At 58.5% G+C, this 54,999-nt stretch carries 61 protein-coding genes (2 of these 61 running past the window's edge); 26 read left to right on the top strand and 35 right to left on the bottom strand.

Annotated features, from left to right (window positions below; genetic code table 11):
- The 6 genes from ACR0DX_RS17315 to ACR0DX_RS17290 all read left to right on the top strand — a co-directional run.
- On the top strand, positions 1-323 hold the 3' portion of the coding sequence (locus tag ACR0DX_RS17315; protein ID WP_480846856.1) for an Lrp/AsnC family transcriptional regulator. It extends 157 nt beyond the left edge of the window; 323 of the gene's 480 nt are visible here — the last part of the coding sequence; the start codon falls outside the window, past its left edge; its stop codon occupies positions 321-323.
- A gap of 73 nt (positions 324-396) precedes the next feature.
- Positions 397-1,086 (top strand): lytic transglycosylase domain-containing protein, encoded by a 690-nt coding sequence (locus tag ACR0DX_RS17310; RefSeq protein WP_170724750.1) that lies wholly within the window; start codon positions 397-399, stop codon positions 1,084-1,086.
- A gap of 69 nt (positions 1,087-1,155) precedes the next feature.
- Positions 1,156-3,183: a flagellar biosynthesis protein FlhA gene (gene flhA, locus ACR0DX_RS17305; protein ID WP_480846882.1), complete on the top strand. Its 2,028-nt coding sequence runs from the start codon at positions 1,156-1,158 to the stop codon at positions 3,181-3,183.
- Positions 3,180-3,953 carry a flagellar biosynthetic protein FliR gene (locus ACR0DX_RS17300; RefSeq protein ID WP_170353780.1) on the top strand — a complete coding sequence of 258 codons (774 nt, stop codon included), beginning with the start codon at positions 3,180-3,182 and terminating at the stop codon, positions 3,951-3,953. The genes flhA and ACR0DX_RS17300 overlap by 4 nt, the downstream gene beginning before the upstream one ends.
- On the top strand, positions 3,950-5,038 hold the full coding sequence (flhB, locus tag ACR0DX_RS17295) for a flagellar type III secretion system protein FlhB (protein WP_170353781.1): 1,089 nt from the start codon (positions 3,950-3,952) through the stop codon (positions 5,036-5,038). Before ACR0DX_RS17300 ends, flhB begins: the two co-directional genes overlap by 4 nt.
- Positions 5,035-5,418: a hypothetical protein gene (locus ACR0DX_RS17290; RefSeq protein WP_170353782.1), complete on the top strand. Its 384-nt coding sequence runs from the start codon at positions 5,035-5,037 to the stop codon at positions 5,416-5,418. Before flhB ends, ACR0DX_RS17290 begins: the two co-directional genes overlap by 4 nt.
- A gap of 7 nt (positions 5,419-5,425) precedes the next feature.
- On the opposite strand, the gene ACR0DX_RS17285 is transcribed toward ACR0DX_RS17290, so the two are convergent.
- From ACR0DX_RS17285 to ACR0DX_RS17245, 9 genes are read right to left on the bottom strand one after another with little or no spacing between them, the layout of a single operon-like run.
- Positions 5,426-5,947 carry a flagellar basal body-associated FliL family protein gene (locus tag ACR0DX_RS17285; protein WP_170353783.1) on the bottom strand — a complete coding sequence of 174 codons (522 nt, stop codon included), beginning with the start codon at positions 5,945-5,947 and terminating at the stop codon, positions 5,426-5,428.
- Between the two features lie 9 nt (positions 5,948-5,956).
- Positions 5,957-6,688: a flagellar basal body L-ring protein FlgH gene (flgH, locus tag ACR0DX_RS17280; protein WP_170724754.1), complete on the bottom strand. Its 732-nt coding sequence runs from the start codon at positions 6,686-6,688 to the stop codon at positions 5,957-5,959.
- The gene (gene flgA / locus ACR0DX_RS17275) at positions 6,688-7,104 is read right to left on the bottom strand and encodes a flagellar basal body P-ring formation chaperone FlgA (protein WP_170353785.1); all 417 of its coding nucleotides are present in this window, start codon (positions 7,102-7,104) and stop codon (positions 6,688-6,690) included. The genes flgH and flgA overlap by 1 nt, the downstream gene beginning before the upstream one ends.
- The gene (gene flgG, locus ACR0DX_RS17270; protein WP_170724755.1) at positions 7,104-7,889 is read right to left on the bottom strand and encodes a flagellar basal-body rod protein FlgG; all 786 of its coding nucleotides are present in this window, start codon (positions 7,887-7,889) and stop codon (positions 7,104-7,106) included. Before flgG ends, flgA begins: the two co-directional genes overlap by 1 nt.
- Positions 7,890-7,910: 21 nt before the next feature.
- The gene (locus ACR0DX_RS17265) at positions 7,911-8,621 is read right to left on the bottom strand and encodes a flagellar hook-basal body complex protein (RefSeq protein WP_170353787.1); all 711 of its coding nucleotides are present in this window, start codon (positions 8,619-8,621) and stop codon (positions 7,911-7,913) included.
- Positions 8,621-8,893, bottom strand: a complete 273-nt coding sequence (locus tag ACR0DX_RS17260) for a flagellar biosynthetic protein FliQ (protein ID WP_170353788.1) — start codon at positions 8,891-8,893, stop codon at positions 8,621-8,623. Before ACR0DX_RS17260 ends, ACR0DX_RS17265 begins: the two co-directional genes overlap by 1 nt.
- A gap of 4 nt (positions 8,894-8,897) precedes the next feature.
- Positions 8,898-9,188, bottom strand: coding sequence for a flagellar hook-basal body complex protein FliE (gene fliE, locus ACR0DX_RS17255; protein WP_170353789.1), 291 nt, complete (start codon positions 9,186-9,188; stop codon positions 8,898-8,900).
- A gap of 11 nt (positions 9,189-9,199) precedes the next feature.
- A complete protein-coding gene (gene flgC, locus ACR0DX_RS17250; protein WP_170353790.1) occupies positions 9,200-9,586 on the bottom strand; it encodes a flagellar basal body rod protein FlgC in 387 nt (128 codons plus the stop codon).
- Positions 9,587-9,598: 12 nt separating this feature from the next.
- Positions 9,599-9,985: a FlgB family protein gene (locus ACR0DX_RS17245; protein ID WP_170353791.1), complete on the bottom strand. Its 387-nt coding sequence runs from the start codon at positions 9,983-9,985 to the stop codon at positions 9,599-9,601.
- A gap of 87 nt (positions 9,986-10,072) precedes the next feature.
- Between ACR0DX_RS17245 and ACR0DX_RS17240 the strand changes: the two genes are divergently transcribed.
- From ACR0DX_RS17240 to ACR0DX_RS17215, 6 genes are all read left to right on the top strand, one after another.
- A complete protein-coding gene (locus tag ACR0DX_RS17240) occupies positions 10,073-11,413 on the top strand; it encodes a FliI/YscN family ATPase (protein WP_170353792.1) in 1,341 nt (446 codons plus the stop codon).
- 83 nt (positions 11,414-11,496) lie between these two features.
- Positions 11,497-12,333 carry a flagellar motor protein MotB gene (locus tag ACR0DX_RS17235; protein WP_170353793.1) on the top strand — a complete coding sequence of 279 codons (837 nt, stop codon included), beginning with the start codon at positions 11,497-11,499 and terminating at the stop codon, positions 12,331-12,333.
- Positions 12,334-12,431: 98 nt separating this feature from the next.
- Positions 12,432-13,727 (top strand): flagellar hook-basal body complex protein, encoded by a 1,296-nt coding sequence (locus ACR0DX_RS17230; RefSeq protein ID WP_170353794.1) that lies wholly within the window; start codon positions 12,432-12,434, stop codon positions 13,725-13,727.
- Between the two features lie 33 nt (positions 13,728-13,760).
- Positions 13,761-15,212: a flagellar hook-associated protein FlgK gene (gene flgK / locus ACR0DX_RS17225; protein WP_170353795.1), complete on the top strand. Its 1,452-nt coding sequence runs from the start codon at positions 13,761-13,763 to the stop codon at positions 15,210-15,212.
- A gap of 2 nt (positions 15,213-15,214) precedes the next feature.
- On the top strand, positions 15,215-16,222 hold the full coding sequence (locus ACR0DX_RS17220; protein WP_170353796.1) for a flagellin: 1,008 nt from the start codon (positions 15,215-15,217) through the stop codon (positions 16,220-16,222).
- Positions 16,219-17,313: a flagellar basal body P-ring protein FlgI gene (locus tag ACR0DX_RS17215; RefSeq protein ID WP_170353797.1), complete on the top strand. Its 1,095-nt coding sequence runs from the start codon at positions 16,219-16,221 to the stop codon at positions 17,311-17,313. Before ACR0DX_RS17220 ends, ACR0DX_RS17215 begins: the two co-directional genes overlap by 4 nt.
- A gap of 53 nt (positions 17,314-17,366) precedes the next feature.
- Here the strand turns inward: ACR0DX_RS17215 and ACR0DX_RS17210 are convergent, their stop codons facing one another.
- The 10 genes from ACR0DX_RS17210 to ACR0DX_RS17165 all read right to left on the bottom strand — a co-directional run bounded on the left by ACR0DX_RS17210 (position 17,367) and on the right by ACR0DX_RS17165 (position 25,366).
- Entirely contained in the window at positions 17,367-18,014 is a 648-nt protein-coding gene (locus tag ACR0DX_RS17210; RefSeq protein ID WP_170353798.1) for a DUF1523 family protein, read from the bottom strand.
- A gap of 11 nt (positions 18,015-18,025) precedes the next feature.
- Positions 18,026-18,292 (bottom strand): hypothetical protein, encoded by a 267-nt coding sequence (locus tag ACR0DX_RS17205; RefSeq protein ID WP_170353799.1) that lies wholly within the window; start codon positions 18,290-18,292, stop codon positions 18,026-18,028.
- A complete protein-coding gene (locus ACR0DX_RS17200; RefSeq protein WP_170724760.1) occupies positions 18,293-19,630 on the bottom strand; it encodes a DUF6638 family protein in 1,338 nt (445 codons plus the stop codon).
- A gap of 241 nt (positions 19,631-19,871) precedes the next feature.
- Complete coding sequence (locus ACR0DX_RS17195) at positions 19,872-20,168, bottom strand: hypothetical protein (protein WP_170353801.1); 297 nt, start codon at positions 20,166-20,168, stop codon at positions 19,872-19,874.
- Entirely contained in the window at positions 20,165-20,500 is a 336-nt protein-coding gene (locus tag ACR0DX_RS17190) for a hypothetical protein (protein WP_170353802.1), read from the bottom strand. The genes ACR0DX_RS17195 and ACR0DX_RS17190 overlap by 4 nt, the downstream gene beginning before the upstream one ends.
- Positions 20,497-22,428, bottom strand: coding sequence for an ATP-binding protein (locus ACR0DX_RS17185; RefSeq protein ID WP_170353803.1), 1,932 nt, complete (start codon positions 22,426-22,428; stop codon positions 20,497-20,499). Before ACR0DX_RS17185 ends, ACR0DX_RS17190 begins: the two co-directional genes overlap by 4 nt.
- A 57-nt stretch (positions 22,429-22,485) precedes the next feature.
- Complete coding sequence (locus tag ACR0DX_RS17180) at positions 22,486-23,604, bottom strand: hypothetical protein (protein ID WP_170353804.1); 1,119 nt, start codon at positions 23,602-23,604, stop codon at positions 22,486-22,488.
- On the bottom strand, positions 23,597-23,881 hold the full coding sequence (locus tag ACR0DX_RS17175; RefSeq protein WP_170353805.1) for a hypothetical protein: 285 nt from the start codon (positions 23,879-23,881) through the stop codon (positions 23,597-23,599). The genes ACR0DX_RS17180 and ACR0DX_RS17175 overlap by 8 nt, the downstream gene beginning before the upstream one ends.
- A 97-nt stretch (positions 23,882-23,978) precedes the next feature.
- The gene (locus ACR0DX_RS17170; RefSeq protein ID WP_170353806.1) at positions 23,979-24,266 is read right to left on the bottom strand and encodes a hypothetical protein; all 288 of its coding nucleotides are present in this window, start codon (positions 24,264-24,266) and stop codon (positions 23,979-23,981) included.
- Positions 24,267-24,286: 20 nt separating this feature from the next.
- Positions 24,287-25,366, bottom strand: a complete 1,080-nt coding sequence (locus ACR0DX_RS17165) for a coiled-coil domain-containing protein (RefSeq protein WP_170353807.1) — start codon at positions 25,364-25,366, stop codon at positions 24,287-24,289.
- Positions 25,367-25,615: 249 nt separating this feature from the next.
- Between ACR0DX_RS17165 and ACR0DX_RS17160 the strand changes: the two genes are divergently transcribed.
- The gene (locus tag ACR0DX_RS17160) at positions 25,616-27,091 is read left to right on the top strand and encodes an NAD-dependent succinate-semialdehyde dehydrogenase (protein ID WP_170353808.1); all 1,476 of its coding nucleotides are present in this window, start codon (positions 25,616-25,618) and stop codon (positions 27,089-27,091) included.
- Between the two features lie 123 nt (positions 27,092-27,214).
- Positions 27,215-29,398 carry an esterase-like activity of phytase family protein gene (locus ACR0DX_RS17155; RefSeq protein WP_170353809.1) on the top strand — a complete coding sequence of 728 codons (2,184 nt, stop codon included), beginning with the start codon at positions 27,215-27,217 and terminating at the stop codon, positions 29,396-29,398.
- 73 nt (positions 29,399-29,471) lie between these two features.
- On the opposite strand, the gene ACR0DX_RS17150 is transcribed toward ACR0DX_RS17155, so the two are convergent.
- The 7 genes from ACR0DX_RS17150 to ACR0DX_RS17120 form a co-directional block, all read right to left on the bottom strand.
- On the bottom strand, positions 29,472-29,714 hold the full coding sequence (locus ACR0DX_RS17150; RefSeq protein ID WP_170353810.1) for a glycine zipper 2TM domain-containing protein: 243 nt from the start codon (positions 29,712-29,714) through the stop codon (positions 29,472-29,474).
- Between the two features lie 255 nt (positions 29,715-29,969).
- Entirely contained in the window at positions 29,970-30,437 is a 468-nt protein-coding gene (locus ACR0DX_RS17145; RefSeq protein WP_170353811.1) for an Hsp20 family protein, read from the bottom strand.
- Between the two features lie 120 nt (positions 30,438-30,557).
- The gene (locus ACR0DX_RS17140; RefSeq protein WP_170353812.1) at positions 30,558-31,370 is read right to left on the bottom strand and encodes a trypsin-like serine peptidase; all 813 of its coding nucleotides are present in this window, start codon (positions 31,368-31,370) and stop codon (positions 30,558-30,560) included.
- Positions 31,367-32,158, bottom strand: coding sequence for a trypsin-like serine peptidase (locus tag ACR0DX_RS17135; RefSeq protein ID WP_480846844.1), 792 nt, complete (start codon positions 32,156-32,158; stop codon positions 31,367-31,369). The genes ACR0DX_RS17140 and ACR0DX_RS17135 overlap by 4 nt, the downstream gene beginning before the upstream one ends.
- A gap of 118 nt (positions 32,159-32,276) precedes the next feature.
- Positions 32,277-33,599, bottom strand: a complete 1,323-nt coding sequence (gene glcF, locus ACR0DX_RS17130) for a glycolate oxidase subunit GlcF (RefSeq protein ID WP_170353813.1) — start codon at positions 33,597-33,599, stop codon at positions 32,277-32,279.
- A gap of 4 nt (positions 33,600-33,603) precedes the next feature.
- Positions 33,604-34,704, bottom strand: a complete 1,101-nt coding sequence (locus ACR0DX_RS17125) for an FAD-binding protein (RefSeq protein ID WP_170353814.1) — start codon at positions 34,702-34,704, stop codon at positions 33,604-33,606.
- A 22-nt stretch (positions 34,705-34,726) separates the two neighbouring features.
- Positions 34,727-36,175, bottom strand: coding sequence for an FAD-linked oxidase C-terminal domain-containing protein (locus tag ACR0DX_RS17120; RefSeq protein WP_170353815.1), 1,449 nt, complete (start codon positions 36,173-36,175; stop codon positions 34,727-34,729).
- Positions 36,176-36,256: 81 nt separating this feature from the next.
- Here ACR0DX_RS17120 and ACR0DX_RS17115 point away from each other — a divergent pair, with 81 nt between their 5' ends.
- Positions 36,257-36,955 carry a DUF599 domain-containing protein gene (locus tag ACR0DX_RS17115; protein ID WP_170353816.1) on the top strand — a complete coding sequence of 233 codons (699 nt, stop codon included), beginning with the start codon at positions 36,257-36,259 and terminating at the stop codon, positions 36,953-36,955.
- A gap of 35 nt (positions 36,956-36,990) precedes the next feature.
- Positions 36,991-37,338 (top strand): hypothetical protein, encoded by a 348-nt coding sequence (locus ACR0DX_RS17110; RefSeq protein WP_170353817.1) that lies wholly within the window; start codon positions 36,991-36,993, stop codon positions 37,336-37,338.
- Between the two features lie 2 nt (positions 37,339-37,340).
- Here ACR0DX_RS17110 and ACR0DX_RS17105 read toward each other — a convergent pair whose 3' ends face one another.
- The 4 genes from ACR0DX_RS17105 to ACR0DX_RS17090 form a co-directional block, all read right to left on the bottom strand.
- A complete protein-coding gene (locus tag ACR0DX_RS17105; RefSeq protein WP_170353818.1) occupies positions 37,341-37,826 on the bottom strand; it encodes an NAD(P)H-dependent oxidoreductase in 486 nt (161 codons plus the stop codon).
- A 1-nt stretch (position 37,827) separates the two neighbouring features.
- Positions 37,828-38,298, bottom strand: coding sequence for a 23S rRNA (pseudouridine(1915)-N(3))-methyltransferase RlmH (gene rlmH / locus ACR0DX_RS17100; protein WP_480846839.1), 471 nt, complete (start codon positions 38,296-38,298; stop codon positions 37,828-37,830).
- A 44-nt stretch (positions 38,299-38,342) separates the two neighbouring features.
- Positions 38,343-38,702: a ribosome silencing factor gene (gene rsfS / locus ACR0DX_RS17095; protein ID WP_170353820.1), complete on the bottom strand. Its 360-nt coding sequence runs from the start codon at positions 38,700-38,702 to the stop codon at positions 38,343-38,345.
- Between the two features lie 155 nt (positions 38,703-38,857).
- Positions 38,858-40,207 carry a mechanosensitive ion channel family protein gene (locus ACR0DX_RS17090; protein ID WP_480846836.1) on the bottom strand — a complete coding sequence of 450 codons (1,350 nt, stop codon included), beginning with the start codon at positions 40,205-40,207 and terminating at the stop codon, positions 38,858-38,860.
- A 90-nt stretch (positions 40,208-40,297) separates the two neighbouring features.
- Between ACR0DX_RS17090 and ACR0DX_RS17085 the strand changes: the two genes are divergently transcribed.
- From ACR0DX_RS17085 to ACR0DX_RS17060, 6 genes are all read left to right on the top strand, one after another.
- On the top strand, positions 40,298-40,405 hold the full coding sequence (locus tag ACR0DX_RS17085; protein WP_170675431.1) for an isopropylmalate isomerase: 108 nt from the start codon (positions 40,298-40,300) through the stop codon (positions 40,403-40,405).
- Between the two features lie 43 nt (positions 40,406-40,448).
- Positions 40,449-41,852: a 3-isopropylmalate dehydratase large subunit gene (gene leuC, locus ACR0DX_RS17080; protein WP_170353822.1), complete on the top strand. Its 1,404-nt coding sequence runs from the start codon at positions 40,449-40,451 to the stop codon at positions 41,850-41,852.
- A 37-nt stretch (positions 41,853-41,889) separates the two neighbouring features.
- Positions 41,890-42,459: a DUF308 domain-containing protein gene (locus ACR0DX_RS17075; RefSeq protein WP_170353823.1), complete on the top strand. Its 570-nt coding sequence runs from the start codon at positions 41,890-41,892 to the stop codon at positions 42,457-42,459.
- A gap of 42 nt (positions 42,460-42,501) precedes the next feature.
- Positions 42,502-43,107, top strand: coding sequence for a 3-isopropylmalate dehydratase small subunit (leuD, locus tag ACR0DX_RS17070; protein ID WP_170353824.1), 606 nt, complete (start codon positions 42,502-42,504; stop codon positions 43,105-43,107).
- A gap of 326 nt (positions 43,108-43,433) precedes the next feature.
- Entirely contained in the window at positions 43,434-44,264 is an 831-nt protein-coding gene (locus ACR0DX_RS17065; RefSeq protein ID WP_170353825.1) for a hypothetical protein, read from the top strand.
- Positions 44,261-45,289: an endonuclease/exonuclease/phosphatase family protein gene (locus ACR0DX_RS17060; RefSeq protein WP_480846832.1), complete on the top strand. Its 1,029-nt coding sequence runs from the start codon at positions 44,261-44,263 to the stop codon at positions 45,287-45,289. The genes ACR0DX_RS17065 and ACR0DX_RS17060 overlap by 4 nt, the downstream gene beginning before the upstream one ends.
- A 91-nt stretch (positions 45,290-45,380) precedes the next feature.
- On the opposite strand, the gene ACR0DX_RS17055 is transcribed toward ACR0DX_RS17060, so the two are convergent.
- Positions 45,381-45,908 carry a redoxin domain-containing protein gene (locus tag ACR0DX_RS17055; RefSeq protein WP_170353827.1) on the bottom strand — a complete coding sequence of 176 codons (528 nt, stop codon included), beginning with the start codon at positions 45,906-45,908 and terminating at the stop codon, positions 45,381-45,383.
- Positions 45,909-45,999: 91 nt separating this feature from the next.
- On the opposite strand from ACR0DX_RS17055, the gene leuB reads away from it, so the two are divergent.
- On the top strand, positions 46,000-47,103 hold the full coding sequence (gene leuB, locus ACR0DX_RS17050; protein WP_170353828.1) for a 3-isopropylmalate dehydrogenase: 1,104 nt from the start codon (positions 46,000-46,002) through the stop codon (positions 47,101-47,103).
- A gap of 60 nt (positions 47,104-47,163) precedes the next feature.
- On the opposite strand, the gene ACR0DX_RS17045 is transcribed toward leuB, so the two are convergent.
- Entirely contained in the window at positions 47,164-49,350 is a 2,187-nt protein-coding gene (locus ACR0DX_RS17045; protein WP_480846830.1) for a transglycosylase domain-containing protein, read from the bottom strand.
- A gap of 258 nt (positions 49,351-49,608) precedes the next feature.
- Between ACR0DX_RS17045 and ACR0DX_RS17040 the strand changes: the two genes are divergently transcribed.
- Complete coding sequence (locus tag ACR0DX_RS17040; RefSeq protein WP_170353830.1) at positions 49,609-49,947, top strand: P-II family nitrogen regulator; 339 nt, start codon at positions 49,609-49,611, stop codon at positions 49,945-49,947.
- A gap of 32 nt (positions 49,948-49,979) precedes the next feature.
- Positions 49,980-51,284, top strand: a complete 1,305-nt coding sequence (locus ACR0DX_RS17035) for an ammonium transporter (protein WP_170353832.1) — start codon at positions 49,980-49,982, stop codon at positions 51,282-51,284.
- A gap of 118 nt (positions 51,285-51,402) precedes the next feature.
- On the opposite strand, the gene ACR0DX_RS17030 is transcribed toward ACR0DX_RS17035, so the two are convergent.
- The 3 genes from ACR0DX_RS17030 to ACR0DX_RS17020 form a co-directional block, all read right to left on the bottom strand.
- Positions 51,403-52,587: an amino acid aminotransferase gene (locus tag ACR0DX_RS17030; protein ID WP_170724764.1), complete on the bottom strand. Its 1,185-nt coding sequence runs from the start codon at positions 52,585-52,587 to the stop codon at positions 51,403-51,405.
- The gene (gene sseA, locus ACR0DX_RS17025; protein ID WP_170353836.1) at positions 52,587-53,441 is read right to left on the bottom strand and encodes a 3-mercaptopyruvate sulfurtransferase; all 855 of its coding nucleotides are present in this window, start codon (positions 53,439-53,441) and stop codon (positions 52,587-52,589) included. Before sseA ends, ACR0DX_RS17030 begins: the two co-directional genes overlap by 1 nt.
- 82 nt (positions 53,442-53,523) lie before the next feature.
- Positions 53,524-54,069 (bottom strand): helix-turn-helix domain-containing protein, encoded by a 546-nt coding sequence (locus ACR0DX_RS17020; RefSeq protein WP_170353838.1) that lies wholly within the window; start codon positions 54,067-54,069, stop codon positions 53,524-53,526.
- 108 nt (positions 54,070-54,177) lie between these two features.
- Between ACR0DX_RS17020 and ilvD the strand changes: the two genes are divergently transcribed.
- On the top strand, positions 54,178-54,999 hold the 5' portion of the coding sequence (gene ilvD, locus ACR0DX_RS17015) for a dihydroxy-acid dehydratase (RefSeq protein WP_170353840.1). Its footprint extends 1,011 nt past the window's final position; 822 of the gene's 1,833 nt are visible here — the first part of the coding sequence; it begins with the start codon at positions 54,178-54,180; the stop codon falls past the right edge of the window.

Below are 54,999 nucleotides of genomic sequence, written 5' to 3'. Positions count from 1 at the left end.
AGCGGATCAGGCGGATGGAGGAAAGCGGAGTCATTGCAGGGTATTCCGTTGTGCTGAACAAGGCTGAAGACACCCCGCGTGTTCAGGTCGTGGTGATGCTGGAAGTCCAACAGAAAGAGACGACTCGCATCATCAAACGGCTTGAGGCTTACCCCGAGGTCAAGCGGTGTCTGTCAATCAATGGCGAGTTTGACCTGCTTCTGTCCGCCGAAGCCCCCAGAATCGAGGACCTGGATATTCTGGTTGACGAATTGGCTAAGATCCCAGGTGTTCTGCGTACCAATACCAGCGTTGTTTTTGGCCGCAGGATCGACCGGAAATGATTGGGCGCTAACCCTCTGTAAACCCTGCCGCAGCTAACCTGACCCGGATTGATCAGAATCCCGGACCGGCAGAATGCCCCATCGAACGATATCAGGACTTTTGGCGCTTGCGCTTTGCGTGGGTCAACAGGCGCTCGCCATACCCAACCTCCGCACTGCAGACATATGCGACCGGGCCGCCCAGCGTGCGGCTACGTCCGAAGGCGTCCCGCTTGAGGTGTTGCACGCCATAACACGGGTTGAAACAGGCCGCGCCATTGACGGACAGCTTTCGCCTTGGCCGTGGGCCATCAATGTCGAAGGAAAGGGCTTTTGGTTCAAATCCGAGTTTGAGGCAAAGTCTTATGTTTTCAATATCTTCAAGGCAGGAAAACGCAGCTTTGACATCGGATGCTTCCAGATCAACTACCGCTGGCATGGCAAGGCGTTCCGGTCCATCGACGCAATGTTTGACCCCGATGAAAACGCCACTTACGCCGCACGGTTCCTGAAAGATCTTTATGCTGAGCTCGGCTCGTGGACCGCGGCCGCGGGGGCATACCACTCGCGCACACCCCATTTGGCACAGACCTATTCTGATAGGTTCCAGCGTGTCTTGGCGCAGTTGGACCACAGCGAAACACGCGCCATCGCCTCACGCGATCCGTTTACTGGATCGGCGTCTCCGCTGATCCCGCTGCGGGCTGATCAAGCGCCCGCTGGCGCGCTTGGGTCGCTGATGCCGTCGACCGGATCTGCCTCTGCCTTCATTTCCTTCAACTAGGAGCCTCGCGTGCCCAAGATCGACGCCCGTTCCCTGTTTTCCCCGACTGTTCTGCTGGCAGTGGCTCTGATGACGGTCATCGTGATGATGATCCTGCCGATGCCAGCCTGGGTACTGGACGTTGGGTTGGCGGCCTCGTTCGCGTTGGCCATTTTGATTTTTACGCTGACCCTGTTTGTCGAGCGGCCGCTGGATTTCTCATCCTTCCCGACGATCCTGCTGACCTCACTTATGTTGCGGCTATCGCTGAACGTGTCCTCGACCAAGCTGATCATCGGTCAGGGCCATACCGGCCCCAACGCCGCGGGCGACGTGATTGAGGGGTTTGCCAACTTCGTCATGGGCGGCAGCATCTTTCTGGGTCTCGTAGTATTCGGCGTGCTGCTGATCGTGAATTTCATGGTCATCACCAAGGGCGCCGCCCGCATGGCCGAAGTCGGCGCGCGCTTTGCGCTGGATGGGATGCCGGGCAAGCAACTGGCCATCGACAGCGACATGTCCGCCGGTGCCATTGACCATCAACAGGCCAAGGAAAGGCGCGAACGGGAACAGCAAGAGACTACCTTTTTCGGCTCACTTGATGGTGCATCGAAATTCGTCAAAGGAGACGCGGTTGCGGGCCTGCTGATCACGTTGTTGAACCTTGTGATGGGACTGATCATGGGGGTGATCGTCCATGGAATGCCGATTTCTTCGGCGTTTGAAACCTATGCGATTCTCACCGTAGGCGATGGTCTGGTTACGCAGATTCCGGCCGTGATCATCTCGATCGCGTCCGCGCTGCTGCTGGCGCGTGGCGGAACGCAGGGCGCAACCGACAGCGCGTTGTTCTCGCAGCTTGGCCGCCACCCGGCGGCGCTTGGTACCGTTGCAGTTCTGATGGTTTTGTTTGCGCTGGTGCCGGGGTTGCCGTTCCTGCCCTTCATCATCGGTGCCGGGGTTTTGGGGTACACCGCGTACAACGTCTACCGAAAGCAAAAAGCGGCTGACGATGCGGCGATGGCTCCGACACCGGATACAGACTCACCCGTTTCGCAGGCCATTGGGGACATTCTCGACCTGGACGATGTGCATCTGGAATTCGCGCCCGACCTTGTCAGCATGGTTCTGAACCCCGGTACCGGTCTTGATGCACGGATCGCCAATATGAGGACCTATGTCGCCTCGACCTTCGGGCTGATCCTTCCGGACATTCGCCTGACTGACCGGGCGGATCTGCCCATGGGGACCTATGTGGTGAAGGTTCAAGGCGTCGAACAGGCACGCGGGGTTCTGAACCCCGATCTGGTTTTGGCGCTGGTACAAGATGGACATGACCTGTTGCCCGACGGCAATGACGTGACCGAGCCGGTTTATGGCGCACCCGCCCGCTGGATTTTGCCCAAAGATCAAGAAGCCGCTGCAATGAGTGGTGCCACCATCGTCTCTCCACCCGAGATTCTGGCGACTCATTTACTTGAGATCATCAAGCAGAATTTCTCGCGCCTGCTGACGCTGAAATCCCTGCGCCGCCTGCTGTCTGAAATGACCAAGCTAAGTGATCCTGTGCGGGCCGAGGCCAACCGCAAACTATTGGATGAGTTGATACCGGATAAAGTGCCCATCGACACACTGCACGCGGTGTTGCGGCTGTTGCTGGACGAGCGGGTCTCGATCCGCAACATGGCCCTGATTTTGGAAAGCGTGGCCGAGGCGCGCCTGACCACCACCCAGCCCGAAGGTATCTGCGAACTGGTTCGGCAACGCTTGGGCTTTCAACTGGTCGCCGAAATGAAGCGCGAGGATGGATCGATTCCCCTGATTCAGCTGGCGCCAGAATGGGAGGACACATTCGTCACCTATCAGATCGACGCACCCAATGCCGGTCTGGACGTAGCTTTGCCGCCAAACCTGTTCAACAAACTGGCCGATGGTGTCGTGGACAGCGTCGCGCAATCTGCCGATCACGGGCTGTTCCCAGCAGTTGTGACCTCGACCCGGCGACGCAGGCTATTGCGCACGATCATGCACGCCCGTGGCATATCCAACCCGGTCCTCTCTTTTGAAGAAATCGGTCTGGAAGCGCGACCGGCCCTTGTTGGAACGGTTCCCGCGTGATCGCCCTCCCGCCCGAGCTATTGCCCCAGTTGGGGGACGGGCTTTGGCACCTTTTTGCCGTGTTTCTTAGGGTATCGGCACTGGTCTCTTTGCTGCCAGCATTTGGAGAGCGAAGCATCCCAACCCGCGTAAAACTTGCCATCGCGGTTGCTTTTACATTGGTGGTCAGCCCAGCCGCGCCGTCCCCTGAAGGTGGAACAGGCTTGCTGCCTCTTGTCCGACTTATCGGAACGGAAATTCTGGTCGGGATGGTTCTGGGGTTGGGGCTGCGTCTGTTCGTGCTGGCCCTGCAAACGGCGGGATCTATTGCAGCGCAGGCCACCTCCCTTTCCCAAATTCTTGGAGGAGCCGCAGCCGATCCTGTTCCGGCCATGGGATACATGCTGACGCTTGCCGGGTTGACCCTTGCGGTATTGCTTGGTCTGCATGTCCGTGTAGCCGAGTTTCTGATCCACAGCTACATGCTGTTTCCAATGGGCACCGCGCCTGCGGCATCGGATCTCTCGCATTGGGGCGTTCGCAACATCGCCCAGAGTTTTGCGCTGGCCTTTAGCCTGGCAATGCCATTTGTGATTGCCTCACTGATCTATAACCTCGCGCTTGGCGTCATCAACCGCGCCATGCCCCAACTCATGGTCGCTTTCGTCGGTGCGCCTGCGATCACATTTGCGGGCCTGTTTCTTCTTTTTGCCGGAACACCCTTGATCCTGTCTGTGTGGTCGGACGCCCTGTTCGCCTTCATTGCCAACCCGTTGGGGGCCACCAGATGAGCGCTGGTGACGATGAAAGCGACAAGTCCTTTGAACCAACCCCGCAAAAGCTGCAGAAGGCACGCGAAAAGGGCGAGGTTGCAAAATCCAATGACCTGTCTGTTGTTGCCGCATATTCCGGATTTCTCTTGGCAATGTTGGCCGCGGGCCAATACGGTGTGCAACAGCTTGGGACCGTCTTTGTCGTTCTGATTGATCAAGCAGACGACCTTTCAGGTCTGTTGGTCCACGGCCCTTCCGTCAACCCTGTCGGCGGGATGCTCAAGACCACCCTCGCCGCAGTTTCCGTTCTGTTTGCGGTACCTGCTGCGGCCGTTCTACTCAGCCTGATCGCCCAGCGCGCGCTGATCTTCGCACCGACCAAACTCAAACCCAAACTGTCGCGCGTTTCGGTGCTGTCCAACGCCAAGAACAAGTTCGGGCGTGGAGGCCTGTTCGAATTCGCCAAGAGCTTTGTAAAACTGACAATTTATGGAACCTGCCTTGCCTTGTTTTTGCGTACAAACCTGGACGATATCCTGTCGGCAAGCGCTGCACCGGTGCAATCATCCTTATTGTTGATGATAAACCTGCTGCTTCGATTCCTTTTCATCGTCGTAGTGATCGCCCTTGTGATCGGAGCCGTGGACTATTTCTGGCAATATGCCGAGCACGTCCGGAAGAACCGCATGTCGCGCAAGGAAATCCAGGACGAAACCAAAGATGCCGAAGGCGATCCCCATGTTAAACAACAACGGCGGCAGAGAGCTCAGGACATTGCCACAAACCAGATGATGGCTGACGTTCCGAGGGCAGATGTGGTGATCGTGAACCCAACCCACTTTGCGGTAGCGTTGAAATGGTCTCGCAAAACAGGGTCTGCCCCCGTTTGTGTGGCCAAAGGTGTGGATGAGGTTGCGGCCTCGATCCGGTCGGCTGCCGGGATGGCAGGTGTTCCCATCCATTCTGATCCACCAACCGCAAGGGCATTGCACGCCACCGTCGAGATCGGTCAGGAAATCCCGGAGGAACTCTACCGCCCGGTCGCCGCTGCCATTCGCTTTGCCGAAACGATGCGCAAACGCGCGAAGGAACAGATCAGATGAAATCAACGAAATATGCCGATTTCAGCGCGGTGACCGAGGCCGCTTTTCAGAAGGAATACCAAAACCTGAAACCTGTGCTCGAAGAGGAAGCGCGGATCAAGCAACAGCTGTCACGGCTGGACGGTCAGGTCCAGAAATCGCGCGTCGACGCGGGACAAACCAAAGGATACCAAGTGACCGGCACTGACGTCTTGTGGAGTGGATGGGAGTCCCGGACGCGTCGCCAACTGAACATGGAACTTGCTCGCGTCACGGCGCAAAAGCTTGCCTCGATGGATGCCTTGCGGTTGGCATTCGGGCGGCAACAAGCCGTAGAAAGACTGTCCGAAATGCAAAAAGCCGAACGCCGTTTGGCGCTCGGCAAGAAACAGACCTATTAGCCCGGTTTCAGATGTCTTGTCGGTTGACGCTCGTAATCAGCACGTTTTGAACGCTTTTCCCAAGATCCTTCTGCGCCACCTCAAGCAAAGCCTTGCGCAATAAATCAAGATTATCAGAGGTGGTGAAGTTGCCATCAAATCCGCCCATGTTGGCGTGATCGAACAAGACCTGCAGGAAACGATCCCTCAGCTTGGGCTCAATCGCATAAAAACTGTCGGATATCCCGCCATCCGCTTCAAGGCTCAGTGACATCGTAACCATGCCCGAGATCCGTTCGGCCTCGACAACCGGAATTACGAATTGTTTGGTAAGCTTCAGATACTCCATCCCGCCTGACTTGTCTTTCTTGTCAGCCGATTTGGATTTGGCGTCATTCTTTTTTTCTTTTGCTTCGGTCTTGTCGGCTTTGTCCGCTTTTTTTGCGTCGCTTGGCTTTACTTCGTCCGACGGTGACAGAACGACGCCTGCGCCGATACCGCCACCGAGACCAACCAACAGAAAAATAACGGGAAGAAGTTTCTTAATCAAAGCGCGACCTCAGAACGGCAAAAGTGTATCAAGGACCTGCTGCCCGTAGCGGGGCTGCTGGACGTCGGTAATCTGGCCACGGCCCCCATAAGACACGCGCGCCGAGGCGATTTTGTCATAGGTAATTTCATTCTGTCGCGAGATATCCTGCGGGCGCACATAGCCTGTGACCAGCAGCTCTCGCAGTTCGAAATTCACTCGCAATTCTTGTGAACCTGAAATGGCCAGCACACCGTTGGGAAGCGCATCGATAACAGTCGCAGCGACCCGCAATGTCAGCTTTTCCTTGCGTTTAACCGAGCCCTTCCCACGACTGGACGACGCCGAGTCGATTGAAACCGCTTCATCCAGAGACGCCCCTTCGGGCAGTTGTTCCAGCGCCCTCTGCGGCAGGCCAAACAGACCCGGTATCTCAAGATTTTCAGACCCGGACCGAGACCGGTTGGTGTCGTTCGAAATTTCAGCTTTTTCGTCAAGTTCGATGACAACAGTTAAGATATCGCCTTTTTTGATGGCGCGCTGATCCCCCAAAAGCGATTTCTGCCCCCCGGTCCAAAGCGATGATTGGTCAACAGGCCGCTGCGGTTGAGTATGCAGTGGCAAACCCGGCCAGAGCATCGCGACATGTTCCGGAGAGTCCTCGTTCGGAGTAAAACTGGGCGGTTTGCCCAGATGATCCACGCGGCCACAGGCCGACAAAGCGAGCGCGCCCAAAAGAAGTGTTTTGGCAAGTCCTGACATCATTTTACCTCGATTTGACCGTCGAGCCGGATGAGACCGGTCACGGTGGTTCGGGACGACAGATTCATCACTCGGATCCGGTCGCCAACAGCCCCACGCCCCAGTGCGCGTCCTTCGGCAGTGATTGACAGAGGCTGGCGGTCAAAAACTAGAACCACCAGGTCATTGCGGTCCACGAGTGCGGGTGGGCCGAAGTCACCCGCGCGAATGGGGCGACCGGGATAAAGCGCCACCCTCGCTTCCTGTCCCACCAGAATATCCGGGGTCTCAACCGCTCCGGGAACGTCCTGTTCCTTGGTGACAAGGTCGGTGGGCGCGATGATCTCTTTCGCGCGAATTGTGCGGGTTGGTACGACGATATCGGCAAGCGCCGCAGAAGGCCCCGCCAGGGCAAGGATCAAAAGAAATGTCCGCATCAGCGCACCTGTGTCGTCGCGCCCATCATCTGATCAACAGCAGAGATGACCTTGGCGTTCATTTCATAGCCCCGCTGGGCCTCGATCAGTTCGGTGACCTCACGCACGGCGTCGACGGAACTGTCCTCGAGGTAACCTTGCCGCAACGTGCCCAATCCGTCCTCACCTGGAGTGCCGACTACGGGCGCGCCCGAAGCCTCGGTCTCTTTGAACAGGTTGCTGCCGATCGCCTCCAGACCTTTGGCGTTCGAAAAGCTGGTCAATGTGAATTCACCCAACAGCTGACCTTCTGGCGCGTCGTCGAAATAGGCATAGACCTCGCCCGATGCGTTAATCGAGATCGATCTTGCATCGTCTGGAATGGTGATTTCGGGCGCAACAGCGAACCCGTCCGAGGTGACGATCAGCCCCCCAGCTGATCGCTTCAAACTGCCATCGCGGGTAAATGCCGATTGGCCATTGGGCAACGTGACTTCTAGATAGCCGCGCCCCTCCACAGCCACATCAAGATCGCTACCGGTGGCGGACAAAGCACCCTGCGCCAATTGTACGGTGACGGCAGCAGGCCGCACGCCAAGGCCAAGTTGAATGCCCGTAGGCAGAACTGTGCCGTCATTGGCGTTCACAGATCCGGCGCGCGCCATTTGCTGATAATGCAGATCAGCAAACTCAGCCCGGCGGGCGTTGTAGCCTGTGGTGTTCATGTTCGCGAGGTTGTTCGAGATCGTCTCGACCCGCATTTGCTGCGCGGTCATGCCCGTCGCTGCGATTTTCAATGCTCGCATGTCAGATCCTCCGTTCTAATGTCAGCGCATCAGCGCTTTGAGCGCGCCCCGCACCCGTTCGTCTTCGGTTTCAAGAAAGCTCTGGCCCAGCTCATAGGCGCGCTGGATTTCGACCAGCCTTGTCACTTGTTCGATCGCGTTGACGTTGGACCCTTCGAGAAAGCGATGAACGATCACCGGCTCTTCGACCGGCACTACGTCGCCTTCGCTACGGAACTGCGTGCTGCCTTCGCGCACCAGGGTCGTTGGGTCTTCGACCCGGTAGACACCCAGCTGCCCCAGCAATTGCCCCTCAATACTGAGGGTGCCGTCGCTGCCCATGTCGATCGAGGCCGCGTCGGGGGGTACAAAAACCGGCGCGCCGTTGCTATCCAGCACACGATGGCCATCCATCGTGACCAAATCTCCCTCGGCGCTTGGCGAGAACGCCCCTGCCCGTGTCAATCGATTGCCGGCCGGAGTTTCGACCATGAAGAATCCATCGCCTTCGATGGCGAAATCGAAATCCCCTCCGGTTTGGGTCAAAACACCCTGTTGCAGAGACGTATTGCGCACCTCAGCCCGCGCCATGGACAAGGACGGATTGCCGGGCAAGTCGTGCACGAATTCGGAAAACACCAAGCCTTGCGCGCGGTATCCGGTGGTGTTGGCATTGGCGATATTGTTCGCCACCAGCCGCATTTCGTTCATCAACCCCGACTGGCGGGACAAGGTGGTATAGGCGGTATCCATCAGCGACCTCCGGCGATCAGCGGGACAAGGGTTGTGGTGAAAAACGTCACCAGCGTCTGGGTCATGAACCCCATGGAAATCCAGAACACGATGACGATGGCGATCAGCTTGGGCACGAAGGTCAGCGTCATCTCCTGCACCGAGGTCAGCGCCTGGAACAGGCCCACGATCAGGCCCGAAACCAGCGCCACCGCCAGAATCGGGACCGAGGTGATCACCGCGACCCACAGCGCCTGACGCACGATGTCATAGAACAGACCTTCGCTGAGCATCGCGTCAGACCGGCATCCGCAGGATTTCCTGATAGGCCTCGACCACTTTGTTGCGCACCACCACGGCGGTCTCGACCGCCAGCTCGGTCTGCGCCAGCGCCTGCACCAGCGCATGCGGATCAGCCTGACCGGTCATCGCGGTCTGCGAGATGGCCTCGGACTGTTTCAGCGTCGCGGCAAAATCCTGAAACGTGCTGCGCAATCCATGAGCCATTCCGGCGTGATCGGGATCGGCCTGCGTTGCAGGGCGCGCGCCAGCATAGTTCTGGGCGGCATTGAGGGCTCGGATATCCATTCTGGTGTCCTTTATTTTCTGAGGAGTTCCATCAGGCTCGACGACATCTGGCGTGTCTGGTCGAACATCTTGAGATTGGCTTCGTAACTGCGCTGTGCCTCGCGGGCGTCGGCGATCTCGATCATCAGATCGACATTCGAGCCGCGATAGTGGCCGGTCTCATCCGCCATCGGATGACCGGGGTCGTAAACGCGCGACGCGTCGCGGCGGTCCAGCTTGACCCGCCCGGCCTGCACCACCTCTCGCCCGTCTTTCTGCACGGTTTCAAACGGTACGGTCTTGCGGCGATACCCCGGCGTATCGGCGTTCGAAATATTCTCGGACACGTGTCGCAGACGCGCCGATTGTGCGCGCAGGGCGCTGGTCGAGGCGGCAAGGGAATGGGAAAAATCGCTCATCTCACTGCCTCCTTATGACCGGCCAAGGCTGGTGCGCAGGATATTCATCGAGGATTTGTAGATGGTCAGCGCGCGGTCATGCTGGCGCTTGACCTCGACCGCCTTGAACATCTCTTCCTCGACGGACACACCATTGCCATTGGGATCACCCGAAGGCGCGACGTCATATTCGGCCCAAGGCTGCGACGCGTTGTTACCGTTCAAATGCCCGGCGCGCGTTGCGGTCATCGCAGCCCCGCGCCCGGTCATTTCAAGTGCTTTTTGAAAGGCCTCAAGATCGCGGGGCTGGTAGCCCGGCGTATCCGCGTTGGCCATGTTGCGTGCAATTACCGCCTGCCGTTGCCCGGCATGGGTTGCCATTGCGTGCGCTGTCTTAAAGACGTTCAGGTCATAGAACATCGGGGCTTCTCCCTCGATCAATTTCAATCAAGGCTTAACCCCGATTCCTTTAGAAACCGTTTTCAGAAACCCGTTGGAGAACCCACGATGTCCGATCTCGGCCCAAGCTTTCTGAAATGCGAATTCGACCGTCTTTCCGCCGTGCGCCATATGGGGCGTGTGTCCGGCGTGGCGCGTGGAGTTGTTGAAATTCAAGGACTTGAAGGGCAAGCACGGATCGGCAATCACCTGACCCTGCGGCGGCGCAACGGCCCCGATCTGGCCGGAGAAGTGCTGCATGTCGAATCGGACCTGATCCACATGATGCCCACCGCCGCACCTGATGGCGTTTGTCTGGGCGACCGGGTGATTCTAGAGCAGACGCCTGAGTTTGCGCCGGGGATGCATTGGCTGGGGCGGGTGGTCGATCCGTTCGGGAAACCACTGGATGGCAAACCTCTGCTCTCTGGTACGCAGGAGCGCGACATCATGCAGGCCCCGCCCCCCGCCGTGGCCCGAAAACCACTGGGCGCGCGGATGGAGACGGGGTTGGCCATGCTCAACACCATGCTGCCGGTGGTGCAAGGACAGCGCGTTGGGCTGTTTGCGGGCTCGGGCGTGGGTAAATCGACCCTGCTGGCCACGCTGGCCAAGTCGATGCAGGCGGATGCCGTTGTTGTCGCTTTGGTTGGGGAACGCGGGCGCGAGGTGAATGAATTCGTCGAACACGCGCTGGGGGCCGAGGGGATGAAACGGTCGGTTGTGGTGGCCGCGACCTCAGATCAGTCGGCTCTGGCGCGCAGGCGTTGTGCCTGGTCGGCCATGTCGGTGGCCGAATATCTGCGTGATCAGGGGCTGAACGTCCTGTTCCTTGCCGACTCGGTGACCCGCTTTGCCGAAGCGCATCGCGAAATCGCCGTCGCTATGGGCGAATCCCCGTCGCTGCGCGGCTTCCCTCCGTCTGTCACGCCGCTGATCGCCGGTCTGTGCGAACGGGCCGGACCGGGGACGGCGGATCAGGGCGATATCACCGCCGTGTTCAGTGTTCTGGTGGCCGGGTCGGATATGGATGAACCCGTGGCCGACATTCTGCGCGGCGTTCTGGACGGCCATATTGTCCTGAGCCGCGAAATTGCCGAGCGCGGGCGTTTCCCGGCCATCGACCTCAGCCGCTCGGTCTCGCGCAGCCTGCCGGGTGCGGCGACCCAAGATGAAAACCGAATGATCGCCGAGGCCCGCAAACTGGTCGGCAGCTATGAGCAATCCGAGGTTATGATCAAGGCGGGGCTGTATTCCGAGGGCGCGGACCCGCTGCTGGATCAGGCCGTGCGGGTGCATGAGGAACTGGATGCTTTCTTTGCTAAATCTGAATCAGATGGAATCAGGAACAGCTTCAACCACCTGCAGCTGATCCTGCGACGGGCCGGGCCCACGCTGGCGCGACAGTGAAATCCGAACAGTTTTAAGTGTTAAGCCCACCTTAAGACCTGCCCGGCTACCCCTGTAGTCGGGTGATAGAAAAGGTGGTGGAGATGGGTGCGCAATCCAATGCGGCGCCAATCATCATCAAGAAGAAACGTGTGTCAGGTGGCGATGGCCACCACGGTGGCGCGTGGAAAGTCGCATATGCCGACTTTGTCACGGCCATGATGGCGTTCTTCATGTTGATGTGGCTGCTGAATGCAACGACGGAACAACAACGCAAAGGGCTGGCGGATTATTTCTCGCCAACGATTCCGGTGAATCCGGTCTCGGGCGGAGGCGACGGAGCCTTTGGCGGCAACAATATGTTCTCGGAATTGACCATGGTCATGGATGGCTCGGGTGCCAGTCAGCGCAGCCCCACCGCCGCCCGTCAGGCACGGGGGTCGATCGGTGTCGCCAATGAAGGGGGCAAGCAAAGCACCGAGGAGTTCTCGACCCTTGAAGCGCGCCTTATGGGACGAACCGGAGAGAGCATGGTCTCGGACAAGGTGCTGAAACACATTGTCACGCGAGTGACCGATGAAGGGTTGGTGGTCGAACTGTTCGATACTGAGGATCAACCGCTTTTCGAATCGGGCAGCGACACACCGACTGCGATCATGCGTGCTCTGGCGCTATTGGTTGCCCGTTCTTCGGACCTTGTGACCAACGATATCGCGGTTGAGGGTCACGTTGGCTCGTCTCCTGTCGTGGTGGCCAGTAATCCGGTTTGGGCAGTATCGACATCTCGGGCGCAGAAAGTGCGTCAGATGCTTCAGGATAAGGGTGTTCAACCAGTTCGACTGGATCGGGTTACCGGTCACGCGGATCGCGAAATACATGATGAGAACCCGATGGCGGCGCGCAATAACAGGATCGAGATCATCTTCCTGCGCAATTCCTGATAGGAAAAGGATAGGACGCATTTTACCTGTTAGCGCGCTGTTAAGGCCCAGCGCGTTAGCTGTTGCATCAAGGATTGACGCAACAGAAGGGCGTGCCCATGACTATTTCATCTTCATTGAATGCTGGCGTGGCTGCATTGAAGGCCAATGCAAATCGGTTGGCAACGATTTCCGACAACATCGCCAACTCATCCACCTTTGGGTACAAGCGGGTTGAAACTGATTTTCATTCCATGGTCACGTCTGGCCAAGGCGGCAGCTATTCGGCGGGCGGTGTGCGCACAACCAGCCAGCGACTGATCGACCAGCGCGGCTCGCTGGTAACGACGAACAACTCGACCGATCTGGCAGTACGCGGGCGTGGGATGCTACCGGTGCGTCCCAGTTCCCAGATCGCGGGTGGTTCGAACGAGATGTTGTTGACCACAACCGGTTCGTTTCGCACCAATGAAGAGGGGTATCTGGTCACCGAATCCGGTTTGGTTCTGCTGGGCTGGCGTGCAAATCCTGACGGGTCCATACCGGCGGTACCACGTGACACGCCCGCCGCGCTGGAGCCCATTCAACTTAGTGTCAATCAGTTGTCTGGCGCGCCAACCACGCAGATGAACTTGCGGATGAACTTGCCTGCTACCGCAACAGATGCAGGGGCATCTGGGGACAGCCAACCTCTGTCCGTCGAATATTTTGACAATCTGGGCAAATCGGAAAGCATCGATATCGAACTGGTGCCCACTGTTCCCGCAACAGGGTCCAGCAATGAATGGACGATGATCATGCGCGATTCGGCTTCGGGCGGCGCGGTGATCGGGGAATATACTTTGACCTTTACCGACAGCCGGACAGCAGGCGGCACCCTTGCCAGCGTCACGGCAGTTTCGGGCGGTGCTTATGACCCTGCCACCGGCGGCGTTGTGGTGAACGTAGCGGGCGGCCCGATGGAGGTTAATATCGGCCAGATCGGCGACGCAGATGGGATCACACAGTTGTCGGATACATTCGCGCCGGTTTCGATTACTCGGGATGGGTCAGCTGTGGGAACGATGACCAGTGTTCAGGTCGACGAGAACGGCTATGTCTACGCGTTTTATGACACTGGCGTCAGCCGTCGTATGTTCCAGATTCCGTTGGCAGATGTTCCAAATCCCAACGGCTTGACGGCATTGGACAGCCAAACCTATGCACCGTCGCGCGAAAGCGGCACGTTCTTTTTGTGGAATGCGGGTGAAGGTCCGACGGGCGATCTGGTTTCTTTCGCGCGCGAGGAATCCACCACCGATGTCGCGACCGAACTGACCTCGATGATCCAAACGCAGCGGGCTTACTCTTCAAGCGCGAAGGTCATCCAGACGGTCGATGAGATGCTGCAGGAAACCACCAATATCAAACGCTGATTTCGGCGCTAACCCAGCGAAAGGACCCGTGCCATGAACATGTCGACGGCCCTGAACAATGCCATTGGCGGTCTTACGGCCGCGAGCCGCGGCGCCTCGGTAGTGTCCGAGAACATCGCCAACGCGCTAACGCCCGGCTATGCACGCAGAAGTCTGGAACTGACGACGAACACGATTTCTGGCCATGGCGTTAGAACCGTCGGCGTGGTTCGAACCCAGGATCCTGTGCTAACAGCCAACCGCCGCAACGCAGATGCCGAACTGGCACGTCAATCGACCGTATCAGGTTTTCACAGCAGGTTGGAGGGGCTTGTCGGCACCCCGGATGACGCCACATCCCTTGCAGCCCGTCTGGCCGATTTCGACGGCTCATTGATCACCGCGTCCAGTCTGCCCGACTCGTCAGAGCGTCTGGATCAGGTTGCCCGCACGGGTCGCGATCTCGCAAACAGTCTGAATGCTGCCTCGGAAGGGCTGCGTGATCTGCGGTCAGACGCGGATCGGTCAATTGGTCGCTTTGTCGACAGGCTGAACCAGACGTTAACCGACATTGAGGCATTGAATGCCAAGATTTCCGCCGTCAAATACGCCGGTGGTGAGATTGGGGCCTTGCTGGACCAAAGGCAGGTTCTGATCGATCAAGTCAACGAGGTTATTCCAGTTAATGTTGTGCCTCGGGCCAATGATCAGGTGTCCATCTACTCGGATGGAGGGTTGATCTTGCTTGAAGGTACAGCAGCCGAGTTTACGTTCACCACAACTGGCGAGACCAAGCCCCATATGACTGTGGCAAACGGCTTGTTGTCGGGCCTGCAGATGAACGGAAACCCGGTTAGCACCAGCGGAGACAACGCGCAGATCAAAGGGGGTGCTCTTGCCGCTGAGTTCGAAGTCCGTGACGAGCTTGCCGTTGAGGCCCAGGGTAATCTGGACACGGTCGCGCGCGATCTGATCGAGCGGTTTGAAACACCGGGTCTGGACCCTACGGCGCTGGTCACCGATCCAGGGTTGTTCACTGATGAAGGCAATCGTTTTGATCCGACTGCGCCTGCCGGGCTGGCCTCGCGGATTAACCTGAATTCCATTGTCGATCCTGACAACGGCGGCCAAAGCTGGAAATTGCGCGCAGGCCTAGGGGCAATAACCCCCGGAGACCCCGGAAACGCCACGCAATTGCAGGCGTTCGGGGCCGCTCTATCGCAAGCGCGACCGGTAGCCGGGTCCCCTTTCGGGACCGGAGACATGCGCGCATCCGACCTGACCGAGGCGCTTCTATCCAGGACCGGTGCGAATGCGCACACGGCCAGTCAACGTCTGGCTTTCGCCAATAGCTCCCAGCTCGAGATGACCAAGATCGAAGCAGAACAAGGCGTGGACACGGATCAGGAGCTTCAGCGTCTGATCCAGATTGAACAGATCTATTCAGCGAACGCGCGGCTTATCTCGGTCGTGGATGAGTTGATGGAAACATTGCTGAGGTTGTGATCATGACTTTGACATCTATAGGTGATTTGGCGCGCGGCCTCACTCTGAAAAGCCGCGCAACCGAAATTAAAACCCAGATCGAGACTCTGTCCTACGAAATGTCCACGGGCAAAGTGCAGGACGTCAGTGGCCGTCTGGATGGGGACTATTCTCATTTGCTTGATCTCGATCGCAGTCTGTCACGGCTTGAGGCGTTCAAAGTCTCAACTGCCGAGGCCAGTTTGTTCACCGATACCATGCAGCTAAGCCTGACCACGATTAACGACTCGGTCGGAGAGATAACCGCCGCACTATTGTCTTTTGGCACGTCCAATCAAGCAGTTACCCACGAAAACGCTTCGGTACAGGCAAGGAATGAGCTGGACACGATCATGTCAGCACTGAACACCCGTGCCGGGGGGCGCAGTCTGTTTTCAGGCACAGCCACCGATGTCTCACCCTTGCCGACCGCAGACACCCTTCTGACAGCGCTTGAGGCCGAGTTGACCGGGTTGGTCACGGCAACAGATATTCGGCAGGCGGCGGAAGACTGGTTCAATGACCCCACTGGTTTTGACGCGATTATTTACCAGGGTTCGGCGACTACGCTTTCTGCGATGCAAATCTCCGAGAATGAAAGCGTCAACATACCGGTAACTGCGACCGACCCGGCGCTGAAGGCCGCGATCAGGGACATCGCTGTCGCTGCTCTGGTTTCGGATAACGCATTGAACCTACCCCGCGATCAACGAACCGCGCTGTTCAAGCAGTTGGGTGTCGATCTGGCCAACACGCAAAATGAAACAGTAAACCTGCGCGCTCTGGTCGGTGCAGCAGAAGCCCGAATTGATCAGGCGGCAACACGCAACAGCGCAGCAATGAAAAGCCTTGAATTCAGTCGAAACGAACTGATTGCCGCGGACCCATATCAAACCGCGGCGCAGCTACAGACAGTCCAGTTTCAATTGGAAAGCCTGTATTCCGTAACCGTTCGCAACGCGAACCTGTCACTGGTGAACTACCTGAGATGAGAGTTCTGGTTTTCATTTTGATGTTGCTGCCTGGCCTGGCCTCGGCCGGAGCGATCCGGTTGAAAGACTTAGTGGACTTTGATGGTGTTCGGGGCAATGACCTTGTCGGCTATGGCCTTGTGGTTGGCCTGAACGGAACCGGGGATGGGCTGCGCAATTCCCCATTCACCGAGGAAATCATGTCCAACATCCTCGAACGTTTGGGCGTGAACGTGAACGGTGAGGATTTTCGGCCCAAGAACGTGGCCGCCGTGTTGGTAACCGCCAGCTTGCCACCATTTGCCAGGGTCGGAGGCCAGATTGATGTGACGGTTTCAGCCATCGGGGATTCCAACAGTCTTTTAGGAGGCACCCTGATCATGACGCCCTTGAACGCAGCGGACGGCCAGATCTATGCGGTCGCCCAAGGCACCGTTCTGGCAGGTGGTGCCGCTGTCGCGGGCGAAGCCGCGTCTGTTGTGCGCGGGGTTCCGACCTCTGGCGTCATCCCCTCTGGGGCGAGGGTCGAGCGCGAGATTGATTTTGACCTTTCGTCGCTGACACAAATGCGACTGGCGCTCAGAGAGCCGGATTTTACTACTGCTGGCCGGATTGAGTCTGCAATCAACACGGAATTCAACCGCCCCGTTGCCATCATGCGAGATTCTGGCACTGTGGAGTTGAACATTGCCGCGACACAGTCGATCTCGACGGCGCATGCGTTGGGTCGGATCGAAAACATTCTGGTCGAGCCGGAAACCAAAGCGCGCGTCGTGGTGGATCAGCGCTCTGGCACGATTGTCATGGGTCAAGAAGTCCGCATTTCGCGCGTTGCAGTCTCGCAGGGGAACCTGACCCTCACGGTAGAAGAAGCCCCTATTGCAGTACAACCCAACCCTTTTGCGCGTGGTGAAACAGTTGTTGTCCCCAGAACGATCGCCGGGATCGAAGAAGAAGAAGGGACTGGTTTGGCTGAAATCCCCGAGGCAACAACCTTATCTGAGGTTGTTGCCGGCCTGAACGCATTAGGCGTTTCCCCCCGCGACATGATCGATATCCTGAAAACGATCAAAGCCGCTGGGGCATTGCACGCGGAATTCGTGGTGCGTTAAGGGTTCGGCGGGGCCATGGGCCCCATCCTGCCTTTCGCGAAAGAAGAACGGGATTACTTGGATTTCCAGCTATCCAGCCACTTCCTGAACCTGCTGCTTTGCTCTCCAATCGCATCCCCAGCGGCATATAACCCGTCTTCGACGTTTTCGATCACGGGATCGACCCGCGCTGCGCGGAACCTGCGCCAACGCACCCATATGGCCCAAACGATGGCAAAGAAGACAGTAAGGAAAATGATGTTGAACCAAGGGATCAGCCGCACATCGGGGCTATCGACCGGGCGAACAGAAACAGCATTTGGAAAGATCGACATTAGCTGATTACGCCAGCCGTAATGGCGCAGCACCACCCATTGCGGGTTATCCGCAGTCGAGACCAGATTGGTCAGTTCGGCCTGCAGGTTCGAACTATCGAGCTTGAAGTACGGTGGCCATCCCCAGCCGGTATCTTCATTGCGGTAAACACGCGGTTTGCCGTTGGGGCGGAAGGTTTCGACAAAGCGCACATCGCGATTGACGGTCTGCGCGCCCTCTTGCCCGGTATCCTGCTGCGCCCAGAAGATCGAGTTCTCACCGAAATCGACGCGCCGCACCTCGGTCTTGACGATCCGCACCACATCCTGCTGCGGTAACGTGTATTCCAGAACCGAGGCAACCAGCCCCCAGAAGACGATGATGAATGCCCATTTGATATAGACCATCTATTCGGCCCTCACATGAAATTTGTTATATAGATCAGCAGGGCAATGCCCCCCAGCGGGATGACATAGACACCCAGCAGCAGTTTCTTTCGAAACGAGTTATCATACTGCCGCATCCCCCGCTGCAGAAATGCGTCACGATCGCCGTGTAGCCCTTTCTTTTCCCAATGTGCGATCAGTTTACGACGGCGTATCAGACGGGAATAGATCGACAACCCGACATAAATCACTGTCAGAATGACCAGTAAGGGGATCAGAAAACGGATTGCGACGATCATTCAGCTTCTCCCTACCGCGCCCCAAGGGCCGACCCGCGCGATGACCGCGTCGCTGACCCGGTCGGTGCCGCTCATGTCCGGTTCATGACCGAACAGCGCGGCGCGGGCACCGGCTTTGTCCACCTGATACTCGCGCGCGAGGAAGTCGGCAACATAGGCTTTCTTGGTGTCCGGCCAGGTGGAATAGGTCCGATAGAACAGCTCTTTGTGGCAGATGAACATTTGGCGCGGGTCCAGCGGGGCCAATTCGGCCAACAGCATGTTGATCAGATCGCGGTTTGGCGTGTCGGTGGCGCGCAGCGTATAGAAATAAGCCGGGTGGTCCGAGGTGATCAGCGGCCACGGCCCTCCGTCACTGGCCCAGCGCAGCAACTGGGCCAGGCCATGATAGGCCCCGGGCAGGTGATCGGCGTGGTTGCGGGCCAGACGGCGCATATCGCTGCGGTCCAGCCCGGTCAGGTCAACGCCAGCGTCAGCTGCGGCATGGATGGTCAGGAAATCCATCTTTTGCTGCAACACAGCAGCCGAGTTCAAGCCGCGCGCCTCGATGATGGTCTCGACCAGAGAATTATCGTTCAGGAAAGCCGCAATCTGGTGCCGTTGCACCGGATCGAACACGTGGTTCAACGGCAAATCATCAGCCCGCTCGCCCATGCAAATCGCCGCCGGATAGTCCAGGTCGGGGAACAGGTAGAGCCCGCCGAAATGCGCCGTCCAGAAATTGCGCTGTTCGAACGCAGTGTGACGCAGGTGAACGGGGTTTCGGGTGACGTCCCCGGTTTCTTCGGCGGTTTCGATCATTTTGGCGATCAGCACATCGTCGAACCAGGCGTCTTCTTGGGTTTTGAACTGTTCGACCATGCCTGCAAGTTGTTCGGCCCTGCGCAGAGTGCCGCCCACCGTGTCGGCTTCAATCTCAATCTTGCGTAGGTTCAGAAGATCGGCGGACGTGGTGAGTTTGAAGACCGAGTTCACCAGCTCTCCGGCCACCGCATCCGTGGCGGTCAGGGCGAACAACTGCGCCTCGTTCATCTCGATGAACTCGCGCAGAATATCGCGTGAGGTCGAGAATTTGACGTTCAGCAACGGCGCTCGTTTTTGCTCGGTCGTCAACAGGATGAACTGCCGGTTGACCCCGTTGGGGTTGAGGTAGAGCGGGTCGTCCAATTCCTGCCCCACTTCGGGCGAATAGCCCGAGATATCCACATGGAAATCTGTCAGATCAGTGGTCTGGCCCGCCAGATGCTGCAACGCGCGGTTATACCGCTCGACCAAGGCCGGGCTGGAAATGTGGACGAGGTTGCCAAACATCAGGCCTTTTTCGATGAGACGGATCATGGAAGATACCTTTTGAAAACCCATCGCTCCAGAAGAAGCAAAATTGATAAGATCACGCCGAGGAAACACCCAAATACTAGGAAGCTGAGAAAAACTTCGTTTGGTGAATCCGTTGTGCCACAACTACGAATGACCCGGAAGTTTTCGGGCATCAGCCCGTCCCAACCGCAAATAGTGGTGGTCATAAATACAGCCAGAATGACTGCAAATAAGACTGCGGCGATGATCGCTCTCAAGTTCGTCACCTCATCATTCTATTTAGACGACCAACAACCACAACTGCCAGCACCAACAGTGGCAGCGCAAACGCCCGCGCGGTGATCTGCAAGTTGAAGCCGATATAAGACACCACACTGCCTTCAAACAGGATCAGGGTCTCGTCCCACGACGCGCCTTCAAAGCCGCTGCCTGCATTCACACCGAACTGAGTCAGATACAGAACCGCAACGGCGCCCAGAAATCCGAACACACCCCAACGCAGGGGCAGGATCAGGCCCAGTACAAGCGCCAAACCAGAGATTGCGAGAGTTAAAGTCATGTCATTACGTCCTTTTTCCGGCGAAGCGTGACTGCACACGCTCCGCCGGCCAAGATCATTGCGGGGACGAACCAGAACAACGCCTGCGCAAGAAATTGTGAAGGGGCCTGACCCGGACCGAAGGCGTGGACCAATGAGGCGGGGCGCAGGACCGAGGCACCGTTGATCCAGATTTCAAACAACGCGCTCCAGACGTACGTAACCGCGAAAACAATTAGCGCCAGCATGGCAAAGGCACGTCGAGAGGGTGGTCGGCGACGGGCAACCATGACGCCGGAATACAGGCAAACGCCGATCAGCGATCCGAAGATCAGGATCAAGCCGCCGGTCATGTTTTCCCCTTCAGATACCGCCGCTTGGCTTCTTCCATCCGGCCCATTTCTCGGACGGCGTTCTCGATGGCGACCTCGTCGCTCTTGTCGGCATAGCGGAATTCACTGTCGGCGTAGCGGTTGACTTCCTGCATCACCATGTCCACCGTGATCGGCTGGCGCAGGTCCTCAATCATGGCCTTCTTGGTGTCGTAGTCGCGGAACAGGAACAGGTCGGGGTTCTCCATCCACTCATCAGGCAGTTCGAAATCCATCGCGCGGACCTTGACCGCGTCGGTGATGTTCTTGATGGCGCGGCCCGTAAACCGCTCGTCCGCCTGCTGGATCGCCTTTAGGTAGGTGCCCAGCTTGGCAATCGTGTCCATCTGGCCGATCTCGCCCGAAACCCGATTATAAACCTGCAGCAAGGCGTCCTCATGCGGGTGGGAGTGGCTTTCAAAACTGGCAGCGACGGCCTTTTTGATTTCTTGCGCGGCATAAGCCTCGTGCTCGCCCAGCGGGATGTCGTGGTTGCGGCCCATCAGCAGGTGCAGAATGTCGATGTAATCCTCGCGCGTCTGGGGACCGTCCACCAAAAACCGCGCTCCCGCCCGCTGGCGCAGAGCATCGTCCACGTTCTCAGGGTAGTTCGAGAACATACCAAAGGTGCAGTTGCCGCGTACAACGGTGTTGGCACCCGCAAAGCTCTCCATCAGCACAGCGGTGATTTCCAATTGCCCGGCTGAGGACTGCCGGTCGCCGCGTTTACCTGCCAGTTGGTCGATATCATCGATGGTGCCAAAGCCGATAACCGAGGGGTCGATGATCGTGTTGATAAACGCCTTGGCGTTCTGGCCGGATTTGCCCTGATAGCTGTCGATATTGTCGGTGCTCAGGTTCTGATAGCGGAACGGATAGCCCGCGTTCTGGCAATAGTCGTTGATCAGACCGGCCATCATCTGGATCAGGGTGGTCTTGCCTGTGCCCGGTTTGCCGTCGCCCATGAATGTAAAGATGAACCCGCCGAGTTCCGCAAACGGATTCAGGCGACGGTCGAAGTCATAAGCCATCAGCATCTTGGACAGCTTCATCGCCTGATATTTGGCGATATGGTTGCCCACCACCTCGTTCGGTTTCTTGAACGTCATGGTCAGGGTGGTGGATTTGGCCTTGGAGGCGGGCTCGAAACCCCGGATGGTCAGGTCATCGGCCTCAATATGCCAGGCGGCGTTCTGGAACGGAGCCAGATGGCCTGCGGACTGCGCCCGCAGAGCAGCCTTGTCCATCAGTTGCTCGGCATAGGCGCTGGTGGCCGCGATCAGGTGGGCATCGTCGGGGGCGTGTTTGGCCAAAACTTGATCCAGCTCCCACAGGGCACCATGCAGAGCAAGCTGACCATTGTCGGTCAAGACCTCTTCGATCTCGCCAAGATCAACCGTGGTTTCGCCCAGATGTGAGGACATCAGGTAAGCCAGCGCATTGCTGAAGGCGTGTGATGTGATCAAAGCCTCAGCCGTCAGCAATTCCGAAAACTCGGTCTTGCGTGCAACTGGCAGATCCCCCGCCAGATTGGCCCGCTTCAAGTCTGCCAACGGAGTCTGCTCCGCATACGCCTCGGCCACCGCCAAAGCGATGGCAATCGCACGCCGAATGGCCTGCTGGGTGGTCGCCTGTGGCGGAGACACGAGCGTATCGCCGTCATCCGAGGCCTCGATCCGCTCAACCAGATGCACCCCGTCCGCGCGCGCGTTGCGCCGCGTCACCAGCCCCGGCGTCGTGGATCGAAACCGCCGTCCGGTCGAAACACCCGGAGAACGCTCGACCGCTGCCTCAACCGGTTTGGCAATCCGCGGCGCGTGTTCGAACCCGTTCAGCAAAGCGGTCGCTGCCGGGTAATGCTTACGAATATCATCTTCGCGCAATTCCATCTGATCTGACGTCAAACTCATTTAAAAAACCGCCGTTGCTTCTTCTGTTCAAAAATACTTCCGCCCGATGCGAAAAAACTAGTATCTCAACACCTGCCCCGTCTTGCTGACAACGAATTTGCGCACATCAGCAAACCCTGGCGGGCTGCGCTCAGCCAGAACCTGAAACGGACGCTGGGGCAGGATGATCGATCGCTGCGTTTGCGTCGCTCCGGTCTCGGCCCCCTGCCCGCCGAACGGGTCCAAGGCGAACACCTCGCGCTCGACGGTCGAGAACCACCCGGCGCGTTCTTCGATCACGTCCTCGCTTTCCAACTGTTCCATGGTCCAGGCCAGCGCCCAATCCTGACCTTCGGGAGCCTGAGCGTCCTCCAGCACTTGCCGCAGGGGTCCGGATTGTTCCGTATAGGCCGAGGAATACATCGGGCCCACATGGATTCGGCGCAGGTGTTTGGGGTGCAGGTCATCGAAGTCCTGATCGAAGCCCGTGGCGATCGTCACCAGCTTCAGCCCGCCCAAAGACTGCGCCATCAGATGCGCCTGTACCTCGGGCCAGCGACGCTGGTCCTTGGGCAGGGCCGTGCGCCCGCTGTCCTCCAACTGCATCATGTAGATGACTGGCAGGTTGATCTGGCTGTCATAAACCGCCCAGTGGATCAGAAACTTGCGCCGATCCCCTTCATTCCCGATCCAATGGCATTCGGGATCGTTACGGGCCCAGAACAGCTGTCCTTTCAGCAATTCCTCGTAATAGAGCCTTTGCGACAGTGCGAATTGCAGCTTGGTCGGTATCTCGCGGTCACCAATGATGGTGCGCACCATGTCGGTTTTCAGATCGTCGGCTGATGGCATATTGGCCAGATGCACCTGCGCCTGCTGCGCGTCGTTGGCCATGGTCAGCAACTCGGCCGCCACCGGAAACCCGCTGTCGCGCTTGTCCATGGCAAGGCTGCCAAAGAACCGCCCCGTATCACGCCCGACCAGCAGGTATTTCATGGACAGTGCCCGGAACGTATAGAGCAACCCCGAGAGGTAGCGCGACACGATCCGCACCTCTTGCTTGCTGATCGCGCCCTCGGCCTCCATCGTCGCGGCCACGCGAAGGAGGTGGACGGTGATCACCTCGAATTTGCGGAAATAACGCCGCGAGGCGAAAGTGTCGGTCAGGCCGACATGGTCTTGGACGGGGTTAGTCATTTGGGGGCTTTTTGTAGTTTTCGCCAAACATGTGCCGGGCATGATCTTTGCCATACAAAAATTCGATGCCTTCGCCCAACCCGTAGTTTCTGAAACTTTCTAAACAGAGTTGAGCGGCCCATAGGAACGCAACAATCACCCCCATTGCTGCAGCTACCGAGCCGATCGAGATCGCAGTTTTATTCGCGAAACTGATTCCGAACGTGAAAGCGACCCCGCTGGAACAAGCTGCAACGAGGACAAACAATCTCAGAGCTTTCTTCTCAAAATCGTTCATCCGCCGCACAAACTCCTAAAGCTTTTCTTAACAACCACTTTTAGCCCAAAAGGTGCAAAGGTGCCGGTCAGGCCGACACGCTCTCGGGTGGGGTTAGTCATGCATCACCACCGCCAAAACCACCAAAATCCCGGCCGGGCGACTGCCCGCCATCGCCATGGTTGTTGGTTGGTACGCTGTTAATTCCTTGCGACCTGCGAAACATCTCCAACCGATAGGTAGACCAAATAGCTCCGAGAGCACCAGCACCGCACAATAAGTAGAATCCATTCACCATCATCGTCAGAAAAGAGATTAGAAAAGCGAGCCCGATTGCACCCCAAACAAGCTCACCGTTTCGCTCGACCCATGTCTTGCTTTTGTCTTGCTCCAAGAAAAATGGCATTCGTCGCAACCAGCCTTTTCTTATCCACCATACAAGTTCTTATCATGCTTCTCGACAATCGAGGCAAACCGGCGCGCGAACCGCTCATCCGCCTTGGCCTTTTTCTCCAACACGTCGCGGGCAAAGACCATGTGGCCTTCGTGCGCCTCAAGCATGTCGGCCATTTTCTGGTTGGTCGCGGTGCCGATTGCGGCCATTGCCGTCTGCGCCTCTTGGTCGGTCTGCACGCCGATCTCGTTGATGCGGTGGGCCACGTCCTGCTGCTGCGCGGTTTTCAGCGATTTGGTCAGGGCATCGTACAGCACCACGCGCTGCTGCGTGTCTGTCTGCAGCTTGTTTATCAGCACCATCTGCGTCGCCGCCTGGTTCTGCAGTGAATCGACCCAAGTCTTGCCCTTTTCAATGTAACGCTCAAGCGTCTGGGATTTGGCCAGCTTGACTTGTTCCTCCTGAACCTTGGCGTTGTATTGCTTGTTCAACTCGGCCAGCTCGGTTTCAAGCTGAGTGCGCGCGGCGGCGTCCTGTTCGACGCTGATCTTGTTTTCCAGTGTAATGATGGTCGGGTCCATGCCCTGAATTTCAGCCCGCAATGCTTCCAGTTCGGCCACTGTCGCCTCACGATCATCCAGCGTGCCGGTCAGGTTGTCCTCGACCTTCACGCGCTGTTCCTCCAGCACGGACAGCTGCCCTTCCAGCAGTTTCACGATCACGTCAGATTTGGCGATCAGGTCCTGCAGCTTGTCGTCGATATTGGCGGTGCGCATCCGCTCCTGCCGCATGGATTCGGACTTGCCCTTGGCGAAGATGCCAACAAAACTCTCCCACCCGGTTTTCGAGCGCATCTCGTCGAAATCCTTGGAGAACGCGTTGGTGACGTCATCCAGACCCATGATCAGCTCGGCAATATTGGCGTTCATCACTTCAGTATGGGCGTGCACATCTTCCAGCGTAGCGTTTTCGATGTCGATATCGGCCTCGGCCGTGCCAATCTTGGCCCGGGCGGCGTCAATGCGCGAGGTCAGGTTTTCGATCTGCGACTGGCTTTCGCGGACTTTCGCCTGCGTTTCTTCGATCAACGCGTCAAATTTATGGCTCGACATCTGCACTATCCCCTTTTTTGTTCAATTACCCAATAAGATAGGGAATGTTACATCTATTTACATCCCCCGAGAGACAAAATTCCTGCAAACTGTGGCAAACTCGGCCCGAAAAAGATAGGCGCGATCTTTCGCGCTCGAGTGCCGCTTTTGATCAAATCTGGATTGATCCCTGCCGGGTTGTGGACATAGACATTCCAGACCCCACCTGTTTGTGTGCGACAACTCTAAATTCCTGCCGGAGGCCAAGCTATGCTGGACACGACAACCGATCTGAAATCCATCCTGAAAAACCCCGATCTCCTAGCAACCAAGGCCTATATTGGCGGTCAGTGGGTGGACGGCGACAACGGCACTTTTGCCGTCACGAACCCCGCGCGTGGAGATGTCGTGGCCGAGGTCGCGGACCTAAGCCGCGCGCAGGTAGCAGGTGCGATTGCGCAGGCCGAGGCAGCGCAAAAGGAATGGGCCAAACTGACTGGTAAAGAACGCGCAGTTATCCTGCGCCGCTGGTTCGACCTTATGATGGAAAACGCCGAGGATCTGGGCAAGATTCTGACCGCCGAACAGGGCAAACCGCTGGCTGAAGCGATTGGCGAAATCGGTTATGGTGCGTCCTTCATCGAATTCTTCGGCGAAGAGGCAAAGCGGGTTTACGGTGAAATGATCCCGGGCCATCAGCGCGACAAGCGGATCATGGTTCTGAAGCAACCCATAGGCGTTGCAGCCTCGATCACGCCGTGGAACTTTCCCAACGCGATGATTACGCGCAAAGCCGCGCCGGCACTGGCCGCCGGATGCGCCTTTGTTGCGCGCCCTGCTAAGGAAACACCTTTGTCTGCGCTGGTCATGGGCGTTCTGGCCGAACAGGCTGGCATTCCGGCGGGCGTTTTCAACGTGCTGCCGTCCTCCAGCGCCAGCGAGATCGGCAAGGAGTTCTGCGAAAACCCCGGCGTGCGCAAACTGACCTTTACCGGCTCGACCGAAGTGGGCCGTATCCTGCTGAAACAAGCGGCCGATCAGGTCATGAAATGCTCGATGGAGCTGGGCGGCAACGCGCCGTTCATCGTGTTTGACGACGCAGATCTGGACGCCGCGGTCGAGGGCGCAATGCTGTGCAAGTTCCGCAACAATGGTCAGACCTGCGTCTGCGCGAACCGTATCTACGTGCAGGCAGGTGTCTATGACGCTTTCGCGGCCAAACTGAAAGCCGCCGTTGAGGCGCTGAAGATTGGTGATGGCCTGTCCGAAGGCACGACCACGGGCCCGCTGATCAACGCAGAGGCGGTCGCCAAGGTCGAAGAGCATATCAAGGACGTCACCGACAAGGGCGGTGCCGTTCTGACCGGCGGTCTGCCACATGATCTGGGTGGCACCTTCTTCCAGCCCACCATCGTAACTGGCGTGACGCAGGACATGATGGTCGCGCAGGATGAAACCTTCGGCCCGCTGGCCCCGCTGTTCAAATTCGAGGACGAAGATGACGTGATTGCCATGGCCAATGACACGATCTTTGGTCTGGCCTCTTACTTCTATGCCAAGGATCTGAGCCGCGTCTACAAGGTGGCCGAGGCATTGGAATATGGCATAGTCGGCGTGAACACGGGCATCATCTCGACCGAGGTTGGGCCTTTTGGCGGTGTCAAACAGTCCGGCCTGGGTCGCGAAGGCAGCCATCACGGCATGGAAGACTACCTTGAGATGAAATACGTCTGTCTTTCGGTCTAACTCTTCGCGGCCACTGCCCCGGTAGTGGCCGCGTTTGTCACAAAACTGAAGCCAAACTGTCACAACACCGCAACGATCCCGGTCCATCCCCCTCGCATCCGAGTGAAAAGAGGAAACCCACCGATGTCGTTGCGCACTGTCTGCCTGACATCTGCCCTTGCTCTGACTGCTGGTCAGGCCTTGGCAGAGATGAATTTCAACCGAATTGCATCCTTCCCCGTGGTGAAAAACATGGCCGAAGGCGCGGACACCACCCGCGAAACCTCGCCCGAGATCATCGCGGCGACCGCAGATGGTATGACGCTGGTCTACACCGACAGCCCGCTGGGCGTGATCGGCATGGTCGACATCACCGATCCCGCGAACCCTGCGCCCTTGGGTGCGATGGAGGTTGGTGGCGAGCCGACCTCAGTCGGGATCGTTGGCGCAAATGCTTTTGTTGGCGTGAACACTTCGGACAGCTATACCGCCCCGTCGGGCAAGCTGATATCGGTCGATATCGCGGGCAAGGCGCAGATCGGTGCCTGTGATCTGGGCGGTCAGCCAGACAGCGTCGCCATTGCGCCCGATGCCAGCTTTGTCGCCGTGGCGATCGAGAATGAGCGGGACGAAGACCTCAACGACGGCATCATCCCACAGCTGCCCGCAGGTGAGCTGGCGCTGGTACCGCTGAAGGACGGCGCGCTGGATTGCGCGAGCATGAAAATGGCCTCGCTGACTGGCCTGGCCGAGGTTGCGCCCACAGACCCCGAGCCCGAGTTCGTGGATATCAACGGCCTAGGTGAAACGGTCGTCACCCTGCAGGAAAACAACCACATCGCGGTTGTTGCCAAAGACGGCACCGTGATCAGCCATTTCTCGGCCGGCAGCGTGGATTTGGAGGGCATCGACGCCACGGATGAGCGCGGCGCGCTGATCTTCACCGAAAGCCAGCCGGGCCGCCTGCGTGAACCCGACGCGGTGAAATGGATCGACGACAACCACTTCGCCACCGCCAATGAAGGCGATTACGAGGGCGGCTCGCGCGGTTGGACGATCTTCCACAAGGACGGGACCGTTGTTTACGAAAACGGCACCGATTTCGAAAAGGCCATCATTCAGATCGGCCACTACCCTGACAAACGCTCGGACAGCAAAGGCGTTGAGCCGGAAAGCGTGACCGCAGCCACCTTTGGCGGTACTCCGATGATCTTTGTGGGGGCCGAGCGCGCCTCGGTCGTGGTGGTCTATGACGCCACTGACCCCGCGAACCCGGTGCTGAAACAACTGCTGCCCTCGGGCGTTGGTCCGGAAGGCTATGTGGCAATCCCCGAGCGGAACCTGCTGATCTCGGCCAACGAAAAAGACTTGATCGAAGATGGTGGCCCGCGTGCACATGTGTCGATCTTCGAATATCAGGATGCGCCCGCCGCCTACCCGCACCTGACATCGGAAGGCGCGGATGAGCTGATTGGATGGGGTGCGCTGTCAGGTCTGGTCGCGGACGAGGACGGCATGATCTATGCGGTCAATGACAGCTTCTACGGCTTCCAGCCGTCGATCTTCAAGATCGATCCCAGCCAGCAACCCGCGCGCATCGTGGACGTGATCCGCATCCACCGTCAGGATGGCAACCCAGCGCAGAAGCTGGACCTTGAGGGCATCACGCTGGACGGCAAGGGTGGCTTCTACGTCGCATCCGAAGGTCGCACTGACCGTGTGATCCCGCACGCGATCTACCACGTTTCAGCCGAGGGCAAGATCAAGGATCGCAAAGGCGAGATCGGCCTGCCTGCCGAGTTGATGGCGGTCGAGAAACGCTTTGGCTTCGAGGGCATCACCCGCGTCGGTGACACTCTGTGGATGGCCGTTCAGCGTGAATGGAAGGACGACCCGGAAAACCACGTGAAACTGGTGGCCTATAACCTTGAGACCAAAGAATGGGGCGCGGTTCACTACCCCAAAGCGGACCCGGATACCGGTTGGGTCGGCCTGTCGGAAATCGTGGCCTTCGGCGACCATGTCTATGTGATCGAGCGCGACAACCAGCACGACCACCGCGCCGTGACCAAAAAGGTCTATCGCGTCCCACTGTCGGAAATGACCCCTGCCCCGCTGGGCGGCCCCCTGCCAGTGGTCAGCAAGGAAGAGGTTCGCGACCTGCTGCCTGACCTGACCTCGACCGGAGGCTATGTTCTGGACAAGATCGAAGGTCTTGCCATCCTACCCTCGGGCGAGGCGTTTGTGATGACCGACAATGACGGCGTCGACGATGCCTCGGGCGAGACGATGTTCTGGTCGATCGGGTCGGTGACGGCTGGGAACTGAAGCACATATTCCTAAATTATTGGCGCCGCGCATTACCTGCGCGGCGCTAAACTTTTTTGCATGTAACTTTTCGTCAGTTGCAAGCCGACTGACCTGCATACATTCCAAGTCCGGCACCTGCCGCAGTCGCCAGTGTTTGGCCTGATCCGCCGCCGAAGCGATTACCGACAACGCCACCAAGAGCCGCGCCGCCCAAAATACCTGCTGCGCAACGCGCATCGTGTTGGACCTGGGCCTGTGTTGGCGTCGTTGGCGCCCCGCACGCCGCCAAAGCAAGCGTGCCCAAAAGCAGGCAAGATATAGTTACTTTCTTCATTTCACATTCCTTCCATTCACTCGCACTCAGTTGTCCTTACTTTTGGTCATGTAAGTCCCAACGAACCCCTACCCACCACGGAACTGACCCAGATCAAGATGGCTGGGTTCAAGTAGCTCGTTGAACATTCAACCTCTGCACTATTGCGCAGGATAGATATTGGTTTGGGGAACAACGCCCCGCGTCTGGAGGAACGCGGGGCGTGCAGTCTGCGATAGCCCCGAGAGGCAGGACTATCGCGGTGGTCGGACGGCCTTAGTTCACGGCTTTGGCGTCAACCACGTCCTTTTCGATGGCCTGACCAGACGAAATCTGAATCCGGCGCGGTTTCAGCGCTTCGGGCACCTCGCGCTTGAGGTCGATGTTCAGCATCCCGTTCTCATGGCTGGCACCAGTCACGCGGACGTGGTCGGCCAGCGCAAAGCGGCGCTCGAACGCACGGGTGGCAATGCCACGGTGCAGGTAGGAACGGTCCTTGTCCCCGGCAGTTTTCTTGCCGGCCACGATCAGGGCGTTTTCTTTTACTTCGACCGACAGATCGGCCTCGGCGAAACCGGCGACAGCGACGGAAATCCGATAGGTGTCGGCATCGGTTTTTTCGATGTTGTAGGGCGGATAGCTGGGCTGAGCCACGTCATTGGTCAGAACGCGATCCATCATGTCGGCGATCTGGTCGAAACCAATGGTGGCGCGGTGAAGCGGTGCAAAATCAAAACTACGCATGTGGTGTATCCTCATCTGAGCGATCTACGATATGCCCTCCGGTTTGGACGGGCGTTTGCTGTGTCAGGCCCCATCATTGGCGACCCGATACAGTTCAGATGGGTAACGATTTGACCGAGTTCAACCCCCGCCCGAGCTGATGAATTTCGCGCCGGAATTGGACTTGCCCGAACCGACCTGCAAGCGTCGGATCTCGGCTTTGGGTTGCGGGGCGTCCCGACGCAGCGCGGCCTTCAATTCCGACACTATTCCGGACAATTCCATCCCGAACCCGACCTTTTGCCGCCCGTCGCTGCCGACCGCGGATACGACGGAGAGAATCTGCCAGCGTGACCCGCTCCGGGCCAGCAAGGCCGAACCGGACGACCCAAAGGTGATATCGCAATTGAACGTGATCAATCCCTGATGGCGCTGCAGGATACGACAAGAGCGTTCCCGCGTTATCGCCTCGGACCGGCCGCGCCCGTACGAAGCAAGGCTGACCTCATTGCCCAAAACGCGCCCGCTGTGCAGGGCGAAAGGATTGGCCACCGAATACGGGATCGGCTGATCCAGCCGCATCAGCGCAACGTCAATCCGAACAGCCTCGGCCGATAGTCCACCGTGCTTGGTATAGTCGGGATGAATCGCGATCTGTTCGACTTTGCGCTCGGCCAGTGCCTCACCATCGCTCAGCCCAGCCCGAAAGGTTAACTGGCCGGGCGCGTACAGCTGCCCGGTTCCCCGATCCAGCGCGCAATGGGCAGCGGTCAGGACAATATCCTGCGCGATCAGAGTACCGGTGCAAAACCCTCGGTTGCCGATATCCAGACGCCCCACAGCCTCCCAACCATAAAGATCATCCCGGTCGGTCAGCTTTCGCTTTGCGCTCTGTGCAAAAGATGCGGTCGCTAGGCCGATAAGGCACAAGGCAGTCAGCAATGCACGGATCATGGTTTGACGAACCTTGCGCCAACATTATTGCGTGCGGCGCCCTGCGGGGTCTTGGCGATAAAGCCACGCCCCGCCGACAATTCCCTTTGCAGGATGGTCAGAGAATCTTCGACCGTTGTTCCGACCGCCACGCGCTGTCCGTCAAATTCTGCCTTTGCGGCGACCACGGACACAATGCGAGGGCGATCACCCTCGAAGGAAAATACTGGCGCACCAGAGGACCCGAACTCTACGTCACAAGACATGACAAGAACGTCGGACCTGCGGCTCATGACCGAGCACACCTCTTGCAGCGCCGGAGCTTCGGCCCTGTCTCGCGCGTAGGATACGACACCAACCTCTTCCCCTCGGGCAGGGCGATCACCTGTTTCAAAAGGAATGACCGTTGTGTTTCGGATCGGTTGCCACAACTCGATCAGCGCAATGTCATTGCCGATGCGGGCTGCGGTCGCATCTTCGCCATACTGGTATTTCGGATGCACAACCGCTCGACGCGCGGCGCGATAGGCAGATGCGCGCCCAAGTCGCCACGCGGCCAGAAACTCGACATCAGACAAATCCACACGCTGACCTGTGGCTTTGTCAAACAGGCAATGCGCGGCCGTCAGGACCAGCGTCGGAGAGATCAACGTGCCTGTACAGAACCCCGTTCCGCCAATATCCAGGCGTCCAACCGCCATCCACGCGCGGCCCGCATCAGTCGTATCCAGGCTTTTCAACCTGGAATCCTGCGCCATCGCAGCCATTGGCATCAAAGCCAGTGTCAGAACCTTCAACCAGTGTCGCAAGCGCTTCTCCGACGTTGCTTGGTACGTTTCCTCCTACGCGCCACGTGGGGCGAAATTAGGGCGCTTGCTTGTCTGGTCGAATCCGATCGCGACAGTCTAGCGCTGCCGCATCAGATACCTACCTTAAGATCGGCACCTCTCGGTCTGGCCTGCGGTCCTGCTGCATAGCCCGCGGCAGCGGACCTCCGGTCGCCCAATCAAGCAGTTCGACCGTATGCAGAATCGGAACCTCGGTGGCCGACCCTATTTGCATCATACATCCGATATTGCCTGCGGCAATAACGTCGGGGTTCTTGGCCTCCAACGTTCTAACCTTGCGTTGTTTCAGCTTGCCCGAGATTTCGGGCTGCATAAGATTGTACGTACCTGCGCTGCCGCAACACAGATGGCTGTCGGCGGGTTCAACCACTGAAAAACCCGCGCGTTTCAGCAGATCCTTTGGAAAGGTCTTGATCTTTTGACCATGCTGCAGCGAACAGGCCGCGTGGTAGGCGACAGTCATGCCCTTATCCGCGCCCTCAGACAGGTCCAACTGCATCAGCACCTCGCTGATGTCCATGGCGATATCCGACACTCGAGCCGCGTCCTTGGCCAAGGCGTCATTGCGGAACATATGCCCGTAATCCTTTACGGTCGTCCCACAACCAGATGTGTTAATGACGATAGCATCCAACCCGTCCCCGTCCATCTCGGCCACCCAAGCGCGGATATTGTCAGCGGCCGCTTTGTGGCTGTCATCGGACTTGCCCATGTGATGCGTCAGCGCCCCACAACAACCCGCGCCCTCGGCTACGACAACCTCACACCCCAGCCGGGTCAGCAGGCGGATGGTGGCATCGTTTATATCAGTGTTCAGCGCCTTCTGAGCGCATCCCGTCATCAGCGCCACACGCTTTTTGCGCGCACCCTTGGGCGCAAAGCTTTGCGGATCATCATTGCGACTGACCGGAGGGATATGTTTTGGCGCCATATCCAGCATCGCCCGCAACCGCGCATCCGGCATCAGGAATTTGAACGGACGGCCCAGCTTAGCCCCGATCAAAGCCCAGCGTAACCGCATCGGATAAGGCAGGATCTGCGCCAGCACCCATCGCAGGGCGCGATCGGTGAAGGGGCGTTTGTACTTCTGCTCGATATATTCGCGCGCGTGATCGACCAGATGCATGTAATGCACACCGGATGGACAGGTGGTCATGCAGGCCAGACAAGAAAGGCAGCGGTCGATATGTTTGACCGTTTTTTCATCCGGTACACGCTCGTTCTCCAGCATGTCCTTGATCAGGTAAATGCGCCCGCGGGGGCTGTCCAACTCGTCGCCCAGCACCTGATAGGTGGGGCATGTGGCGGTGCAAAAGCCGCAATGCACACAACTGCGCAGAATCTGGTTCGAGCGCTGGATCGCCGGGTCTTGCAGTTGTTTTTCGGTGAATGTCGTCTGCATCGGCCTACCCCATCAATCCCGGATTGAACAACCCGCGCGGGTCGAAACGCTGACGAATACCCTGTGTCAGAGCCTGAATCCCGGCACTTTCCGGCTGGAACCTCCCCAGAGCCTCAACCGTTTCGGCCGCTGCCCTGACCAGGGTCGCGTGGCCGTCGAATGCCCCAAGACGTGCCCGCAGGTCGTCCCCTTTGCGCACCAGCGCCCAGATCAGCCCGCCGCCCCAATCGAACAGAGTCTGATCCGCCCCAAGCCGCGCCGCAATCCCAGGCGCATCCGAGGGTTTGACCGAGATCCGCCATACATCTCCTTCATGCCCGTGAAACGCCGATACGTCCCGAATGGCCTGCCAAATCTCGGCCGAACCGTCGCGCTCCGCGACATCCCCGTATTCTGCCACAACCGACTTCAACTGCCCAACGCGATACGCCACGGAGTCAGCGAAACCCTCAATTCTAAGCAAAGCATGACCGTCTTGCGGATCAAAGGCCGCACCCGAGACCTCGAAAGGGGATTTCAAGGCCGCAGACAATGCCCCCACCGCACGGGATGCATCCGCAACTCGCACTGCCAACGTCGCCACCGCCTGTGGCTTGGGCAGCACTTTCAGCGACACTTCGGTCAACACACCCAACGTGCCCCACGACCCGCCCATCAGCTTGACCAGATCATAGCCGGTGACGTTTTTCATCACCCGCCCGCCATTCTTGACCACTTGGCCCTTGCCATCGACATAGCGCACACCCAGCAGGAAATCGCGACAGGCCCCGGCCTGAATGCGGCGCGGACCCGAGATATTGGCGGCCACGACACCGCCAATCGTCGGTGCACCATTCGTACCCAGCAACCCGCGATGATCCATCGGTTCAAACGCTAGTTGCTGCCCTTTGGCCTCCAACGCGGCCTCGATCTCTGCCACGGGGGTGCCGGCTTGCGCCACAATCGTCAGCGCGCCCGGTTCGTACAGGGTGATCCCGCTAAGTCCCCCGGTTTCGATGGTCATTTCTGGCCCACCGATCCCGCGGGTAGCGCCACCGGAAATTCGCACGGGGTCCTGCAGCCCGGCTACTGTTTCGGCCAGCTCGGCCTCAGTCCTGGGTTTCATCGCATTTCTTCTTTGCTAGAGCCTATTCTGCAGCGATCCGCGCATCGCGGCGGGGCTGAGACACATCCAATGGAAACACCTTGGCCGGGTTCAACAGCCAGTTCGGATCAAACACATCTTTGACAGCCATCTGCGCCTCAAGATCCGCAGGCGCGTATTGATGCGACATCAGATCCCGCTTTTCGATGCCCACACCATGTTCGCCGGTCAGACATCCGCCGACATCCACGCAAAGCTTCAGGATATCCGCCCCGAACGCTTCGCATTTCTCAAGATCGCCGGGTTTATTGGCATCGAACAGGATCAGCGGGTGCATATTTCCATCGCCCGCGTGGAACACGTTGCCCACGGGCAGGCCATACTCCTCGCTCAGCTCTCCGATACGGCGCAAAACCTGCGGCAATGCCGAGACCGGGATGGTCCCATCCAGACACATATAGTCGTTCATCTGACCCATCGCGCCGAAGGCCGATTTGCGCCCTAGCCAAATCTTGGCGCTTTCTTCTGCGGACTGACTTTCGCGCAGCTCGACAGGGTTATGCCGCTTGGCAATCTCAATGATCTTGGACAGCTGATAGTCGATTTCGGCCTCAGAGCCTTCGACCTCGACGATCAGCAAGGCGTGGCAGTCGGGGTAGCCAGCCTGAGCAAAGTTCTCGCACGCCTTGATACACAGCGTATCCATGAACTCGATCGCCACCGGCAGGATACCAGATTTGATAATGTCAGAAACACATTGCCCGGCGACTTCGTTATCATCAAACCCCATCAGCACGGGCCGCGCGCCTTCGGGCTTGCGCAGGATGCGCAGCGTCGCCTCGGTCACGACACCCAACTGTCCCTCGGATCCGCAGACCACGCCCAACAAGTCCAGCCCGCCCGCGTCCAGATGCGCGCCACCGATTTCGACCACACTGCCATCCATCATCACCATCGTGACGCCCAGCAAGTTGTTCGTCGTCACACCGTATTTCAGGCAATGCGCACCACCTGAATTCATCCCGATATTGCCCGCAATCGCACAGGCCAGCTGCGACGACGGGTCGGGGGCATAGAAGAAATCATCTTCCTCCACGGCACCGGTTACACTCAGATTAGTACGGCCGGTCTGAACGCGGATGAAGCGGTTATCATAGTCGGTTTCCAGAACGTCATTCATTCGGGCGATGCCAAGAATGACGCTGTCCGCCGTGGGCAACGCCCCACCTGCGAGCGACGTGCCCGAGCCGCGCGGCACCACCGGCACGCCCTCTTCATTGCAGATGCGCAGCACGTCCGAGACCTCAGACGTCGTAGAGGGTAGCACCGCCAACATCGGAGGGCAGCGATAAGCCGTCAGCGCGTCGCACTCATACGCGCGCGTCTCGGCCGGGTCGTGGATCACCGCATCTTCTGGCAAAACCTGCTTCAATCGGCGCAGAACCACGTCCTTTCGACGCAGGATGTCGGGATTTGGCTTTGGCATTTCCATGGCGGCCCTCCGGTTTGGTAAAATAATATTACCAATTTTCTGATCTGGCAAGTTCTAACGTCACAACCTAGTGTCACGCTTATGTCCTGGATTGATCAGTCTCTGCCCTTCGCTCCGCTCGATTTTGTCGGCATCGCCCTGCTGATCGGCGCGTGGCTGTGGATCGGCTGGCGGATCGAAAACCCGCCCCCTGAAAAACCCTCGGTCGGGATGATCATGGATGGCTATCGCCGGGACTGGATGAAGGAAATGGTCACGCGCCAGCCGCGTATGTTTGACGCGCAAGTGGTGGGCACGATGCGACAGGGTAGCACATTCTTCGCCTCGACTACGATGATCGCCATCGGGGGTGGGCTGGCCCTGTTGGGCAATACCGAACGGTTGGCAGGACTGGCGCAGGATCTGGCCCTTGGGACCGCACCCGCGTTGGTGTGGGAGGTCAAGATCCTGATCATCCTGTTGTTTTTGGCCAATGCCTTTCTGAAATATGTCTGGGCGCATAGATTGTTTGGCTATTGCGCCGTGCTGATGGCCGCCGTCCCAAATGACCCCGATGATCCCACCGCTTATCCCCGTGCCGGGCAAGCAGCCGAGATCTGCGTTACCGCCGCCCGCGCCTTTAATCGCGGCCTGCGGGCGACGTATTTCGCACTGGCGGCCGTGGCGTGGATTCTAGGGCCTGTAGCTTTGATTGCGGGGACCGTAGCAACACTGGCGATGCTGTATCGGCGCGAGTTCGCATCGCATTCGCGCACGGTGCTGCTTAACACCAGATCGTGATCACCACTCTGCATCAATGGGGTTAAGTTCACATCATGCGATATCTTGTTTTGACCGCCCTTCTGGCCACCCCCGCCCTTGCCGATGATCCCGTGATCGAGGCCGTCACTGCCAAACAGAGCGGCGCGACATGGCGATTCGATGTCACCGTCCTCCATCCCGAAACGGGTTGGGATGACTACGCAGATGGCTGGCGCGTGCTGGATATGGAGGGGAAAGAGCTAGGGATGCGCGTACTGCATCACCCGCATGAGAATGAACAACCCTTCACCCGATCGCTCAGTGGTGTGGCGATTCCCGAAGGAGTGGCGCAGGTTCAGGTGCAAGCCCGCACCAACACGGACGGCTGGGCCAAAGAGACCTTTGTGGTCGATCTGCACTGAGATCAGAAGACCCCCATCGCCAACCCAGCGGCCATGGCCAAGCCCAATTCGCGGCAGTTGTCCAACTGGGCGTCGGGGATGGTTTTCTCGGCCAATATCGCCTCGGGCGTTTGCGCATGGGTGCAGATGACCAAAGGCGGCTGCACCTCTTTCAACCGCCAGCCCGTTGCGATGCGGGCGGTTTGGCGGGCGGCGTTTTCGCCATCGGACCCGGCGCAAACCATTTGCGCATAGGGGCGGCCCTCAATGCGGCCCAGAACCGGGTAGTAGCTGCGATCGAAGAACTCTTTCATTAGACCCGAAATAGCGGCCAGATTCTCAGGCGCGCAGAAGATATAGCCGTCGGCTTGCAGTAAGTCTTCGGGTCCGGCCTGATCCGCGGTTTTCAGAACCACATCCGCCTCATCCCGCGCGGCCTGCGCCGCGGCTTCGGCCATCTGCCGGGCCCCGCCGGTACGCGAATGGTAGACGATCAACAGCTTCGCCATATCAGACTCGATGATAAGGGCCGCCCGAGAGAATGGTCGCGGCCCGATAGAGTTGCTCGGCCAGCATCACACGGACCAGCATATGGGGCCAGACCATCGACCCGAATGAGATGGAAAAATCCGCTTCATCCCGCAGATTAGGGTCTATTCCGTCCGCCCCGCCGATGATCAGCGCCAAATCCTGCCGCCCGGCATCACGCCAGCCGCCCAGCTTTTTGGCAAAATCCGGCGAGGACATCACTCGCCCGCGTTCGTCCAGCGTACAGAACACCGCGCCCTTGGGCAGTGCCTTGCGTAGCAGCGCGGCCTCGGCCCCCATGCCTGCGTTTTTTTTGTCTTCAACCTCAATCACCCGCGCGGGACCAAGGCCCAGCGCGCGGCCGGTCCGGTCAAATCGGGTCAGGTAATCGTCAAGCAGGGTCTTTTCGGGTCCGGCGCGCAATCGCCCGACCGCAACTATGCTGATCCGCATATCTCTCTCGCCTCCGACCCTTCAACAGGGGCCGGGATCGCGCCTCAGTTCGCCGAGGCGCTGCCGCCCGCAGGCAGCCACATCTTTTCCAGCTGGTAGAATTCACGCACTTCGGGGCGGAAGATATGGACGATCACGTCGCCCGTATCGATCAGCACCCAGTCGCCGGCATCCTTGCCTTCGACCTTCGAGGTGAAGCCGAATTCCTGCTTGATGCGATCCGTCAGCTTTTCCGCCATGGCCGCCACCTGACGGGTCGACCGACCCGAGGCAATCACCATGTGATCCGCAACAGAAGACTTTCCTTGCAGGTTGATCTGCACGACGTCTTCGGCCTTGTCATCGGAAAGTGAGGAAAGGATACGCTCAAGCAGCTTGTCGCTGATTGACTGAGAGTGGGCCATCACGCTGGCCCCGTCATCGGCGGGCAAACCCGCCTGGGTATGTAGAGACAGGACATAGTCCTCCTTTGCTGCACGCCATCAAATCCCGGCGCCGGGGTACTAATAAGGTAACAAGGGGAATGCAACATTTCAATGAACGCGCCATCAACGCCGCGTCAATCCTCTGCGATCTGTTGCGGGTCTGCGTCGGGCAGCAGGCGCACCTCGCGCTGCGGGAAGGGCAGTGAGATACCCTCGGCTTTAAACGCATCCCACAGCGCCAGATAGACATTGCCGCGGATATTGGTCAGCCCCTTGGTCGGGTCGCTGATCCAGAATCGAAGGATATAGTCGACGCTGCTGTCGCCGAATCCGGTGATATGACAAACCGGCTCGTGCGATCCGCCGCTTAGCACCCGGCCCACGGTTTTCACGGCCTTTATGGCAGTGGCGCGCACCTTGTGGGGGTCGTCGCCATAGCTGGTGCCGAATTCCAGATCCAGCCGCACGAATTTGTCGGAATGCGACCAGTTCACGACCTGGCTGGTGATCAGATCTTCGTTCGGGATCAGATATTCCCGCCCATCCCGTGTCACGACCGAGACATAACGCGCGCCCAGCGCATTGATCCACCCAAATGTATCGCCCAGCGAGATCACATCGCCCGGCTTGATCGAGCGATCCATCAAGATGATAATCCCCGAGATCAGGTTCGACACCACCTTTTGCAGCCCAAACCCGATGCCCACACCGATGGCACCGGACAACAGCGCAATCCCGGTCAGGTCAAAGCCCAGCGTTCGAATGGCTGCCAAGAAAACCGCCCCATACAGAACCACCTGAGTGCCTTTGGCCAATAGCACCTGCATGGAAGGCGTAATGTCATCGTTGTTTTTCAAACCACGTTCGGCTGCGCGCGTACCCACACGCGCCAAAGTCAGCAGAACACCGATCAACAGCGTCGCCTTGATGATCCCCAGCACCGAGATGTGCAAATCTCCGATAGAAATCGCGACTCCGTCCAAAAACTCGGCCACGTCATCAGTCAGATTCAGGGCAACAAGCGTTGCATAGACCCACATGGCCCATTTGAAGATCCGCCGCAGCGTCCGGTTGCGCACCAGTCGCGCCACCAGCGCTATGGCCAACCACGCCGTCGCCAAAGTCGCGATAACGCCAATGATATAGCTGCGGGACGGCCATGTGATCTGCTGCATGACCAGATACAGTGCCCAGGACAGCACTACGAAATAGACCAGCGTCAAGCGCTGCATCAGCTGTACTAAAACGCGCAAACGCCATTTGGGCCACCCAGTGCGCGACCGCGCCCAAGAATCCCACCGGCCTTGCGTGAAAAGTTTAAGGCCAAATGCCAAAGCCCATAGCAATAGAATGATCACCAGCTGGTGCTGACGCCAGCCCGGCGTGACCACCAGTTCAAGAAGGTTTTCGAATTGCACCGAAAAGCCCGCGACCATGTTGTCATAAAGGTCCGACAGCGAGCTGGGGATCAGGTCTTGATTCATGCCCCCAGCTTGGACAGCACAGCCCCATGATGCAAGCCTGACGCAGTTTTGAACCTTGATTGACGGCAAGCCGCGATATATCTGGACGCCATGAGACTCACTGTAGCCCAAATTCAGAACCTGGAAGACCGCGCGCGTCTGCGTGAACGGTTCTTTGGAGCTGCCCGCACGGTTCTGGCGCGGCTATCCGCGGCCTGAGCCATTTCGCCAGCCATTTCTCATTACATACGGGAGAGGACCGATGTCCCCCAAAACACTCTATGACAAGATCTGGGATGCCCATGTCGCCCACGAGGCCGATGATGGCACCTGCCTGCTGTATATTGACCGCCACCTGGTTCACGAAGTGACCAGCCCGCAGGCCTTTGAAGGGCTGCGTATGGCGGGCCGCAAAGTGCGCGCGCCGGAAAAAACCATTGCGGTGCCGGATCACAACGTGCCCACCACGCCGGACCGTGTGAACGGGATCGAAAACCCGGAATCGCGTATTCAGGTCGAAGCGCTGGACAAGAACGCCAAGGATTTTGGCATTCACTACTATCCTGTGCATGACGTGCGTCAGGGCATCGTCCACATTGTCGGTCCCGAACAGGGCTGGACCCTGCCCGGCATGACCGTTGTTTGCGGCGACAGCCACACCGCCACCCACGGCGCGTTTGGCGCGCTGGCCCATGGCATCGGCACGTCCGAGGTTGAACACGTTCTGGCCACGCAGACCCTGATCCAGAAGAAATCCAAGAACATGAAGGTCGAGATCACCGGTAAATTGCAGCCGGGCGTGACCGCCAAGGATATCACTCTGGCCGTGATCGGTGAGACCGGAACCGCTGGCGGCACCGGCTATGTCATCGAATACTGTGGTGAAGCGATCCGTGACCTGTCGATGGAAGGCCGCATGACCGTCTGCAACATGGCCATCGAAGGCGGTGCCCGCGCGGGCCTGATCGCCCCCGACGAGACCACGTTCGAATATGTCAAAGGCCGCCCTCACGCCCCGAAAGGCGCGCAATGGGAAGCCGCGATGGATTGGTGGAAAACGCTTTACACCGACGAAGGCGCGCATTTCGACAAGGTTATCACCCTGCGCGGTGAAGACATCGCGCCCGTCGTCACATGGGGCACCAGCCCCGAGGACGTGTTGCCGATCACCGCAACCGTGCCGAACCCCGAAGATTTCGAAGGTGGCAAGGTCGACGCGGCCCGCCGCTCGATCGAGTATATGGGTCTGGAAGCCGGTCAAAAGCTGAGCGATGTGGAAATCGACACCGTCTTTATCGGGTCTTGCACCAATGGCCGGATCGAAGATTTGCGCGCCGCTGCTGAAATCCTGAAGGGCAAAAAGATCAAGGACGGAATGCGCGCCATGGTCGTGCCTGGCTCGGGCCTTGTGCGCCTGCAGGCCGAGGAAGAAGGGCTGGCAGATATCTTCAAAGAGGCCGGTTTCGAATGGCGTTTGGCGGGATGCTCAATGTGTCTGGCGATGAACCCTGACCAGTTGCAACCGGGCGAGCGCTGTGCTGCGACCTCGAACCGCAACTTCGAAGGCCGTCAGGGCCGCGGAGGCCGCACCCACCTGCTAAGCCCGGCCATGGCTGCCGCTGCGGCACTCACAGGACGGCTGACAGACGTCCGTGAATTGATGTAAGGTGCCCTCATATCTGAATATTTGAGGGATTGAACTGATGAGTGACTGGATCAAATGGCTGCTGTTGGGGCTTCTGTCCATCGCGTTTGGCATCTTTGTGCTGGGCGCGCCCGCGGTGGCGTCTATTGCAGTAACGGTGGTAACCGGTGTGTTACTGCTGATTTCGGGTGTGTTGCAGATTGTCGGCGGCTTTACGGTCGAGGGCACCGGTAACAAGATCCTGTCGCTTATCATGGGTGTGGTGATGGTGTTCCTTGGATGGTCCTTCTGGATGCATCCGCTTGAGGGCACGCTGACATTGGCAACCGTCTGCCTGATCCTGTTTCTGGCTGGCGGTATCGCCCGGGTTATCATGTCGTTCCAGATGCGTGGCACACAGTATTTCTGGGCAACGCTGATCTCGGGCGTGATGTCGATTGTTCTGGCCGTCCTGATCTGGCGCTTTGCTGCCACCGACCCTGCGGTATTGTTCCAGTTGCTGGGCATTCTGCTGGGGATCGAGATGCTGTTCAACGGGCTTGGTCTGGTCTTCATGGCGTTCTTCGTCAAGAACAACCCCGATGCCACCCTATCACCTGACGAAACCACAGAAGCGAAACAAGCTTAAAAGCAGGGCACGGGCGCGGCCCTCCCCTGCAGGAGTGTAGAGATGGAAAAGTTCGAAAAAGTCCACGGGGTGGCCGCCCCAATGCCGCTGATCAATATCGACACCGATATGATCATCCCCAAAGTGCACCTGAAAACGATCAAACGGTCCGGCCTTGGCGTCGTGCTGTTTGACGAGATGCGCTATCACGACCACGGCGGCGAGAACGAAGATTTCGTTCTGAACAAACCCGCCTATCGCAACACCGAGATTCTGGTGGCCGGCGACAATTTCGGCTGCGGCTCGTCGCGCGAACACGCGCCCTGGGCGATCAAGGATTTCGGCATCAAGGTCGTGATCTCGACCAGCTTTGCCGACATCTTCTTCAACAACTGTTTCAAGAACGGTATCCTGCCCATCGTGGTCGAGGACGAGCACCATGCGATCCTGATGGATGACGCGCATAAGGGTGAAAACGCCCGCATGACCGTGCATCTGGAAGAGCAGAAGATCACCACTTCGGACGGCGTCGAGTTCACGTTTGACATCGACCCGCACCGCAAACATTGCTTGCTGAACGGTCTGGACGACATTGGCCTGACCATGGAGAAAGATCACCACATCGACAAGTTCGAGGATCACGCAAGCCAGGCCCGCCCCTGGGTCTGATTCTTTCGATTCTGCAAACACTCAACTTATTGGGGTCGCGTCAGCGGCCCCTTTCGCATTCTTGGGGTCGAGATTAACGCAACCACAACATGTAGCGGGCATCTTAAATACCGCGTCGGATTTGCGACACGAATGATGCAAACCCGCACCAGTTTTGCCATCTTTTTGCCCAAAATGGCGTGTTTTCTGCACCTTGGCTTGAGCGAAGTGCCTTAGGGGGCCAGTGTTGGCGCTAAAGAGGCATCCGTCAGAATAATCAACGGCGGGCACAAGTTGGAAAGAAGTCGGCAAAGAATCGGCCTATCCAGTTTGAAAGGGTTCGGATAGTGATTGCGCGCACAACAGGGGCGGCAATTCGGGGGATATTGGTTGCACTGATGGTGCTGACCCCCGCGTTGTATCTGCCCGTATCGTCAACGAATGGGACCGAGATCGTCGTGTTTCTCGCCATTCTCGCGTTTTTCCTGACCTTTGCCGAATATAACTCGGCCTTTCCCAGCTTTATCGAATTCCGAGATGCGCCGCCTGTAAACCGCCTGAGGTTCGTCGGACTTGTATCGATGATCATGTTCCTGACACTGATCTGCAAGAATGCCTATGCGCCGACCGCTCTGACCGAGGTATTCTACACGATAGGCGTTGGTGTCGCGAATGTCGTTGATTTCCCGTATTCGCCCGTTCGGCTGATAGTTCTAATGCTGCCCGTTGACGCAAGCATTCCACTGACCGAACTGGTTCGCATTTCAGCCAGCGTTGCGTATGTGGCTGCGCTGGCCACGATCGGCAGCTTTGCATATGCGGTTAAACTGCGCGGGTGGCCCACAGGCAATGGCGCGTTCAATGTCTGGACCAACCTACCCCTGTTCGACCCAACCAAAGGCGGAGACGTCGTCGCCCGCCTGCAGCGAGACGGTCGTCTGAATATCTCGATCGGAGTATTGCTGCCCTTCCTGATACCGGCGCTGATCAAACTGCTGACCGACTATGCGAATCCGATCTCGCTCAGTAACCCGCAGACGCTGATCTGGACCATGAGCGCCTGGGCCTTCCTGCCGGCCAGCATGATCATGCGCGGTATGGCCACCCTGCGCATTGCGAACCTGATCGTCGAAAAGCGCCGCGCATATTCAACAACCGAGTCCACACAGACCGCATGATCCGGCTCTTGCTATTGCTGCTGCTGCCCTTTGCGGCGAAGGCAGAAACCATCCGTGTAGCCTCATTCAACACAGAACTCAGCCGTGACGGCCCCGGCCTGCTGCTGCGCGATATTCGGCGCGGCGATACGCAGGTACAGGCCGTGGTCGCGGTTCTGACACGGACCCGCCCCGATATCGTTGCGCTTCAGGGTGTCGACTGGGACCTGAATGGCGAAGTGCTTGCTGCTCTGAAGTCCGAGCTGCGCTTGGCTGGGCTGGACTATTTGCACCACTTTTCCGCGCAACCAAACGCAGGTTTGGAAACCGATCTGGATCTGGATGGCGACGGTCGCACACATGGTCCCGGAGACACTCAGGGTTGGGGTCGCTTTACTGGTCAGGCGGGCATAGTAGTTCTGTCCCGCTATCCTATTGTGCGTGAAGGCGTTCAGGATTTCACGCCATTGCTGTGGCGCAATGCACCCGATGCGCAGCTACCAGTCAAGGATGGTGCCCCCTTCCCATCCGACGCGGCGCACCGCGTTCAGCGCTTGTCTTCGGTCGGGCATTGGGTTGTTCCGATCGAAACGCCCTTTGGGCCATTGGACCTGCTAACCTTCCACGCGGCGCCGCCGGTGTTCGACGGGCTTGAAGACCGCAATGGCCTGCGCAACAAAGATGAAATCCTGTTGTGGCGTGCCCTTTTAGACGATCGGATCGGCACACCACCCCATGCAGCTTTCGTCATTGCCGGAGACGCAAACCTGGACCCGTCCCGGGGTGAAGGGCGCAAAGAGGCCATTCGCATGCTGTTAGAAGACCAACGTCTGCAAGACCCCGAGCCTGCGGACCCAACCGGCAACACGGCCACGGTCAGTTGGAAAGCAGTTGGGGAAATGCGGGTCGACTACGTTCTGCCTTCGACGCATTTGCGCGTGGTGGACGCGGGCATTCATTGGCCCGACACAGACACAGGCTTGCGAAAAGAGGCGCAAGCAGCCAGTCGCCACCGTTTGGTATGGGTCGACCTGGCCCAGCCATAGAGGCTTTAAATGCGATATCAGCAGGAATACAAAGCCCGCAAAGGATATCAGCCCGGACCAGCAGATATCCGGGCTGTGTCACAGAATTCAATCAGAGCGGGCCGGTATAGGTGCCACGCGGCGGGTAATCATTGCCTAACGTGAATTTCAGGCCGCCGACGATATCAGAAATGGCCGGGCGGCCGAACGGCGTTGTCTGCTGCCACGCATAGTACAACGTCCTGTCTGTCCCGATATAGAAATGGCCGGGTTCGGCGAACAGCGCAGGCTCGGTACTGCCCTCGCGCGCGGTTGAGATTTGCAGCCCCCAATCCTCACGCGCGGCGGCCAAAGGCAGGCTGTGACCCACACGCAGACGCGACACCCCGGCTTTTTCAGCAGTTTCCGCAGCACGTTCAGCAGTATCCGTGGTCACCATGATCACCTCGACACCCAGAGCGGCGAAATCGTCCAGCGCGGCCTCTACCTCGGAAATCTGCTTGATGCAGATGGGGCAATGCAGCCCGCGATATTGAATCACCAGCGTGCCGTTTTCACCCTTATCGGCATCCAGATCGAAACTTCCGTGGCTGACGGTATCGATTTTCAGGCCTGGAACAGGATTTCCCGGTGTTAACATGTGTTTTCCTCGTGATTTGGCTGGATCGTCTCATTGACCCGCTCGGGTCCAGACGCTAGGCCCTGTGCGACGAAACGCAAGGAGATCCTTCATGTCCAACCCTTCGCTCCTCATCCTGCCCGGAGACGGAATTGGCCCGGAAGTTATGGCCGAAGTGCGCAGAATCATCGGATGGTTCGGCGACAAGCGCGGCCTTTACTTTGACGTGAGCGAGGATCTGGTCGGCGGTGCCGCTTATGACGCGCATGGCAAGCCCCTTTCGGATGAAACCATGGCCAAGGCACAAGAGGTGGACGCGGTTCTGCTGGGTGCCGTGGGCGGCCCGAAATACGACGATCTTGATTTCAGCGTAAAACCTGAACGCGGCCTGTTGCGCCTGCGCAAGGAAATGGACCTGTTTTCTAACCTGCGCCCGGCCCAGTGCTTTGACGCGCTGGCGGATTTCTCGTCGCTGAAGAAAGACATCGTGGCCGGACTGGACATCATGATCGTGCGCGAGCTGACCTCGGGCGTCTATTTCGGCGAACCGCGCGGCATCTTCAACGAAGGCAATGAACGCGTGGGCATCAACACCCAGCGTTACACCGAGTCCGAAATCGAACGCGCCGCGCGCTCGGCCTTTGAACTGGCGATGCGCCGGAACAAAAAGCTGTGCTCGATGGAGAAAGCCAACGTGATGGAATCGGGCATCCTGTGGCGCGAGGTCGTAGACCGTGTGGCCGCCGATTACCCCGAGGTCGAGCTGACCCACATGTATGCTGACAACGGCGCGATGCAGTTGGTGCGCGCGCCCAAGCAGTTTGACGTGATCGTCACCGATAACCTGTTCGGCGATATCCTGTCGGATTGTGCGGCGATGCTGACTGGTTCGCTTGGGATGCTACCCTCCGCTTCGCTGGGTGCACCGATGGCCAATGGTCGTCCCAAGGCAATGTATGAACCCGTGCATGGCTCGGCCCCCGATATCGCGGGTCAGGGCAAGGCCAACCCGATTGCCTGTATCCTCAGCTTTGCTATGGCGCTGCGCTATAGCTTTGATCAAGGAGATGAGGCGGATCGCCTGGAAGCGGCAATTGAAAAAGTGCTGGCCGATGGTGTCCGCACCGCTGACCTGCTGGCCGAAGAGGGCGTAAAGCCTGTGTCGACCACTGAAATGGGTGACGCGATTCTGGCGGCGCTGGACGAAAGCGTCTAGTCCCCTCGACCCAAGTCGAATAATGGCGGTGCCCAGTGCACCGCCTTTTTCTTTGGCCGGTCAATTCCCGAAAATGTTGTTCAACAGGTTATTGATGGCCCGATCCAAACCGGTTTGCTTTTTACGACGCTGTTGCTGTGGCTGAGCGGTCCTGACGGGCGGGTCCGGTGCCAACATCGGCAGTGGTGTGGGCGTCATCCCCTCGGTCACGCGGACCATTGTCTCTTTCCAGATCTCGGCGGGCAGACCACCTCCGGTCACACCGGACAGGGGCGTGTTGTCATCATACCCCATCCATACACCAGCCACGTAATCCGCCGTGAAGCCGATAAACCACGCATCCCGAGCGGCCTGCGTTGTACCTGTCTTGCCTGCCACCTGCCAGCCCGGCAGTTTCGCGCGCCCGCCGGTCCCTTCGGACACCACACGCTCCATCATCCAGGTCAGCTGCTTGGCCGCCTTATCGTTGATCACACGTTCGCCGATACCAGTTGTCGTCACCATGACAGGCGTTTCATCGCCCAATAGCTTCAGTTCAGTCAGGCCATAAGGCTCGACAGAAGAACCGCCGTTCAGGATACCCGCATAAGCGCCGGTCATCTCGATCAGCGTGCTCTCGGACGCGCCCAGAGCCAGAGCTGGCCCCTCGGCCAGGTCGTTTGCGATGCCAAAACCGCTGGCAACAGTGCGTACGTTATCAAGCCCCGATATCTCGGCCACCTTCACCGCCGGGATATTCAGCGAGTTCATCAGTGCGTCTGCCAATGTCACCCGGCCATAGAACTTGTTGGTATAGTTCTTGGGACACCATGGTCCCGAACCGGGAATATCGATGCAGTAAGGTTCGTCCATCACCATATCCAGCGGCGAATAGCCCAGCTCAAGCGCAGTCGCATAGACGAAAGGTTTGAAAGATGATCCGGTCTGGCGCAGTGCTTGTGTGGCGCGATTGAACGCACCCGAGACGCGGGTCTTGCGTCCGCCGACCATCGCGCGCACCGCACCATCCGCCGACATCACAACAATCGCGGCCTGAGCCTTGGATCCTTCACGCACCTTTTCCTGAAAGATATATTGCAACGCTTCTTCCGCCGACTTCTGCAGCCGCTGATCCAGAGTCGTGCGGATCACCACATCCTCAGTGGTGTTTCGGGTAAAGAACTCGGGTCCGCTGGCCATGACCCAATCGGCGAAATACCCGCCTGCGCGCGCAGCCGCGGCCTCGGACAGTTGTGCGGGCCGTGCGCGCGCCTCGCTGGCCTGCGCGGTGGACAGGTATCCCTGATCCTCCATCAACCCAACAACAAGCCGCGCCCGGTCCTGCGATCGTTGCAGGTTATTGGTCGGCGCATAGCGAGTGGGAGCAACCAGCAAGCCCGCGAGCATCGCCGCCTCGGACGGTGAAACCTCGGCCGCTGAAATACCGAAATAACGCTGGCTGGCGGCTTCGAACCCGCGGGCGCCAGCGCCAAGGAAAGCACGGTTGAGGTAGATCGTCAGAATCTCGTCCTTGGAGTATTTCACCTCCATCGCCATCGCATAGACGGCCTCTTTTGCCTTGCGCCAGAGCGAACCCTGTCGGCAATCGGACTCGTATGCGGCCTCTGACTCCCACTCGGCGGGATCGTAAGGCACGCCCAGGCACAGCAGCTTGGCCGTCTGCTGGGTGATGGTCGAGCCACCATGGCCCGACAACGGCCCCCGTCCTTCGCTAAGGTTGATACGCACGGCACTTGCTACACCACGAGGGCTGACACCGAAATGACGGTAGAACCGTTTGTCCTCGGTCGCGATGACCGCGTGTTTCAGATGCGGTGAAACGGTATCTGCTGTGATCACACCGCCGAATTGGTCGCCGCGCCATGCAAAGACCTTACCCTCGCGGTCCAGCATGGTCACGGAACCCCGAGCGCGCCCGTCCAACAGCGAATCGACATCAGGCAGTGAGGCGTAGACAACACCGATCGCCAACGCGAGCAACAGCGCGCACACGGCCCCCACGCGCCAGGTCACGCCCCAGACCATACGCCAGAGCCAACGGAACAGGCGGCGGAAAAATCCGCCCCCATTGCCACCTGATTTCTTACGTGTTTTCTTATGGGTGGACTTTCGGGTGGTGGTCTTGCGTGCGACAGCCTTCTTGCCCGCAGGTTTCGCGGTGCGCTTGGTCGCCTGGGGTTTACGACCCTTGGACGGGTATCTTTTGTCCGCAACCAAAGGGGATTTGCGACGCCTGGAATCTGTCATTTCCGAACTCTGCCCGGTTATCGTTTTGAGCCACCATACCTTGCCCGACCAATGAAGTTGAGGTCTGAATTTCAGGTAAATCGCTTCCTTATTGTGCACAATTTTTAGGCGTTGTCCTCATTCTGTGCAAAAATTGTGCACCTCGCCGCAAATTTCCCCAGCGTTTGGCTGCTCTCGGCGTTCCTAAACGCGGCCAGTCAGGCTTTTTTGCTGCGAGTGCAAACAAGCCGGACAGACCGGGAAGCAGAGGGGATCAACGTGAAACTGATCATTGCGACAATCAAGCCGTTCAAGCTGGAGGAGGTGCGCGAGGCACTGACCGCGGCCGGTGTGCGCGGCATGATGGTGACCGAAATCAAGGGCTTCGGCTCGCAGTCCGGTCACACCGAGATTTACCGCGGCGCCGAATACGCCGTGAACTTCGTACCCAAGATCAAGCTGGAAATCGTGGTGCCCGCCACGATGGCCGACCAGATCGTCGAAACCATCACCAAAACCGCCAAGACCGGCAAGATCGGCGACGGCAAGATTTTCGTCCTTGATGTCGAGCAGGCCCTGCGCGTGCGGACCGGGGAAACGAACGAAGAGGCGCTGTAAGGCGCCCCCACCCGCAAAAGGACAGATATCCAATGAAACTAAACCGAATTCTAACCACAGCCGCTGTGCTGGTCGCCTTTCCTGCGGCTGCCTTCGCTAATGACCCGCCTTCGTCGATGGAGGACGTGGGCTATATCTTCACCACTCTGCTTTTCCTGATGGCCGGTTTCCTGGTCTTCTTCATGGCGGCCGGGTTTGCCATGTTGGAAGGTGGCCTTGTGCGCTCCAAGAACGTGGCGATGCAGATGACCAAGAACATCGCGCTGTTTTCGATTGCGGCGATCATGTATTGGCTGGTTGGCTTCAACACGATGTATCCCGGCGACTTTAACGGTTTCTTCTCCCTTGGTGGTCAGACCGTTCTTGATCCGGTTGGCATTGCGTCTGCGGATGCGGCGCTGGATTATGCCTCGATCGGATCGGACTTCTTCTTCCAGCTGGTCTTCGTTGCCGCAACGGCCTCGATCGTGTCAGGTGCAGTAGCCGAGCGTATCAAGCTGTGGCCCTTCCTGATCTTCGTCGTTGTTCTGACCGGCATCCTTTACCCGATCTCTGGTTCGTGGCAGTGGGGCGGCGGCTGGCTGTCTGAAGCTGGCTTCTCGGACTTCGCTGGTTCGACCGTTGTACACTCGGTCGGCGGCTGGGCCGCTCTGGCAGGCGTGATCGTTCTGGGCCCGCGTATCGGCAAGTACAAAGACGGTAAAGTCCACCCGATGCCCGGTTCGAACCTGGCGCTGGCAACCCTGGGTACGTTCATCCTGTGGCTGGGTTGGTTCGGCTTCAACGGCGGCTCGCAGCTGGCAATGGGCACCGTGGGTGACGTTTCCGACGTGTCGCGCATCTTTGCCAACACCAACATGGCCGCTGCATCCGGTGCCGTAGCCGCGCTGATCCTGACGCAACTGCTGTACAAAAAGCCTGACCTGACCATGGTGCTCAACGGCGCGCTGGCCGGTCTGGTCTCGATCACGGCTGAACCTCTGGCCCCGACCCTGTTCGGTGCACTTTGGATCGGTGCCGTGGGCGGTGTCATTGTAGTCTTCGCGGTTCCGATGCTGGACAAGTTCAAGCTTGACGACGTTGTCGGTGCGATCCCGGTTCACCTGTTCGCCGGTATCTGGGGCACCATCGCTGTGATCTTCTATGGTGAAGCCTCGTTGGGCACTCAGCTGCTGGGCATCGCAGCTTACGGTGTGTTCACCTTCGTCGGCGCGCTGATCCTGTGGGTCATCCTGAAGACCACCCTTGGCATCCGTGTCAGTGAAGAAGACGAGATCAACGGTCTCGACATGGCCGAGCTGGGCATGGAAGCCTACCCGGAATTCTCGAAGGGTTAATATCGCTGAGATACCCAAACCAAAGCCGGGCGTTCGCGCCCGGCTTTTTCTTTGGATCATACAGGCATGAAAAAAACCGCGCCCTAGGGCGCGGCTTTGATATGCGTTTCAGATAGGCTTAAACGCCTACGTCGACAATTGCCTTGGCCAGAATCGGCACCGTGTTGGAGTTCAGACCAGCGATATTCAAACGGCTGTCTCCCACCATATAGATCCCGTGATCATTGCGCAGTTGCTCGACCAATTCAGGTGCTGCGCCCAGACGCGAGAACATGCCGCGGTGCTGGGCGATAAAACCAAAGCGGTCTGATCCGGTCAGGCGCTGCAGCTCATCGGCCAGTTGCTGACGCAGGCCCAGCATGGACAGGCGGACCTCTTCCAGCTCGGCCGCCCAGTCGGCACGCAGGGCGTCGTCATTCAGGATCGTGGTCACAACCCGCGCGCCGTGGTCGGGCGGGAAGGAATAGTTCTGACGGTTCAGGAAGGCCAGCGTCGACTGGTTAAGCGACGTTTGCGCTGCGTCATCACTGATCGCCATCAGCAAGCCAGTCCGTTCGCGATAAACGCCGAAGTTCTTCGAGCAGGACGCCGCGATCAGGCAACGCTTGACCGACGAGGCCACCAGACGGGTTGCCTGCGCGTCCTCCTCAAGCCCGTCACCAAAGCCCTGATAGGCAATGTCGACCATCGCCACGAGGCCCAGCGCGTTAATGACGTTCACCACCTCTTGCCATTGGACCATGTTCAGGTTGGCCCCGGTCGGGTTGTGGCAGCAGCCATGCAGCAGCACGACGTCGCCTGCTTTGGCGGTTTTCAGATCGGCAATCATACCGTCGAAATCAACGCCACGGGTCTCACCGTCGAAGTACCGATAGGGAACCGTCTCCATCCCCAGATAGTTCAGGATCGACAGATGGTTCGGCCATGTTGGGTTCGACACAAAGACGCGCGCCGAAGGGTTGGCCATGCGGATCATCTCGAACGCTTGACGACAGGCACCGGTGCCACCGGGCGTTGCCACGGCCGCGATATTGCCGCGCGGCACGGCGTCGCCAAGGATCAGGTTAATCATCGCATCGGCATAGGCCGGATCACCTGCCAGACCTGTGTAAGCCTTGCTCTCCTGTTCCTCCAGAATGCGCTTTTCGGCGGCCTTGACGGCGCGCATCACCGGGGTCACGCCTTCGGCATTCTTGTAGACGCCCACACCCAAGTCGATCTTTTGATCGCGCGGGTCTTCGCGGTACATCTGCATCAGCGCCAGGATTTTATCGGCGGGCTGCGGTTTGAGGTTCTCGAACATCAGTTCTCTCCGGTTGCGACGGGCAGGGTCGGGAAGGCACCCCATTCAGCCCAGGAGCCGTCATAAAGCGAATGGTCTTTCTTGCCCAAGCGTTCCAGCGCCAGGCTAAGGATCGCGGCGGTCACGCCCGACCCGCAAGTGGTGATCGCGGGTTTTGTCAGATCAACGCCTGCGGCCTCGAACACGGCGCGGCAATCCTCGGGCGATTTCATCGTGCCGTTTTTGTTCAATAATTCGCCAAAAGGTACGTTGTGCGAACCCGGGATATGGCCCGAGCGCAGCCCCTCGCGCGGTTCGGGCGCAGTGCCAGCAAAGCGCGCAGCCGCGCGTGCGTCGATGATTTCGTGGTCATTCAGCTTGGCAGCGGCCGAGACCTGCGTCACGTCCCGCACCAGATGGTTCTGCACGCGCACAGTCATGTGGCGGTCACGGATCACGGGGGGCAGGTCTTCGATCTCGCGGCCCTCGGCCTGCCATTTGGGAAAGCCACCGTCCAGCACGGCCACGTTCTCTTGCCCCATCAGACGGAACAGCCACCAGACCCGTGCCGCCGACATCAGTCCGGCACCGTCATAGACCACAACCTGATGCCCGTCGCCGACACCCATCGCCCGCATCCGCGACATGAATTTTTCAACCGGGGGCGCCATATGCGGCAGGTCCGAGCGGCGGTCGGAGATTTCATCAATATCAAAGAACCGCGCACCGGGGATATGGGCCGCGTCATATTCGGCCTTGGCATCGCGGTTCTGCGCAGGCAGATACCACGACCCATCCAGAACCCGCAGGTCCGGGTCTTTCATATGGGCCGCAAGCCATTCGGTAGAAACGAGGGTTTTCGGATCGTCCTGCATCAAAGCCTCCCCTAAGCGAGCTTGGGTTTTCCCTATACGCGCAGGGGTGCAGGTTCAAGACTGGATGGGGGCAGCGGGCCGCTTAACCGGCCTGACCATAGTGGTGCATGTTCAGAAACGCGGCACCCTGCGGTCCAGCGCGATAGCCATGCGGCAGATCGGCGGCAAAGCGCAGCCCTTGCCCGGATTGCAAAGGCACCCATTCGCCATCGCGCAGAATCTCCAGCGATCCGTTCAGCACGAACACCTCTTCGGTAACGCCTGCGGCGTGGGCGGCGGATTCATGGCTCTGATTTGGGGCCAGATCGACATGAAAGGTCTCGGCACCCAGAACAGGATCATAGGGAAAGACGATCTTGACCTCGATGCTGCCGGGGAAAGTCACGGTTCGAAACAGGCTTTCATCCGTTGGGTCACGCAACACCGACGATCCTATCAGCGCGCTGAGCGGCAACTGAAACCCTTTGGCGATCTTCCAAAGGGTCGCGATGGTCGGGCTGGATTCGCCGCGCTCGATCTGGCCCAGCATGGCTTTGCTGACGCCTGTCATCTCGGCCACCTTGGACAGGCTCAGCCCTGAGGCTGCGCGCACATCCCGTAGTTTCAGCGTAATGTCGTCCTGTGCCATGTCGTTCGTCTTTCGAATCCTCTTGTGCGTTATAGCGCACATGTGGTACGTGCGCTATAACGTACGAACCCCAAGACATGCAACCCGAGGCAATAGGGACACAGCGTCATGCCACTATACCGATCCAGAACCTCTACTCATGGCCGCAACATGGCCGGCGCCCGCGGCCTGTGGCGCGCAACCGGCATGGGGGATGACGATTTCGGCAAGCCAATCATCGCCATCGTCAACTCGTTCACGCAATTTGTGCCCGGTCACGTCCACCTGAAAGACCTTGGCCAGATGGTCGCGCGCGAGGTTGAAAAGGCTGGTGGTGTCGCCAAAGAGTTCAACACGATCGCCGTGGATGATGGCATCGCCATGGGCCATGACGGGATGCTGTATTCGCTGCCCTCGCGCGAGGTGATCGCGGATTCGGTAGAATACATGGTCAATGCACATTGCGCCGATGCGATGGTCTGCATCTCGAACTGTGACAAGATCACGCCAGGTATGCTGATGGCCGCCATGCGCCTGAACATCCCTGCAATCTTTGTTTCGGGCGGGCCGATGGAGGCGGGCAAGATCGACATCGCCGACCTGGACGCCAAGAAAATCGACCTTGTGGATGCAATGGTTGCTGCCGCTGATGACCGGTTCACAGACGAACAGGTCCAGCACATCGAAGAAAACGCCTGCCCCACCTGCGGGTCATGCTCGGGCATGTTCACTGCAAACTCCATGAACTGTCTGGCCGAGGCGCTGGGTCTGGCGCTGCCGGGCAACGGGTCCACGCTGGCCACACATTCGGATCGCAAAGAGCTGTTCCTTGAAGCCGGTCGCCGTATCGTCGAGATCACCAAGCGCCACTATGATCTCGACGAAAAAGGCTTCCTGCCCCGCGAAATCGCCACGTTTGATGCGTTCGAAAACGCCATGTCGCTGGATATC

This window comes from Ruegeria sp. D3 (assembly GCF_056534465.1).
The sequence above is the reverse complement of the archived record's forward strand: the minus strand, read 5'-3'. Positions and strand labels throughout refer to the sequence as shown.

What these genes read in the sequence shown, in the direction of transcription:
- ACR0DX_RS17310 (WP_170724750.1), top strand. Translation starts at nt 397, where the DNA reads ATGCCCCATCGAACGATATCAGGACTTTTGGCGCTTGCGCTTTGCGTG.
- flhA (WP_480846882.1), top strand. Translation starts at nt 1,156, where the DNA reads ATGACGGTCATCGTGATGATGATCCTGCCGATGCCAGCCTGGGTACTG.
- flhB (WP_170353781.1), top strand. Translation starts at nt 3,950, where the DNA reads ATGAGCGCTGGTGACGATGAAAGCGACAAGTCCTTTGAACCAACCCCG.
- ACR0DX_RS17290 (WP_170353782.1), top strand. Translation starts at nt 5,035, where the DNA reads ATGAAATCAACGAAATATGCCGATTTCAGCGCGGTGACCGAGGCCGCT.
- flgH (WP_170724754.1), bottom strand. Translation starts at nt 6,688, where the DNA reads ATGTCAGGACTTGCCAAAACACTTCTTTTGGGCGCGCTCGCTTTGTCG.
- flgA (WP_170353785.1), bottom strand. Translation starts at nt 7,104, where the DNA reads ATGCGGACATTTCTTTTGATCCTTGCCCTGGCGGGGCCTTCTGCGGCG.
- flgG (WP_170724755.1), bottom strand. Translation starts at nt 7,889, where the DNA reads ATGCGAGCATTGAAAATCGCAGCGACGGGCATGACCGCGCAGCAAATG.
- ACR0DX_RS17265 (WP_170353787.1), bottom strand. Translation starts at nt 8,621, where the DNA reads ATGGATACCGCCTATACCACCTTGTCCCGCCAGTCGGGGTTGATGAAC.
- ACR0DX_RS17260 (WP_170353788.1), bottom strand. Translation starts at nt 8,893, where the DNA reads ATGCTCAGCGAAGGTCTGTTCTATGACATCGTGCGTCAGGCGCTGTGG.
- fliE (WP_170353789.1), bottom strand. Translation starts at nt 9,188, where the DNA reads ATGGATATCCGAGCCCTCAATGCCGCCCAGAACTATGCTGGCGCGCGC.
- flgC (WP_170353790.1), bottom strand. Translation starts at nt 9,586, where the DNA reads ATGAGCGATTTTTCCCATTCCCTTGCCGCCTCGACCAGCGCCCTGCGC.
- ACR0DX_RS17245 (WP_170353791.1), bottom strand. Translation starts at nt 9,985, where the DNA reads ATGTTCTATGACCTGAACGTCTTTAAGACAGCGCACGCAATGGCAACC.
- ACR0DX_RS17240 (WP_170353792.1), top strand. Translation starts at nt 10,073, where the DNA reads ATGTCCGATCTCGGCCCAAGCTTTCTGAAATGCGAATTCGACCGTCTT.
- ACR0DX_RS17235 (WP_170353793.1), top strand. Translation starts at nt 11,497, where the DNA reads ATGGGTGCGCAATCCAATGCGGCGCCAATCATCATCAAGAAGAAACGT.
- ACR0DX_RS17230 (WP_170353794.1), top strand. Translation starts at nt 12,432, where the DNA reads ATGACTATTTCATCTTCATTGAATGCTGGCGTGGCTGCATTGAAGGCC.
- flgK (WP_170353795.1), top strand. Translation starts at nt 13,761, where the DNA reads ATGAACATGTCGACGGCCCTGAACAATGCCATTGGCGGTCTTACGGCC.
- ACR0DX_RS17220 (WP_170353796.1), top strand. Translation starts at nt 15,215, where the DNA reads ATGACTTTGACATCTATAGGTGATTTGGCGCGCGGCCTCACTCTGAAA.
- ACR0DX_RS17215 (WP_170353797.1), top strand. Translation starts at nt 16,219, where the DNA reads ATGAGAGTTCTGGTTTTCATTTTGATGTTGCTGCCTGGCCTGGCCTCG.
- ACR0DX_RS17210 (WP_170353798.1), bottom strand. Translation starts at nt 18,014, where the DNA reads ATGGTCTATATCAAATGGGCATTCATCATCGTCTTCTGGGGGCTGGTT.
- ACR0DX_RS17205 (WP_170353799.1), bottom strand. Translation starts at nt 18,292, where the DNA reads ATGATCGTCGCAATCCGTTTTCTGATCCCCTTACTGGTCATTCTGACA.
- ACR0DX_RS17200 (WP_170724760.1), bottom strand. Translation starts at nt 19,630, where the DNA reads ATGATCCGTCTCATCGAAAAAGGCCTGATGTTTGGCAACCTCGTCCAC.
- ACR0DX_RS17195 (WP_170353801.1), bottom strand. Translation starts at nt 20,168, where the DNA reads ATGACTTTAACTCTCGCAATCTCTGGTTTGGCGCTTGTACTGGGCCTG.
- ACR0DX_RS17190 (WP_170353802.1), bottom strand. Translation starts at nt 20,500, where the DNA reads ATGACCGGCGGCTTGATCCTGATCTTCGGATCGCTGATCGGCGTTTGC.
- ACR0DX_RS17185 (WP_170353803.1), bottom strand. Translation starts at nt 22,428, where the DNA reads ATGAGTTTGACGTCAGATCAGATGGAATTGCGCGAAGATGATATTCGT.
- ACR0DX_RS17180 (WP_170353804.1), bottom strand. Translation starts at nt 23,604, where the DNA reads ATGACTAACCCCGTCCAAGACCATGTCGGCCTGACCGACACTTTCGCC.
- ACR0DX_RS17175 (WP_170353805.1), bottom strand. Translation starts at nt 23,881, where the DNA reads ATGAACGATTTTGAGAAGAAAGCTCTGAGATTGTTTGTCCTCGTTGCA.
- ACR0DX_RS17170 (WP_170353806.1), bottom strand. Translation starts at nt 24,266, where the DNA reads ATGCCATTTTTCTTGGAGCAAGACAAAAGCAAGACATGGGTCGAGCGA.
- ACR0DX_RS17165 (WP_170353807.1), bottom strand. Translation starts at nt 25,366, where the DNA reads ATGTCGAGCCATAAATTTGACGCGTTGATCGAAGAAACGCAGGCGAAA.
- ACR0DX_RS17160 (WP_170353808.1), top strand. Translation starts at nt 25,616, where the DNA reads ATGCTGGACACGACAACCGATCTGAAATCCATCCTGAAAAACCCCGAT.
- ACR0DX_RS17155 (WP_170353809.1), top strand. Translation starts at nt 27,215, where the DNA reads ATGTCGTTGCGCACTGTCTGCCTGACATCTGCCCTTGCTCTGACTGCT.
- ACR0DX_RS17150 (WP_170353810.1), bottom strand. Translation starts at nt 29,714, where the DNA reads ATGAAGAAAGTAACTATATCTTGCCTGCTTTTGGGCACGCTTGCTTTG.
- ACR0DX_RS17145 (WP_170353811.1), bottom strand. Translation starts at nt 30,437, where the DNA reads ATGCGTAGTTTTGATTTTGCACCGCTTCACCGCGCCACCATTGGTTTC.
- ACR0DX_RS17140 (WP_170353812.1), bottom strand. Translation starts at nt 31,370, where the DNA reads ATGATCCGTGCATTGCTGACTGCCTTGTGCCTTATCGGCCTAGCGACC.
- glcF (WP_170353813.1), bottom strand. Translation starts at nt 33,599, where the DNA reads ATGCAGACGACATTCACCGAAAAACAACTGCAAGACCCGGCGATCCAG.
- ACR0DX_RS17125 (WP_170353814.1), bottom strand. Translation starts at nt 34,704, where the DNA reads ATGAAACCCAGGACTGAGGCCGAGCTGGCCGAAACAGTAGCCGGGCTG.
- ACR0DX_RS17120 (WP_170353815.1), bottom strand. Translation starts at nt 36,175, where the DNA reads ATGGAAATGCCAAAGCCAAATCCCGACATCCTGCGTCGAAAGGACGTG.
- ACR0DX_RS17115 (WP_170353816.1), top strand. Translation starts at nt 36,257, where the DNA reads ATGTCCTGGATTGATCAGTCTCTGCCCTTCGCTCCGCTCGATTTTGTC.
- ACR0DX_RS17110 (WP_170353817.1), top strand. Translation starts at nt 36,991, where the DNA reads ATGCGATATCTTGTTTTGACCGCCCTTCTGGCCACCCCCGCCCTTGCC.
- ACR0DX_RS17105 (WP_170353818.1), bottom strand. Translation starts at nt 37,826, where the DNA reads ATGGCGAAGCTGTTGATCGTCTACCATTCGCGTACCGGCGGGGCCCGG.
- rlmH (WP_480846839.1), bottom strand. Translation starts at nt 38,298, where the DNA reads ATGCGGATCAGCATAGTTGCGGTCGGGCGATTGCGCGCCGGACCCGAA.
- rsfS (WP_170353820.1), bottom strand. Translation starts at nt 38,702, where the DNA reads ATGGCCCACTCTCAGTCAATCAGCGACAAGCTGCTTGAGCGTATCCTT.
- ACR0DX_RS17090 (WP_480846836.1), bottom strand. Translation starts at nt 40,207, where the DNA reads ATGAATCAAGACCTGATCCCCAGCTCGCTGTCGGACCTTTATGACAAC.
- ACR0DX_RS17085 (WP_170675431.1), top strand. Translation starts at nt 40,298, where the DNA reads ATGAGACTCACTGTAGCCCAAATTCAGAACCTGGAAGACCGCGCGCGT.
- leuC (WP_170353822.1), top strand. Translation starts at nt 40,449, where the DNA reads ATGTCCCCCAAAACACTCTATGACAAGATCTGGGATGCCCATGTCGCC.
- ACR0DX_RS17075 (WP_170353823.1), top strand. Translation starts at nt 41,890, where the DNA reads ATGAGTGACTGGATCAAATGGCTGCTGTTGGGGCTTCTGTCCATCGCG.
- leuD (WP_170353824.1), top strand. Translation starts at nt 42,502, where the DNA reads ATGGAAAAGTTCGAAAAAGTCCACGGGGTGGCCGCCCCAATGCCGCTG.
- ACR0DX_RS17060 (WP_480846832.1), top strand. Translation starts at nt 44,261, where the DNA reads ATGATCCGGCTCTTGCTATTGCTGCTGCTGCCCTTTGCGGCGAAGGCA.
- ACR0DX_RS17055 (WP_170353827.1), bottom strand. Translation starts at nt 45,908, where the DNA reads ATGTTAACACCGGGAAATCCTGTTCCAGGCCTGAAAATCGATACCGTC.
- leuB (WP_170353828.1), top strand. Translation starts at nt 46,000, where the DNA reads ATGTCCAACCCTTCGCTCCTCATCCTGCCCGGAGACGGAATTGGCCCG.
- ACR0DX_RS17045 (WP_480846830.1), bottom strand. Translation starts at nt 49,350, where the DNA reads ATGACAGATTCCAGGCGTCGCAAATCCCCTTTGGTTGCGGACAAAAGA.
- ACR0DX_RS17035 (WP_170353832.1), top strand. Translation starts at nt 49,980, where the DNA reads ATGAAACTAAACCGAATTCTAACCACAGCCGCTGTGCTGGTCGCCTTT.
- ACR0DX_RS17030 (WP_170724764.1), bottom strand. Translation starts at nt 52,587, where the DNA reads ATGTTCGAGAACCTCAAACCGCAGCCCGCCGATAAAATCCTGGCGCTG.
- sseA (WP_170353836.1), bottom strand. Translation starts at nt 53,441, where the DNA reads ATGCAGGACGATCCGAAAACCCTCGTTTCTACCGAATGGCTTGCGGCC.
- ACR0DX_RS17020 (WP_170353838.1), bottom strand. Translation starts at nt 54,069, where the DNA reads ATGGCACAGGACGACATTACGCTGAAACTACGGGATGTGCGCGCAGCC.